The 41,041-nt window shown below is 73.1% G+C and carries 32 protein-coding genes; 20 read left to right on the top strand and 12 right to left on the bottom strand.

From position 1 onward, the window contains the following. Nucleotides 1-184: 184 nt before the first annotated feature. The 6 genes from Air01nite_RS33315 (at nt 185) to Air01nite_RS33290 (ending at nt 4,229) form a co-directional block, all read left to right on the top strand. The gene (locus tag Air01nite_RS33315) at nt 185-1,045 is read left to right on the top strand and encodes a universal stress protein (protein ID WP_203707343.1); all 861 of its coding nucleotides are present in this window, start codon (nt 185-187) and stop codon (nt 1,043-1,045) included. Between the two features lie 179 nt (nt 1,046-1,224). Next, nucleotides 1,225-2,085, top strand: coding sequence for a universal stress protein (locus tag Air01nite_RS33310; protein ID WP_203707342.1), 861 nt, complete (start codon nt 1,225-1,227; stop codon nt 2,083-2,085). Nucleotides 2,086-2,104: 19 nt separating this feature from the next. Further along, nucleotides 2,105-3,004 carry a universal stress protein gene (locus tag Air01nite_RS33305; RefSeq protein WP_203707341.1) on the top strand — a complete coding sequence of 300 codons (900 nt, stop codon included), beginning with the start codon at nt 2,105-2,107 and terminating at the stop codon, nt 3,002-3,004. Nucleotides 3,005-3,073: 69 nt separating this feature from the next. Further along, nucleotides 3,074-3,268 (top strand): DUF1918 domain-containing protein, encoded by a 195-nt coding sequence (locus Air01nite_RS33300; protein WP_203707340.1) that lies wholly within the window; start codon nt 3,074-3,076, stop codon nt 3,266-3,268. A gap of 44 nt (nt 3,269-3,312) precedes the next feature. Beyond that, on the top strand, nt 3,313-3,999 hold the full coding sequence (locus Air01nite_RS33295; RefSeq protein WP_203707339.1) for a CBS domain-containing protein: 687 nt from the start codon (nt 3,313-3,315) through the stop codon (nt 3,997-3,999). Nucleotides 4,000-4,004: 5 nt separating this feature from the next. Next, on the top strand, nt 4,005-4,229 hold the full coding sequence (locus tag Air01nite_RS33290) for an SHOCT domain-containing protein (RefSeq protein ID WP_203707338.1): 225 nt from the start codon (nt 4,005-4,007) through the stop codon (nt 4,227-4,229). A gap of 21 nt (nt 4,230-4,250) precedes the next feature. Here the strand turns inward: Air01nite_RS33290 and Air01nite_RS33285 are convergent, their stop codons facing one another. The 5 genes from Air01nite_RS33285 to Air01nite_RS33265 form a co-directional block, all read right to left on the bottom strand. Continuing rightward, nucleotides 4,251-5,393 carry a cation:proton antiporter gene (locus tag Air01nite_RS33285; protein ID WP_203707337.1) on the bottom strand — a complete coding sequence of 381 codons (1,143 nt, stop codon included), beginning with the start codon at nt 5,391-5,393 and terminating at the stop codon, nt 4,251-4,253. Between the two features lie 12 nt (nt 5,394-5,405). Next, a complete protein-coding gene (locus Air01nite_RS33280) occupies nt 5,406-6,185 on the bottom strand; it encodes an FAD:protein FMN transferase (protein ID WP_203707336.1) in 780 nt (259 codons plus the stop codon). After that, nucleotides 6,182-6,631, bottom strand: a complete 450-nt coding sequence (locus Air01nite_RS33275) for an FMN-binding protein (RefSeq protein WP_203707335.1) — start codon at nt 6,629-6,631, stop codon at nt 6,182-6,184. The genes Air01nite_RS33280 and Air01nite_RS33275 overlap by 4 nt, the downstream gene beginning before the upstream one ends. A gap of 40 nt (nt 6,632-6,671) precedes the next feature. Continuing rightward, nucleotides 6,672-8,048 carry a ferredoxin reductase family protein gene (locus Air01nite_RS33270; protein WP_203707334.1) on the bottom strand — a complete coding sequence of 459 codons (1,377 nt, stop codon included), beginning with the start codon at nt 8,046-8,048 and terminating at the stop codon, nt 6,672-6,674. A gap of 101 nt (nt 8,049-8,149) precedes the next feature. Continuing rightward, a complete protein-coding gene (locus tag Air01nite_RS33265) occupies nt 8,150-8,851 on the bottom strand; it encodes a hypothetical protein (protein WP_203707333.1) in 702 nt (233 codons plus the stop codon). Nucleotides 8,852-8,986: 135 nt separating this feature from the next. On the opposite strand from Air01nite_RS33265, the gene Air01nite_RS33260 reads away from it, so the two are divergent. After that, a complete protein-coding gene (locus Air01nite_RS33260) occupies nt 8,987-10,909 on the top strand; it encodes a potassium transporter Kup (RefSeq protein WP_239091145.1) in 1,923 nt (640 codons plus the stop codon). Here the strand turns inward: Air01nite_RS33260 and Air01nite_RS33255 are convergent. Beyond that, nucleotides 10,906-11,085: a hypothetical protein gene (locus tag Air01nite_RS33255; RefSeq protein WP_203707331.1), complete on the bottom strand. Its 180-nt coding sequence runs from the start codon at nt 11,083-11,085 to the stop codon at nt 10,906-10,908. The genes Air01nite_RS33260 and Air01nite_RS33255 overlap by 4 nt on opposite strands. Before the next feature lie 130 nt (nt 11,086-11,215). Between Air01nite_RS33255 and Air01nite_RS33250 the strand changes: the two genes are divergently transcribed. The 3 genes from Air01nite_RS33250 to Air01nite_RS33240 all read left to right on the top strand — a co-directional run bounded on the left by Air01nite_RS33250 (nt 11,216) and on the right by Air01nite_RS33240 (nt 13,559). Further along, entirely contained in the window at nt 11,216-11,746 is a 531-nt protein-coding gene (locus tag Air01nite_RS33250; protein ID WP_203707330.1) for a SigE family RNA polymerase sigma factor, read from the top strand. Beyond that, the gene (locus tag Air01nite_RS33245) at nt 11,743-12,825 is read left to right on the top strand and encodes a TolB-like translocation protein (protein ID WP_203707329.1); all 1,083 of its coding nucleotides are present in this window, start codon (nt 11,743-11,745) and stop codon (nt 12,823-12,825) included. The genes Air01nite_RS33250 and Air01nite_RS33245 overlap by 4 nt, the downstream gene beginning before the upstream one ends. Nucleotides 12,826-12,992: 167 nt before the next feature. Beyond that, nucleotides 12,993-13,559, top strand: coding sequence for a GNAT family N-acetyltransferase (locus tag Air01nite_RS33240; RefSeq protein ID WP_239091144.1), 567 nt, complete (start codon nt 12,993-12,995; stop codon nt 13,557-13,559). Between the two features lie 71 nt (nt 13,560-13,630). On the opposite strand, the gene Air01nite_RS33235 is transcribed toward Air01nite_RS33240, so the two are convergent. Then, nucleotides 13,631-16,318 carry a cellulose binding domain-containing protein gene (locus tag Air01nite_RS33235; RefSeq protein WP_203707328.1) on the bottom strand — a complete coding sequence of 896 codons (2,688 nt, stop codon included), beginning with the start codon at nt 16,316-16,318 and terminating at the stop codon, nt 13,631-13,633. 239 nt (nt 16,319-16,557) lie between these two features. Here Air01nite_RS33235 and Air01nite_RS33230 point away from each other — a divergent pair, with 239 nt between their 5' ends. Together Air01nite_RS33230 and Air01nite_RS33225 are read left to right on the top strand one after the other, a co-directional pair. After that, nucleotides 16,558-17,382: a cyclase family protein gene (locus Air01nite_RS33230; RefSeq protein WP_203707327.1), complete on the top strand. Its 825-nt coding sequence runs from the start codon at nt 16,558-16,560 to the stop codon at nt 17,380-17,382. A gap of 104 nt (nt 17,383-17,486) precedes the next feature. Beyond that, complete coding sequence (locus tag Air01nite_RS33225; RefSeq protein WP_203707326.1) at nt 17,487-18,452, top strand: hypothetical protein; 966 nt, start codon at nt 17,487-17,489, stop codon at nt 18,450-18,452. Nucleotides 18,453-18,458: 6 nt separating this feature from the next. Here the strand turns inward: Air01nite_RS33225 and Air01nite_RS33220 are convergent, their stop codons facing one another. After that, complete coding sequence (locus tag Air01nite_RS33220) at nt 18,459-18,629, bottom strand: hypothetical protein (protein ID WP_203707325.1); 171 nt, start codon at nt 18,627-18,629, stop codon at nt 18,459-18,461. A gap of 155 nt (nt 18,630-18,784) precedes the next feature. Between Air01nite_RS33220 and Air01nite_RS33215 the strand changes: the two genes are divergently transcribed. Beyond that, the gene (locus Air01nite_RS33215; RefSeq protein ID WP_203707324.1) at nt 18,785-21,364 is read left to right on the top strand and encodes a hypothetical protein; all 2,580 of its coding nucleotides are present in this window, start codon (nt 18,785-18,787) and stop codon (nt 21,362-21,364) included. Here Air01nite_RS33215 and Air01nite_RS33210 read toward each other — a convergent pair. Then, entirely contained in the window at nt 21,333-21,596 is a 264-nt protein-coding gene (locus Air01nite_RS33210; protein WP_203707323.1) for a hypothetical protein, read from the bottom strand. The two genes, Air01nite_RS33215 and Air01nite_RS33210, sit on opposite strands and share 32 nt — an antisense overlap. A gap of 34 nt (nt 21,597-21,630) precedes the next feature. Next, the gene (locus tag Air01nite_RS33205; RefSeq protein WP_203707322.1) at nt 21,631-22,527 is read right to left on the bottom strand and encodes a DMT family transporter; all 897 of its coding nucleotides are present in this window, start codon (nt 22,525-22,527) and stop codon (nt 21,631-21,633) included. A 70-nt stretch (nt 22,528-22,597) separates the two neighbouring features. Here Air01nite_RS33205 and Air01nite_RS33200 point away from each other — a divergent pair, with 70 nt between their 5' ends. Both Air01nite_RS33200 and Air01nite_RS33195 read left to right on the top strand, forming a co-directional pair. After that, nucleotides 22,598-23,515, top strand: coding sequence for a LysR family transcriptional regulator (locus Air01nite_RS33200; RefSeq protein ID WP_203707321.1), 918 nt, complete (start codon nt 22,598-22,600; stop codon nt 23,513-23,515). Nucleotides 23,516-23,534: 19 nt separating this feature from the next. Then, nucleotides 23,535-24,326, top strand: a complete 792-nt coding sequence (locus Air01nite_RS33195) for a class I SAM-dependent methyltransferase (protein WP_203707320.1) — start codon at nt 23,535-23,537, stop codon at nt 24,324-24,326. Here Air01nite_RS33195 and Air01nite_RS33190 read toward each other — a convergent pair. After that, entirely contained in the window at nt 24,323-24,931 is a 609-nt protein-coding gene (locus Air01nite_RS33190) for a TMEM175 family protein (protein ID WP_203707319.1), read from the bottom strand. The two genes, Air01nite_RS33195 and Air01nite_RS33190, sit on opposite strands and share 4 nt — an antisense overlap. A gap of 187 nt (nt 24,932-25,118) precedes the next feature. On the opposite strand from Air01nite_RS33190, the gene Air01nite_RS33185 reads away from it, so the two are divergent. The 3 genes from Air01nite_RS33185 (at nt 25,119) to Air01nite_RS33175 (ending at nt 33,235) form a co-directional block, all read left to right on the top strand. Further along, complete coding sequence (locus Air01nite_RS33185; RefSeq protein WP_203707318.1) at nt 25,119-30,569, top strand: ATP-binding protein; 5,451 nt, start codon at nt 25,119-25,121, stop codon at nt 30,567-30,569. Between the two features lie 63 nt (nt 30,570-30,632). Further along, the gene (locus Air01nite_RS33180) at nt 30,633-32,600 is read left to right on the top strand and encodes a sensor histidine kinase (protein WP_203707317.1); all 1,968 of its coding nucleotides are present in this window, start codon (nt 30,633-30,635) and stop codon (nt 32,598-32,600) included. Then, nucleotides 32,600-33,235: a response regulator transcription factor gene (locus Air01nite_RS33175; protein WP_203707316.1), complete on the top strand. Its 636-nt coding sequence runs from the start codon at nt 32,600-32,602 to the stop codon at nt 33,233-33,235. The genes Air01nite_RS33180 and Air01nite_RS33175 overlap by 1 nt, the downstream gene beginning before the upstream one ends. 18 nt (nt 33,236-33,253) lie before the next feature. Here the strand turns inward: Air01nite_RS33175 and Air01nite_RS33170 are convergent, their stop codons facing one another. Beyond that, complete coding sequence (locus Air01nite_RS33170; RefSeq protein ID WP_203707315.1) at nt 33,254-33,925, bottom strand: hypothetical protein; 672 nt, start codon at nt 33,923-33,925, stop codon at nt 33,254-33,256. A 232-nt stretch (nt 33,926-34,157) separates the two neighbouring features. Here Air01nite_RS33170 and Air01nite_RS33165 point away from each other — a divergent pair, with 232 nt between their 5' ends. Beyond that, a complete protein-coding gene (locus Air01nite_RS33165) occupies nt 34,158-35,669 on the top strand; it encodes a PfaD family polyunsaturated fatty acid/polyketide biosynthesis protein (RefSeq protein WP_239091143.1) in 1,512 nt (503 codons plus the stop codon). A 9-nt stretch (nt 35,670-35,678) separates the two neighbouring features. Then, the coding region (locus tag Air01nite_RS33160) for a type I polyketide synthase (protein WP_203707313.1) at nt 35,679-41,041 on the top strand (5,363 nt) is incomplete at its 3' end.

Raw genomic sequence — 41,041 nt, 5'->3', positions numbered from 1 at the left:
CCTGGAGCGGCGCACGCAGGCCGCGGTCCTGGCCACCCGGTTGCTCGGCAAGAAGCACTGAGTCAGAGCAGCAGTCCGGCGTCGGTCGGGACCTCCGCCATGTCCACAGTGGGCCCTTCGGCCCTGCCACCCGATGGCGGCGCGCCGCACGCTGATCCGTGTGGAGACCGGGAGAGGAGAAGCGATGAACAAGACCCGGATCGTCGTCGGCGTGGACGGATCCGACCCGAGCGTCGCCGCGACACGGTGGGCGGCGCACGAGGCCCGACGCACCAGCGCCACGATCGTTCTGGTGCACGCCGTCGACTGGGACTACTACGGTGCCCGTTTCGACGGCGGCACGATCCTGCGGGAATGGGCCGAGGACAGGGCGAACGCGACCCTCGCCGACGCGGCCGCCGTGGTGGGCGCGGCCGCACCCGGCGTCGCGGTGGACCGCCGCGCGGTGCTCGGGTCGCCGGTGCCCGCGCTGTTGGCGGCCGCCGCCGACACCGCGACGATCGTGGTCGGCAACCGTGGCCGCGGCGGGTTCGGCAGCCTGTTGCTCGGCTCCGTCGGCCAGCGCCTGGCCACGCACGCGCCGGTGCCCGTGGTCGTCGTCCGTGGTCGCCCCGACGTCGGCGCCGGCGCGGTGGCGGTCGGCGTCGACGGGTCGCCGTCGTCGCTGGACGCCCTCGCCGAAGGCTTCCGAGCGGCCGCCTCCCGTGCGGCGCGGCTGATCGCGGTGCGGGCCTACATACCGCCCACGCCGCCCTGGGGTGTGGACGTGGAGCCCGTGGTCTACGACGTCGCCGACCGCGACGCGGAGCTGCACGCCGAGCTCGACGAGGTGCTGGCGCCCTGGCGCGAGAAGTTCCCGGACGTCGCCACGGAGACGCTCGTCGCACACGGCAGCGCGGCCGGCGTCCTGGTCGGCGTGTCGCACACCGCGCAGCTCGTCGTCGTCGGCACCCGTGGCCACGGCAGCGTCGCGGGCACGCTGACGGGTTCGGTCGGGCTCCAGCTCGTCCACCACGCCGACTGCCCGGTCCTGATCGTCCGCTGAGCAGCTCGGCCCTGGAGCCGGCGCCGCGGAGGCGCCGGCTCCAGGGTGTCGTGTCCCGCCCGTTCAGGGACCTATGGCCCGGTCGCCAACCGCCGAACGGCCCGGTTCGCGGCCTCCCGGGATGTCAACCTGGAGGCAGGGCTTTGCACCGAGCAGCGCTGGACACCGAGGAGGCGGCCATGGCGACCCGGGTACTGATGGGCTTCGACGGTTCTCCGCCGTCGACCGCGGCCATCGACGCCGGCGCGCGGCTGTTCCCGGGGGCCCGCGCCTGGATCGCCCACCTCTGGGCACCCCCGTTCGCCGACGCGCGTCTCCGGGACCGCCTGAGGACCGGCACCCGCCACGTCGACGACTTCGCACAGGCCCTTGAGCGCGAGGGCGAACGTGAGGCGAACCGGACAGCCGGGGTGGGTGTCATTCTCGCCAGGGCGGTCGGCTGGGACGCGGAACCGCTCGTGGTCCGCAGCTACGGCGGAGAAGGGCTAGCGCTCAGCGACCTCGCGGAGAAACTCGACCCGGACCTGGTGCTGGTCGGCTCGCGTGGCCTCGGCGGCGCCGAGGCGGTGCTGGGCAGTGTCTCCGACACGGTCGCGCACCATTCGCCGCGCCCGGTCCTCGTCATGCCGCACCCGCTCCTGACCGCCGAGTACGCGGCCCTGACCGACGGGCCCGTGCTCGTGGCTTTCGACGGTTCGGACGGCGCGCGCACGGCGCTCGCGACCGCCGAACGGCTGTTCGACGCGCGTCGGCTCGAGCTCGTCACGGTCGATGACGACCAGCCGCCCGAGGACGACGCTGCCGGCCCGGGCAGCGCGCCCGTGACCAGGCTGCACGTGGCCGCCCGACCGGGCCCACCGGGTCGCGCGGTCGCCGCGGCGCTGGCCGGATGTGCCCGGGACCGATCGGCGGCCGCGCTGGTCGTCGGCTCGCGGGGACGCTCCGCGATGCGCGAGATCCTGCTCGGCAGCGTGGCGATGGCCACCCTGCACCACGCCGGCCGGCCCGTGCTGGTCGTGCCCGCACCGACCGATGACTGACCACGGAGGCCGACAGCCCATGGGCTTCACCGTCGTGGCCGGTGTGGACGGCTCGCCGGCCAGCCTCGCCGCGGCCCGCTACGCCGCCGGCGTCGCGGCGCGGCGCGCCGGCTCGTTGACGTTGGTCCACGGCTTCATCGATCCGCTGGGGTACGGGGTGCTCGGCCCCATGGCCTTGCCGGTCGCCTCGCCGGATCCGGGCGCGGACGGCGAGGTGCTGCTGGCGGACGCGGTCGAGTTGGTCGCGGCGGACTTCCCGCGCCTGACGATCCGCACGATCCTCGCGCCGGACAGCGGCACGACAGCCCTGATCGACCAGTCGCGGAAGGCCGACCTGGTGGTCGTGGGTCATCGCGGCATGGGTGGCTTCCCCGAGTTGCTGCTCGGATCGGTCGGCGCGCAGGTCGTCGCCTACGCGCACTGCCCGGTCGTGGTGCACCGGCCGACCGTGGACCTCCCGGCCGACGCGCCCGTGGTCGTCGGGGTCGACGGCGCGGAGGGCGCCGACGCCGTTGTCGGGTTCGCTTTCGACGAGGCGGCCGCGCGCGGACTCCCGCTGAACGCGGTACACGTCTACCTGTCCGTCGACGAGGGCTCGGCGGCGCGGGCCGAGGGGGTCCTGAACGCGGCGGTGGCGCCCTGGGAGGCCCGGCGTCCGGGGGTGCGGGTCCGGCGGGACGCCCGCGGGGTGCGCCTCGACGAGCCCGCGTGGGGTTGGCACACCGGCCCGACGGCGAGCGCGGAGGCGATCTTCGTGGCGGCGTCGCGCCGCAGCGCGCTGGTCGTCGTGGGGGCGCGCGGCCGGGGTGGGTTCAGCGGGCTCCTCCTGGGCTCGGTGAGCCAGGCGTTGGTGCACCACGCGCACTGCCCGGTCGCGGTCGTCCGCGACGAGGAGCCCACTGGTCCCGAAAAGACGTGACCAATGCCCGTGGCGACCCGGCACGTCGGCGACGAACCTCGAGGTGGGACGAGCGGAAGGGGCGCGACGATGAAAGCGAAGGTCGGCGACCGCCTGGTCCTCGAAGGCACGCATGTCGGCGATCCCCGCCGCTACGGCGTCGTGATCGGGCTCAAGCACGGGGACGGCAGCCCTCCCTACGTCGTGCGGTGGCTGGACACCGGACACGAGGCGCTCGTGTTCCCGGGCCCTGACTCGCGGGTCGAGGCACACACCACGACCTGAGGCGGACGTGACGGAACGGACGCGTGAGAGAAGGGGAACCGGTGATGAGACAGTGGACCGTAGCGGACGTCATGACGCGCGAGGTCGTCTCCGTCGCTCCGGACGCGTCGTACCGGGAGGTCGTCGACGCACTGCTCGACAGCGGTGTCAGCGCCGCGCCGGTCGTCGACGCCCGCGGGCGGGTCGTCGGCGTCGTGTCGGAGGCCGACCTGCTGCACAGGGTGGAGACCACGGGCGACGAGCGGCACCGCAGGGTCTTCGGCGGCAGCCGCCACGGTGACGCGCCGGGCGCCGCGGCGGCCGACCTGATGACCGCGCCGGCGATCGTCGTCGCGCCGGAGGCGTCGGTCGCGGCGGCCGCCCGGCGGCTGGAGTCCGAAAGGATCAAGCGGATGCCGGTGGTCGACGCGGACGGGCGCCTGGTGGGCGTCGTCTCGCGGCGGGACCTGTTGCGTATCCACACGCGCGGTGACGCGGACATCCGCGCTGAGATCGTCGACGGAGTGCTGCTCCGTACCCTCTGGATCGATCCGGTGGTGGTGGAGGTGGACGTCGCCGACGGAGTCGTCACGCTCACCGGCCGGGTCCAGAGCCGCAGCCTCGCTCGGCTCCTGGTCGACCTCTCCGGCACGGTCGCCGGCGTCGTCGAAGTGGTCGACCGGCTGGCGTGGGACCACGACGACACCAGCGTGGTCCGGGACCGCCGGCACGTCGCGGGCGGGAGAAGGTGAGATTCATGCTGGGACACGGGTTCGGGATGGCGTACGTGTCGTTCTTCGGCGTACTCGTCATCGTCCTGCTAGGGGTGGTCGTCGCGCTGTTCTGGCGCGCGGCCGGGAGGTCGCGAAGCGACGACGACGCGCAACGCATCCTCGAGGAGCGATTCGCCCGCGGCGAGATCGGCGAGGACGAGTACCGCCGGAGCGTGGAGCTCCTGCGGTCCGGTCGCCTGAGGCGATGATCATGCGGCGGGCCGCGGCCGCTAACGCTCGATCATCGCGGTCCGGCGCCGCGCGGCGAGTGCCCCGCATGCGGTGGCGACGGCCGTGCTCACCAGCGCGGCGATGACGATCGCGGCCGACTCCTCCGCGCGCAGCACGCCGGTCTGTTCGCCCACGGCCACGGCCGCGACCGGAAGGCCCAACTGCGCGGCGGCCAGGCCGCCCAAGGCCAGCGGCTGGCCGGTCGCCCGCATCGCCAGGTGCGCGGCGATCGCGAACCCGCCGAGGACGAGCCCCAGCAGCACGCTCGACGGGTGGCTCCCGACCGCCGCGAGCGGCAGGGACGCGCCGAGCCAGACGAAGAACAGCGGGCCGAGGAATCCCTCCGTCAGGGCGAACAGCTGTTTGGCGAGCCGGCGTGGCTCGCCGACGGCCGCTACGGCGAGGCCGAAGCAGAAACCCGCCAGCAGGATCGACACGTGCGTCGTCACCGCCAACGCCGAGAGTGCGAAGAGGAGCACCAGGTTGATCCGCATCTCCAGCGCGAACCCACGCTTCTCCGAGACGCGGTGGGCGCGTTTGCGAAGGCCCGACCGTTCCAGCGCCCGCAGTGCCACGAACAGCAGCACCGAGCACGCGACCACCGCGACCGCGCCCGCTGCGGACCGACCGGCGGTGGACGGGTCGATCACCAGCGGCAGGGCGACCACGCACGCGGCGTCCGCGATCGCTACTTGCGCGACCGTCTGCAGCACCCGTTCGCCGGCGAGCCGCTCCTCGTCGACGATCGGGAGCACCAGCGCCGCGGAGGAGGACGCGATCAACACCGCGTAGAGGGCCGCGTGGCCGGTCCCGAAGATCGTCGCGGCCGCCCAGCCGAGGGGTGCCGCCAACGCGCCCACCGCCGCGGCCCGACCGAGCCCGACGCGCAGCGAGGGCGCCAACCGGCGGTCGCGGACAGGGACGTGCGAGCCGGCCACGAACATCACCAACGCGAAACCGACGTTGGCCAGGAACGCGAACGTCGCCTCACCGGGGTTGAGATAACCGGCGACCGACGGTCCGAGCAGCACACCGGCCACCAGTTCGCCCAGCAGCACCGGCACGTGCCAGCGGCGGGGCAGCGCGAGCAGCGGCCCGAGGAGCGCCACCGCCGACACCACCGTCAACGTCGCGAAACTCACCCCGTCACTCTGCTACCTCCGGCGCACCAGGGTGTGCAGGCCGGGCGTGGCGGCGATGGAGCCCGACCCGTCGACGGCAAGGGCCTGGTGGTCGGGATGCGCCGCGAGCCAGTCGAGGTCGTCCGGCCCGCGCACGACCGCCGCGGTGGCGTACACGTCGGCCCAGGTCAGCGACGGGCCGAGCACGGTCACCGAAACCGTCCCGCCGATCCGGCGGCCGGTGCGCGGGTCCACGATGTGTGCGCCCCGCCGGGCGGTCCCCGAGGTGGCGACCGCGGTGTCGCCGAGCTCGAGCACCGCGCACAACCGCTCCGGTGCGGCCGGATCCTCCACACCGACGCGCCAGCGGGGCAGGCCGGCGCCGACGCGCAGCACGATGTCGCCGCCGGCGTTGAGGCTGAAGTCGGCGACACCGCGGTCGGTGAGCAGGTCGCCGGCCCGCTCGACCGCCCACCCCTTGACCAGGCCCGACGGGTCGAAGGCGACGCGCCCGTCCGGGCCGGGGAGCAGGGCGTCGAAGCAGCCGCCCGTGCGTTCCCGGGCCAGCTCACAGAGGTCCAGCACCTCCCGCATCAGCGGATCGCAGTCGGCGAGCGCCCGCACGCCCCGGTTCAGCTCGCTGACCTGGCTGTCCGGACGGTGGAGGCTGAACATCCGGTCGACGCGGCGCAGCCACGCGAACGCCGCGGCGATCGCTGAGGTGTCCGCGCCCTGGCGCACGTGCAGCGAGATCGGCATGCCCATGATCTGCTCGACCCAGCTCCGCCGGCCGGCCGATCCGTCGCTCGTCACGAGCCGCTGCCGAGATGCGCGGCGTCCAGGGCGGCCTGCACCGACTGGAGGTACGCGTCGCTCGTCGCGGTCGCCCCGGTGACCGTGTCGACCCGCGCGCTCTGCGCGTCGAGCACCTCCTGCCGCAGCAGCGGCACCGCGTACGAGTTGATTCGTTGCGAATGACCGTCCTGGGGGAGCGACACCGTGCTCACGTCGACGATCCGCCCGGCCGAGACCGCTATCCGCACCTGGACCGGCCCGAAGCCGTTGTCCTCGACGCTGCCGTTGACGCTCACCGTCGCGGCGGAGGTGGCAGCCGGGTCCGCGCCCGTTCCGGTCGGTCCGACGATGCCCGGCGGTGCGGTGCCGGCCGACCCGCCGGAACCTCCCGTGCTGGTGCGGTAGCTGAACAGCAGCACCAGCGCCGCGACCGTGCCGACCACGGCCAGAGTGATCCGCCTCAACCCTCAGCCCTCCCTCGCGTCGAGGCCTCGCCCGCGGTGCTCACCAGGCGAAGGACTCGTAGTGGATCTGACCGTTCGGCACCCGTGCGTGCCGCAGCGCCGTGCGGACGGCGGCCATCCACAGCTCGGGGCCACACACGAAGACGTCCTGGTCGCGTACGCCCGGCGCGATCCGCAGCAGCGCCTCCTCGTCGCTGAGGTGACCGAGCCAGGCCGGCAGCCAGGAGCCCCGCGCCGCGGCCGGACCCGGCAGGTAGTGCACGGCCACGCCGCGGCGGCGCGCGAGCTCGTCCAGCTCCGCCCGCAGCGCGAAGTCGTCGGCCGTGCTGGCGCGGTAGACGAGCACCGCCTCACCTGGCCGGAACGGAAGCTCCTCCAGCAACGCCCGCAGCGGCGTGATCCCGATGCCCGCGCCGAGCAGCAGGACCTGCCGTCGCGTGCGGGCCCGGGCGGTCAGCCGCCCGTACGGGCCCTCGATCAACACGCGGGTGCCGGGGCGGGCGCACGCGATGCGCCGGGCGTCGTCGCCGCCGGACCGCACGGTGATCCGCAGCCGCTCCGCGCCCGGCGCCGCCGACAGCGAGAACGGGTGGGCCCGCGTCCAACCGGTGCCGGTGAGGAACCGGAACGTGAAGAACTGACCCGCGCGCACCGGCATCCGGTGCAGGTGGCGGCCGGCGAGGTGGACCGAGAAGACGTCCGCGGTCTCCCGGACGACCCGCTCCACGCGCAGCCCGTGCCGGTGGCTGCGCCACAGGGGCAGCGCCACCCGGAACACCAGGACGCTGCCGGCGCAGCAGGCGTAGGCGCTCCACCAGTAGGCGCGGGCGGCCGGCGAGCTGACGAAGTCGGTGCCGGTCCAGAGCTGATGGGGCAGGGCCAGCCCGACGCCGAGGTACGCGTACAGGTGCAGCAGGTGCCAGGACTCGTAGCGCAGCCGCCGGCGCGCGCGGCGGATGGACAGGGCGACGACCGCCACCAGCGCGGCGGTGCCGGCGACCGCGAGCAGCATTCCCGGGTAGTCCACAGCGAGTTCCCAGGCCTCGGTGAAGACGTCGGTATGGCCGGCGCCGGCGTAGCCGATGGTGATCAACACCACGTGCGCGCACATCAGCCAGAACGAGGTGAGGCCGGCGCACCGGTGCCATCGGGCGAGTCGGTCCTGGCCGAAGGCACGCTCGAGCCAGGGCACCCGGGCCATCAGGAACACCTGCGCGAGCAGGAGGTCGCCGGCGACCAGCCCGGTCAGCCGCCCCAGGGAGGAGAACGCCGCGGTGCCGCCGTCGGTGACCGCCCGCAGCCCGGCGCCGTGCAGCCAGAGCGCGACCACGACGACCACGCTCGCGGCCGCGACCGCGCCCAGCAGGTCCGGCGACCAGGACCTGGCCGGCCGCACCGCTTCTCGTCGAACCGCCACGGGACGAGCCTGACGACGGAACCTGAAACCACGATGAGGAACTGCCCGGCGCAGGCTGGGTATCGCCTGGCTCGGTGGGTGAGCTATCCGCCGGCGCTGCCTTACAGCCCGGCCGGGAAGCTGTAGCTCGCCGGTGGGTTCGCCTGCTGCGCCGCGGTGCCGTACACGAGGGCGATCTCGTCGTGTGCGTGCAGCACGATGGCCGCGGGGTCGCCCTGGACGGCCTTGCCGTTCACGTACGCCTGCAGCACCTTGCCGTCACCGGCCCGCAGCCCGCCGACGTGGTCGGCCGAGAGCGACACGTTCCACTCGGTGAACAGCTGACCGAGGCTGAACTCGGCCTTGACCGGCGACTCGACGTGCACCACGCCACTGGTGTCGTGGGTGTGCAGCGGGCTCAGCTGGCCGGTGGTCGCGTCGATGCCGATGTCGGCCGGCACCGACACCGCCTGGCCGTTGGCGATGACGTCGAGGTGCGCGTGGATGTGCTCGACGTTGCCTTCCTCACCCAGCATCGGCAGCCCGGCGGCCGCCACCCGCGCGGTCGCGTCGGTCGGCGCCGACCACGGCGGCTGGGTCGCGGCGCCCTCAGCGGTGACGGCCGGAGACTTCGGGATCCCGGACGCGGTCGCCTTGGAGCCGGTCAGGCTGAGCGCGAGCACCACTCCGGCCACGATCAACACCACCAGCCCCACCATGCTGTACGTGAACAGGTGCCTCCGGCGGCGTTCGCGCTTCCGCTGTGCCTCCACAGCCTTGCGAGCCTCGGCGGCGCGGCGGGCCTTGCCGCTTCCACTGGTCATGCGCGGGCGATCCCCTCGATGCGCGTGGCGCCGGGTCGTCCGGCGCACGTCCACGGTGCGTCGGGAACCTGGGAAAGTGCGGCGAGCTTCCTGAGTACGACGTGTGTGAGCCGGGTCGCACGGCAGGATGACCGGGTGGGCGCAGAATCCTCGCCGGCCGGTGGCCACGATGCGTTGCGGGCCGCTGTCGTGGTCGCCGCGCTCGGGGTCGTCTTCGGCGACATCGGCACGAGCCCGATCTACACCATCCAGACGGTCTTCAACCCCGCCGACCCGCACCCGGTCCCGGTCGAGACCGCCAACGTGTACGGCGTCGTGTCGCTCGTGTTCTGGTCCGTCACGCTCATCGTCACGCTCACCTACGTGACGCTGGTGATGCGGGTCGGCAACCGGGGGCAGGGCGGCATCATGGCGCTGATCACGCTGCTCCGGCGCAACGGCGGCGGCCCCGGTCGTCGGCGCGCGGTGGTGCTCGCCGCGCTCGGTGTGTTCGGTGCCGCGCTGTTCTTCGGCGACAGCATGATCACGCCGGCGATCTCGGTGCTGTCGGCCATCGAGGGCGTCAAGGTCGTCCAGCCCGGATTCGCGCACCTGGTCGTGCCGATCACCGCGGTGATCATCGTGCTGCTCTTCCTCTTCCAACGGCAGGGCACGGCCACGGTGGGCCGGTTCTTCGGGCCGGTGATGATCGTCTGGTTCGTCGCCATCGGGGCCTGCGGTGTGAGCGGGATCTACCAGAACCCCGAGATCCTGCGGGCGGTGTCGCCGACGTACGCCTTCTCATTCCTGGCCGGAAACTTCGAGGTCGCGTTCTACTCGCTGGCAGCGATCGTGCTCGCGGTCACCGGAGCCGAGGCGCTCTACGCCGACATGGGGCACTTCGGTCGGCGGGCGATCGCCCGCGGCTGGCTGGCGCTGGTGTTCCCGGCGTGTCTGCTCAGCTACTTCGGCCAGGGCGCGCTCATCCTCGGCGACCAGAGCAAGATCAGCAGTCCGTTCTTCCTGCTGACCCCGGACTGGGCCCGGCTGCCCATGGTGGTGCTGGCGACCGCGGCGACCGTCATCGCCTCGCAGGCGGTGATCACCGGCGCCTACTCGGTGGCGTCCCAGGCCGCGCAACTCGGCTATCTGCCACGGCTGCGGATCGCGCACACGTCGGTGTCGACGATCGGCCAGATCTACGTACCGTGGATCAACTGGCTGTTGATGGTCTCGGTGCTGACGCTGGTCTTCGCGTTCCGCTCGTCGGCCGCGCTCGCGTACGCGTACGGCATGGCCGTGGTCGTGACCATCACGATCACGACGCTGATCTTCTTCTATCTGGCCCGGGTCCGGTTCCACACTCCGCTGTGGCTGGTCCTGACGGGCGGCGGCCTCCTGCTCGCCGTCGACCTGCTGTTCCTCGCCGCCAACCTCACCAAGCTGCTGCACGGGGCATGGCTGCCGCTGCTGATCGGCCTGACCGCGTTCGCCGTGATGACGACGTGGCAGCGGGGCCGTGCGGTGGTCACCCGCGAGCGCCAGCAGGCCGAAGGGCCGCTCCGCGAGTTCGTGGCCGGACTGCACGACCAGTCGCCGCCCCTCACCCGGGTGCCGGGCACCGCCGTGTTCCTCAACCGGGGCAAGGAGACGGCACCGCTGGCGCTGCGCGCCAACGTCGAGCACAACCACGTGCTGCACGAGCACGTGCTGATCCTGTCGATCGAGACCGAGAACGTCCCGTACGTGCCCGACCGCGAGCGCATCGAGGTCGACGACCTCGGGTTCCGCCGGGACGGGATCCTCTACGTCTCCGCCCGCTACGGCTACATCGAGACGCCGAACGTGCCCGCCGCGCTCGCGCTGATCCACCCCGAGCAGACCGAGGGCGTGCTGACGTTCGACGACGCCTCGTACTTCCTGTCGAAGATCGAACTCGTCCGCGGCGACCTGCCCACCATGGCGGGCTGGCGCAAGCGGCTGTTCATCGCCACGTCCTATGTGACGGCCGACGCCGCCGAGTACTTCAGCCTCCCGCGCGAGCGCACGGTGATCATGGGCTCGCGGATCGCGGTCTAGTCGTCGTCCTCGTCGTCCTCGTCGTCGTCCTGCTCGCCACCCGGGCACGCCGTGAGACCGAGCACCGCGACGGTGCCGCCGGCGATGGCGAACGTCCGGCCGAAGAATGCCCGCCGGCTCAGCCCGCTGTTGCCGGCTCTGGTCTCGCCGTCCGCGTCATGTCGAAGGTCATCCATCCCGGCATGATGGCATCCTCCGGGGTCCGCCGTGAACCCTGCCGTCGCGTCGTGCGGCGTCTGAAACGCTTTCGACCGGCGTGCAAGGTTCTTCGGCCCGGTGATGTCTTAGTCCGTGGAAGGAGGATCCATGGACGAGGCAGCCGAGCTCGAGTTCACCGCGTTCGTCGCCGAGCGGGGTCATCGCCTGCTCCGGGCCGCGTACGCGCTGACCGGGAACCGGCAGGCGGCGGAGGACCTGCTGCAGACCGCGCTGGCCAAGACGGCGCTCCATTGGGCCAGGGTCGAGCACGGTGCCGAGCTGTACGTGCGGAAGATCCTCTACCACGACCACATCTCACGCTGGAAGAAGCTGCGCCGCCTGCGTGAGGTCCCGGTCGAGTCGGTGCCCGACCACAGCGCCCGCGGTGACCTCTCCCGCGAGGTGGCGGACCGGCTCGCCGTGCACGGTGCGCTGCTCCAGCTTCCGCCACGACAGCGGGCCGTGCTGGTGCTGCGGTACCTCGAGGACCTCAGCGAGAAGCAGGTCGCCGAGGTGCTCGGCTGCTCCCCGGGCACGGTGGCCAGCCAGGCATCACGGGCGCTGGCCCGGCTTCGCGAGCTCGTACACAGCCAGGGCCTCCTGGCATCCGACGACGCCGACCTGGAGGTCATGAAATGAGCGAGGAACGGGTGGAGCACGCCCTGCGCGGCCTCGGTGAGGATCTGCGCTACACGAACCCGACCCGGGCGGTGCTGCGGAAGACCCGGCGCATGCGGGTGCGGCGAAACATCGTCGGCGGGTCCGGCGCCGCGTTGGCCGTCGCGGCGTTGATCACACCTTTCGCGTACGGCTTCCGCGAGGCACCGTCGACGGTGGCGCTGCCGGGGATCTCGGCCAGCCCGCCGCCGACCGCTCCCTCGCCGACCTTGCCCGTGTCCAAGCCGGCGCCACCCGGTGCGGTGGCGCTTCCGGGTGGCGTCTACGTCGCCAGCGCGAGCAACGACTCGGGCAGCCGGGTCTACGACCCCAAGTCGCACAGGTACCGCGCGTCCGGCCATCCGCGGGCCTGGGTGTCACCGGACGGAAAGCTCGCCGTCGTCGCCGACGAGAACGGCCGGTTGGGCATCCTCGACCTGCGCGGTGCGGCCGTGCGCTGGATCAAGGGATCGAAACTGGCGGTCGGCCGTCCGGAGTGGTCGAGCGACGCGCGGCAGGTGGTCTTCGCCGGACCGGGCTCCGCACCGGACACGCTCGGCATCGTCCTGGCCGACGTGGCCTCGGCGCGGGCGCGCACCCTGCGACCGGCGGTGCCCTGCTGGGAGTTCTGCCAGCCGAGCTGGCTGCCCGGCGACAAGGAGGTCGCGCTCCCGGACGCGAACCAGCCACGGTCGGGGCTGCTGGCGTACGCGGTCGCGGACGGTCGCTCCCGCCCGGTGACGCTGGCGGGCACGGTGCAGACCAGCAGCGCCTGGTCGCCCGACGGCCGGCACGTCGTCGCGGCGATCCTGCGCGACGACCGCGCCTCCGGAGTCGGGATCATCGACGCGGCCACCGGCGACGTCGCGGCGGAGCTCGACGTCACGCCGGGGGACGAGGTCGAGGCCAGAGCCGTCGTCTGGGCCACCACGGACCAGATCGTGGCGGTCGTGGCCAGGGACCTGGTCGTCTTCTCGACCGAGGGCAGGGAACTGCGGCGGATCCCGCTGCCGTCCGCACTGCGCGGTGTCCAGAACCAGCTCGCCTTCGCCCGCCCCTGACCAGCCGGTTCAGCGGTTGACCACGGTGCCGCCGAGAAGTCGGTCGCACTCCTCCGGCGTTCCGATCGCGGCGCGGTGCTCAGGGTGTGCGGCATAGTGCCGGATCGCGTCCGTCAGGAGCCCCGCGGTTGGCAGTTCTTGTCGGACCCTTGGGCCAGACTGCGTGCATGACGTTGACGACTCGGATGCTCACGCCGGAGACGTGGGACGACTTCGCGGCGCTCGTCGAGGCCAACAACGGCGTTTGGGGTGGCTGCTGGTGCATGGGCTTCCACCCGGAGGGCGTCGGCGCCGGCCACACCGCGGAGGGCAACCGCGAGGCCAAGCAGCGGCACGTGACCCGCGGCACGGTCCACCAGGTGCTCGTCTTCGACGGTGACCAGTGCGTCGGCTGGTGCCAGTTCGGCTCGCCGGCGGAGCTACCCAACATCAAGAACCAGCGCGCCTACGAGCGGGAGGCCGGCGACCCGCCCGACTGGCGCATCGGCTGCGTCTTCACCAACTCGAAGGACCGCGGCAAGGGCGTCGCCGCCGCTGCGGTGGCCAAGGCCCTTGCCGAGATCAAACGCGCCGGCGGCGGCGTGGTCGAGGCTTACCCGGAGCAGACCGAAGACCGCCCACCACAACGGGGCGCCTACCTACACACGGGCCCGGAGGAGCTGTACGCCCGCTACGGCTTCACCCGCGTCCGCAAGATCGCAAAATGGCGGTGGGTCATGCAAGCCAAGATCTGACGGCCGAGAAGGTCACCGTGACGGCGGGGCGCGCCGCCCGCGGTCGGCGACGCGCCCCCTTGCTGGGTGGGTCAGGTTCGTTGGCAGGTCACTGTGGACGGGGCCGTCGTGGAGCCGCTGCCGAGGAAGCCGAACGTCGTCGTGGCGTTCGGGGCCAGGCTGCCGTTCCACGAGGTGTTACGGACCGTGACCGTCGCCGCCGGCTGGGTATAGTCGCCGCCCCAGAGTTGGCTGATGCGTTGGCCGTCAGCGTAGGTCCACGTCACCGTCCAGGTCGTGGTCGACGTGCTGCCCGTGTTGCGGACCGTGACCTCGCCCTGGAAGCCGCCCGGCCACGAGCCGGTCACCCGGTACGTGGCGGAACAACCGCCTGGGCCGGTCGTCGGCGTCGCGGTCGGTGTCGGGCCCGCGGTCGGTGAGGCTGTTGGCGACGCCGTGGGGGAGGAGGTCGGGCTCGCGGTCGGTTCCGGGCCCGTGCGGTCCGCGACCAGGATGCCGCGGCCGTTCGTGCCCAGGTAGACCCGGCCGAAGACCCGCGGGTCGCCGGTCAGGGCCTCGCCGGCGTTGCCGTACTGGTGCTGGTCGTCGTTGATCCGCACCCACGACGCGCCTGTGTCGTCCGAGCGGAACACGCCGCGGACGCCGTCGACGGTGCCGACCAGGAAGACCGCCGGGTACGAGCGGCCCGGTGCCGCCTTGCCGAAGCCCACGTTGACCGCGCTCGACACCGACGCGAGCCGCCCGAACGTCGTGCCGTTGTCGGTCGACCGGTAGAGGCCCGCCGTTCCGGCCACCCAGACGTCACCACCGACGGTCTTCAGCTTCGCGCCGTCCCCCAGGCCCGAGGCGCCACCGGTGAACGTGCGCCCGCCGTCCGTGCTGGCGTAGACGCGACCGGCCGCGTACCCGAAGAAGCGCGACGCGTTGGACCGCGACGCCTCGACCAGAGCGCCCGCCGGTATGCCCGACGACGGTGACCAGGACGACCCGCGACTGGTCGAATAGTGCACGCCCACGCCCTGCGGGCTCCACACCATCGCGCTCGCGTCGGTGGACACCGCCACCGTGCCGCCGCCGGTCACGCCGCCCGGTTCCTGGCCCTGGTACCAGGTGCGGCCGCCGTCCGTCGAGACGCCGATCCGGTTCAGGTTCGGGTTCGCCGCCCTGTCGCCGTTGCCGACCCGGACCATCACCGACGGGTTCGCCTCGGCGAAGTCCAGGCTCGTGTTGCTGCCCAGGTTGGGCGTGTCGTGGAAGGACGACGGCACCGCGGTCAGGTCGTCGTGCCGGAACCCGCCGATGTCACCCAGCGCGCTCACCAACGGCGCACCGGACGGCGGGCTGGCCAGGTCGAGCACGGCCGTCTCCTCCAGCCCACGGGCCATCGGCCGGACCGTGAACGTGCCGCTCGCCGTGTCCCACGCGGTCAGGTTGGTGGTCGCGTAGACCGTGGCCCCCGTGCCGTACAACATGCGGTTGGAGTCGAACGGGTCGATCTCCAGCGACTCGGTCATCCAGCCGAGCTTCGGCGTCTGCTCGGGCGCGGAAGGCGCGGTGTTGAAGTCCAGCCACGGGTTCGCCGAGATGTCCATCGTGTAGCGGTTGACCCGGTTGGGATAGCCGTTGAAGTCCCACACCCGGGACCACGTCGCGCCACCGTCGCGGGTGCGGAAGAAGATCACGTCGGGCCACCAGGAGATCTGCGTGGCGACCACCAGCGTCCCAGGGTTGGCCCGGTCGATCGTCAGTCCACTGTAGCCGTAGTACGCGTCCGCGCTCGTCGACGGCACCGGACTGACCCGCGTCCACGCGCCCGTCGACCGCGACAGCTTCCACACGTCGCCCTTGCCACCGTCGTACGGCCCGCCGGTGTCGCTGGTCGCGATGTAGAGGAAGCCACCCGCGGGGTCGATCACCGCCTTGTGCGCGAGGTAACCCGTCGGCTGGTCCGGGATCCGCTGCCAGGTCGCACCGGCGTCGGTCGAGCGGTAGACCGGGTTCTGCTTGTCCGCGACCCCGACGTAGATGGTCCGCGTCGCCGAGCCCGCGGACCCGGTCGACGGGTCGAACTCGACCCAGGTCACGCCCTGGTTCCCGGTCAGATAGCCGTTGGGATCCGACGGGTCCTGCGCGTAGTTGCCCGCGTTCGGGAACGCGGTCACCCGCGCCCACGACGCGCCGTAGTCCGTGCTGCGCCACAGCCCGTTGCCGCCCTCGGCGCCGAAGTACAGGATGCGGCCGTCGTTGGGGTCGACCGCGAGCCGTTCGCCCTGGCCGCGCCCGGGCATGTTGCCACCCACCTTGAACGGCAGCGGGTACGCGGACCAGGTGGTGCCCCGATCGGTGGAGCGCAGGATCGCCCCGTTGTTCGGGTCCCAACTGTTGGTGTACATGCCGACGGCCGCGTACACCCGGTTGGTCTGCACCGGGTCGGCGGCGATGCTGAGCACGCCGTTCCACCCCCAGCGGTCCCAGCCCACCCAGTCGAGCAGCGGGGTCCACGAGCCGGTGCCCGCGTTCCAGCGGTAGGCACCGCCGATGTCGGTCCGGGCATAGATCAGGTCGCGCTGGCCGGGATTGAAGACGATTCCGGGTACGAAGCCGCCGCCGTCGATCCGGACGTTGCGCCAGTTGTACGCGTCGCTCGGCGCCGCGGCGGCGTGCAGCGCGGGGCTCGGCGGCGCGAGGACGGTGAGGGCGGCCGCCGCGGCCACTACGGCCGCGGCGAGGGCCGGCCCCCAGGTGCGGGTTGATCGCATGTCTGCCTCTCGGTGTGCGTGGTGTGTCGCGCACAGCGGAGGCCCACGACCGGCGCCGACGGGCGGAACGGGATCGTGCGGCGCGCCTGCCCTGGCGCCGCACCCCGGCCCAACTCCCGCGCTCGGCCTCGCCGCCGAGGTTCACACGTGCTATCGGGCCCTGTCAATGACCGGAAGGTATCGTGATGCGGCAGCATCACGATGGCTGAGGACTCCCAACACATGGTGTGATGGTCGACATGTGCACTACGCAGGAGTGTCCATCGCAGACCACCACCTCCCGGGTCGGCGCCGTCACAAGACGGGCCGCCCTGTTCGGCGGCGCCCTGGTCGCCGCCGGCGCGGCGCTGCCCGCCACCGCCGCCCAGGCCCACGGACGTCGCGGCCTAGCCGACCTGACCTATCCGCTGACGACCTCGTTCCCCGCGTTCTCGCCAGGGGAGGAGCCCGCCCGGCGGACCTTCGTGACGATCGAGAACGACGGCTACTACATGCAGGAGTGGCGGATCCTGGAGCACTACGGCACGCACGTCGACGCACCCGGGCACTTCGTCAGCGGCGGCCGCCTCGCCACCGAGATCCGCATCGACGAGCTCGTCGCCCCGGTCGTCGTGGTCGACATCGCCAAGCGCGCCGCCCGCGACCCCGACACGACGGTGTCCGTCGACGACCTGCTCGCGTACGAACGCCGCTACGACCGCATCCCCCGCGGCGCCGCGGTCTTCATGCACTCGGGTTGGGGCGCGAAGGTCGGCGACCCGGCGGCCTACCGCGGCACCGACGCGGCCGGCGGGCTGCATTTCCCGGGCTTCAGCCCGGACGCCTGCGAGTGGCTGCTCCGCCGGCGCGGCATCGGCAGCCTCGGCGTCGACACGCTGAGCATCGACCCGGGCAACTCGGCCACCTTCGACACCCACCTGGTGCTGCTCGGCGCCGACCGCTACGGCGTGGAGAACGTCGCCAACCTGCACCGCCTGCCCCGGCACGGCGCGACGGTCATGGTCGGCCTGATCCCCTACGAGGGCGGCTCCGGCGGCCAGGCCCGCGTCTTCGCCACCTGGTAGCCGCACCCGGACGGGGCGATTTCCCGGCCCGGGCAGGTCGCGCTGTCCGGGCCACGGCCGGCGGTGAGACGATGTGTCGATCGCCGACCGGCCATTGGAGCGACGTGCCTTTCGACAGCTACCCCGCCGTGCCGTTGCTCCCGTGCCCGCCCGGTGGGGTCGACCGCCGCGCGATCGAGGCCGCGAGCGCCGAGTGGGTCCACTCCACCGCGTTCGGCGCACTGCTGCGGGAGTTCGGCGGCAAGCTGGGCGGCGGGCCGCTCGGCGAGGTGCTCGACGAAGCCGAGCGTTTCTCGGCCGAGGCCTGGGACTTCCGGCGGGGCGCGGAGCGCAGCGGCGCCACCGAGGTGACCTTCCCGTCGCACGTGGAGGTCCTGGTGCGCGAGGCCGCCACGGCGCTGGGTCTCGCCGGCCGGACGCGGCCGGCGGCGACCGCCTACGACCACGTGCTGATCCTCGGCGGGGGCGTCCGCACCAGCCTGGCCCGCGCCCACCACCTGGCCGACCTGTTGCGCGGCGGCGTCGAGACGCCGGCCGTCACCGGGCTGGGCAGCTTCCGGCCTCTGCCGAGCGAGACCCGCGACGCGTCGGAGTTCGGTCTGCCCGAGTGTGAAACCGAGGCCGACGCCGTGGAGCAGGCCCTGCGGCGCGCGCTCGGGTTGTCCGACGGCCCGCTGGAGCACGTGGGTGAAAAAGCAGGGGAGCCGTGGCGGGTGCGGGCGTACCCGGCACACCGCCCGACGGTCTCCGTCCTGGCCGCGCCGCCATCGCGCCCCGGTGCGCGCGCGAACACCGGGGACACGCTCGTCGGCTGGACGGACCTGGTGGCGACGGCCCCGGCCGCCGGGGCCCGGCTGCTGCTCGTCACCACCGACCTGTTCGTGCCGTTCCAGCACACCGACGCCGTGCGGCTGTTGGGCCTGGGCTACGGCTGCGGTGTCGAAACGGTCGGACTGGCTCTCGCCGGTCCACAGTCGTGGCTGCGTGCGCCGACCACCAGCGCCATCCTGCAGGAGGTCCGCTCCGCGATCGTCTCGATGCGAAAGCTGCACCTGGCGCTGGCCGGCTAGCGGCGACTAGCGGCGGAAGCGGGCCACGAGCACGTCCGCCAGCAGCACGAGGCTCTTGATCGCGATCGCCCAACCGTACTGTCCGGTCGCGGCACAGGTCATCGCGGTCAGCTCGGCCGCACCACGGGCCGCGGTCCAGCAGGCGTCGCGGTTCGGGTCGTCGGTCTCCATCGTCATCCCTCCCTTCTCGCCTGTGGACGGTCGCGCGGAGTCCATGATCGACTTAACGGCGTTCGCCGAGGCTCGGTGCTACCGGGCAGTAACCCGGAAGTTCGCCCCGATCGGGTTCCGCCGCCTGCCCGATGGCGTTCTTGCGCCGAAGGTCCGATCGTGTGGCGAGGTCGGCGGAAGGGCGCACGATGGAGCTGGAGCTCGGCGTCGACGAGTCGCTCCTGCTGCTGCGCACGTGGCAGGCGCTGGCGTCCGGCGCCTCCGAGCGGATCGCGAACGGCCTGACCGACCACCGCCGGACCGCCTACCTGCGGCTCGACCGGGAGACCCTGCCGAAGCTGGAGCGTTTCCTGGCCCGGCGCACCGGGGCCGGCGCGGTCGCCTGGCGCGCGCTCCCGGACATCCGGCCGGCGGCGACGGCGGCCCTGGCCAATGTGGAGCCGCCAAGCGGCGCCGACCTGTTCTTCCTGCCGGACGTCCCCGCCCACCCGGACCCCCGCCCACGCCGGGCGACACGCGGCGCCGACGCCGGCGACCTGCTGAACCTGCGCTATCCGTACTGGGACATCCGCCCACCGAAGTCCGCCGGGTTCCGTGCCCGCCTGGCCCGCGCGGTGAGCGGGAAAGCACCAGCGAAGCTGCACCCGCTGGAGGCGCTCGCGCTCGAGGCGACCGATCCGCGCAACGGGCGGCGGGCCGCGATCACCGCGGCATTCCGCGCGCTGTGCGAACGCCGCGGCACGGGCATCACGCAGCGGCACGAGCACCTGCTGGAGCTGCTGGCCGTCCCCGCGATGACACGGAAGACCCCGGCCGGCGACGCCGAGCTCGCCGTGCTGCTCTACCGCGCCTACAAGCTGGCCACGTTCGCCCGCTCGACCCGCTATCTCGACGCGGCCCACGCGGGCTGGGACGACGGCCTCGGCGTCACGATCCCGTTCGCGAGGTCGGACCTGGACTACCTCCCCGTCACCATGAACCCGAAGCTCCGCGGGCTACCCGTCCCCGCGCGCTGGGTCCGGCTCTGGGACCGGTGGGTCGAGCCCTACGACGACCGTCACGCGGCCCTGTTCACCGAGCTGACCGACCCGGCGAGACCCTGGCTCGACTCCCGGACGCTCAAGGACGAGCCCGAGGTCGCCGCCCGACTCGGGGCGATCTTCGAGCTGTCGGCGTTCGACGTGGACCCGGGCGTGCCGACCCCAGAGCTGGTCGGCTGGCTCTTCCGGCTCATGCTGTACGACGGGGTCGCGGCCACGATGGCCAAGCAGGCCCGGGAGGCCCGCGACACCGACGACCCGCGCTGGCGGCCGCCGCCGCGGCCTCGGGTGCGGACGACGCCGATCCCGCCGGCCACGGTCACGGACGGGGCGGACGAGGAGCTCGTCGAGCGCCTCCGCGACCGGGTGGACCTCCTCGAACGCGGTACGGGTCGGAAGGACCGCCTGCTCCGCGACTGGTTCGACGACGAGCAGGCGCTCTACGAGTGGACCGTCATGTTCGGGCGGGCGACCGGAAGCGGAGACCTGGACGACCGCGTCCGGCTGCTCAGCGGCCTCGTCCAGGCGGTCGGGATGCGACTCAAGCTCGACGAGCCCGGTCACGACCGGATCCGCGCGTTCATGCCGTCGCTGCAGGCGCTGTCGGTCAACCTCCTCAACCTGCGACCCGAGGCCCTGCCGACCGCGTTCCGGCACACGCTCGACGTCGCCACGCCCGCGACGGCCGGCGCGTACGCCGCCAACATCCACCGCTCGCTGGCCATCGCACACAGCAAACGCCACCGGTACGTCGAGGCCCTCGCCGACCTGGCCCAGGCGAACGCGTGGCTCGAGGCCGCCCAGCACCTGTCGCCACGGAGCGAGCGCGCGGTCCTGGCGGCGACCGAGACGGCCCAACAACTGGCACTGCAGGGCAACGGGCTGCACGTGCGGGTGTTCGAATGGTTCATCGGCCACCCGGCGCGCGCGATGCCGGGATCCGACAGCACCGACCTCCGGGTGCGCCGCAAGCTGCGCGCCTTCAGCAGCCAGGCACTCACCTCGGCGAGCACCGCCCTGACGACGCTGGAGCTGCTCCAGGACCGGTTCGACCTGCCCGCCCGGCGCGATCCCACGCGGGCGGCCACCGCGGGTTGGCAGGTCAACACCCGGCTGATGTACATGCGCGCCCTGCTGTGGCGGGCGATGGTGCTCGCTCTGGACGCCGCCGACCGGCGGCGGAGCGCGGCGGAGCGGCAGCAGTACGCGAGGAGCGCCGACGCGCTGTGCGACTACGTGCCGGTGCTCTACCGCGAGGTGACGGGCCTGCCGCTGAGCGTCCCGAACCTGTGCGAGCTGACGCGGATCTCCCTGGCGCACGCGTTCATGCGGCGGCTCGCGTTCATGTGGCCGGCACCGGCCCGCGCCGACCTGCTGCCCGCGCACCTGGCCAGGCCGGCGCGGCACCGGCGGTTCGACGTCGAAGCGGCGTCGCGCTACCTGCTCGCGCACCACCACAAAGCCGGCGCGCTGGCCCAGATCACGTACGCCCCGCTGCGGAAGGTGCTGGACGAACGGTCGCGGCCGGCGGACTGGGACGGCGACAGCCCGTACGCCCGCTGGTCGAGGCTTCCGGAGACGGTCACCGGCCTGCGCCGCACCTTCGTCCCGGCGCAACTGCTCCGACTGCCGAACGTCCCGTCGCCCGTCCCGACGGCCCGACTGTGGGTTACGCGACCGGACGGCGCAGCGAGTACGTGACGCCGTAGAGGCGGTGTGGCTCGTTCGGGAAGTACGTGGCGCTGCGGTCGTAGCACTGCCAGCCCGCCTCACCCGCCCGGTTGAGGTGGCGCATGTCGCTGAAGCGCTCGTCCGTGCCCCAGCGCTGCGCCCCGCCGACGGAATGGAAGGTGGCGGTCCAGTCCATGAACTGATCGCCGCCGTAGGTGCCGGCTGCCCGGTACTCGAGGCGGGCGTACTCCCAAGTGGTCACATCGAGGATTGTGCCGGTCGGCGCCCGGCACGGGCTAGCGGGCGGCCATCGTGCACTCGACCACCGGCTCCGGCGCGACGACCGTGGGCCGGCGGGTGGACAACCAGCAGCCGGCCACGATCAGTGCGAAGCCGAGCACCGTGCTGACCCGCAGCGGCTCGTCGAGGATCGCCACGCCGAGCAGCACCGCGACCACCGGGTTCGCGTAGGTGACCAGGCCCGCTTTGCTGGGACCCGCCTCGCCGATGAGCCGGTAGAACGCGAGCAGGGCGACCGCCGTGCAGAGCAGGCCGAGCGCCACCAGTGCGGCCCACGAGCCGCCGCTGACCGGCCCGGTCGGCAGCGCGAACGCCGCGAACGGCGCCAGCACGATCGTGGCCACCGTGGTGGTGCCGGCGACCAGCGCGGTCGGCGGCACGTCGGACGCCCGCCGCTGCACGTAGACGGTGGCCAGCGCGTAGAGCAGGGTGGCCAGCAGGATCATCCCCGCGCCGAGCAGCCCCAGCCGGTCGCCGGACACGTCGAGCCCGACCAGCACGGCCACGCCGACCAGGCCCAGCGCGAGCCCGACCCAGCCGGAGCGCGTGAGCGGCTCCCGGCGCAGCATCAGCAGCGCGATCAGCACCGGCTCGATCGCGATCAACAGGCCGGTCAGCGACGAGCTGATGTGCACCTCGCCGTAGGTGATCAGCAGGAACGGCCCGACGATGTGGATGAGCCCGAGGGTCACGACGGGCACGAGGTGGTGGCGCAACGACGTCAGCGTGCCCTGCGCGGCGGCGATCGGCACCAGCACGAGCGCGGCGATCGCCACCCGGCCGAAGACGACCGTCATCGGCGACAGCTCGTCGATGGCGATCTTGATCAGCAGGTACGGGATGCCCCAGAGCACGGCCACCAGAGCGAAAAGGATCCAGGCTCGACGATTCACACCACGAGCTTCGCGCCGTACCGTATGCAGCGGTAGTGATGATTTGGGTTGCTCGTATTAAGGAAATCTGATGATCGACGTGCAGCGTCTCCGGGTCTTCCGCGAGGTCGCCCGGCAGGGCAGCTTCAACCGCGCCGCGGTCGCGCTGCGGCTGACCCCGTCCGCCGTCTCGCAGCAGATCAGCGCGCTGGAGCGGTCGCTGGGCACGAGCGTGGTGTGCCGCAGCACCCGCGGCGTCGAGATCACCGACGCCGGCCGGGTGCTGGTCGACACCGCCGACACGATCGCCGCCGAGCTCGACTGCGCGGAGCGGGAGATCGCCCGGCTGGGCGCGGCCGTCCCGCGGCTGACCGTCGCCACGTTCGCGAGCGGCGGCCAGCGCCTGCTGCCCGGCGCGCTGATCCGGTTCCGCGCGGCCCATCCGGAGGTGTCGCTGACGGTGGTGGAGAGCGACCCGGCCGACAGCCTGCAACAGGTGCGCTCGGGCGCGGCCGACCTCGCGCTCGCCTTCCACTTCGAGGAGGTGCCGCCCGTCCGCCCGGACGACCGTTCCGGGCTGACCTGGATCCCGCTGCTGGAGGATCCGATGTGGATCGTGCTGCCGGCCGGGCACCGGCTCGCCGGGCGCGACGAGGTCGCGATGGGTGAGCTGGGCGGCGAGCGCTGGGTGCAGGGCTGCCTGTCGCCCACCGACCTGCTCGACCACTACGCCGCGCTGGCCGGGATCGAGGTCGACGTCGCCTGCCAGGGCACCGACTACGTGTTCGCACAGGCGCTGGTCCGGGTCGGCGTCGGGATCAGCCTCGTACCGCACACCGCGCTGACCGCCGACGCCGACGGCCTCGCGATGGTGCCGCTGGCGCCGCCGCGCCCCGCCCGGCACATCGGCGTCGCGATCGCCCGGCGCCGCGCCCAGGACGCGCCGACCCGGGCGCTGGTCGAGGCGCTGTCCCAGGAAGTAGGAGTGCCCTCCCGGATGGCAGGATGATCGGCGTACGGTCATCCGCATGGCCGCCGTCTACACGCACGGGCACCACGAGTCCGTCCTGCGCTCCCACCGCTGGCGCACCGCCGAGAACTCCGCCGCCTACCTGCTGCCCGCGCTGACCCCGCAGACCCGGCTGCTCGACGTGGGCTGCGGCCCCGGCACGATCACCGCGGACCTGGCCGCCCGGGTCGGCGCGGTGACCGCCGTCGAGACCGCGCCCGCGGTGCTGGAGGGGGCCCGCGCGGTCGCCGCCGAGCGCGGCCTGGCCATCGAGTTCGCGGTCGACGACGTCAACGCGCTGAGCTTCGCCGACGACAGCTTCGACGTGGTGCACGCCCACCAGGTGCTCCAGCACCTCGCCGACCCGGTGGCGGCGCTGCGCGAGATGGCCCGGGTCGCCCGGCCGGGCGGCCTGGTCGCGGCCCGCGACGGCGACTACGCGGCCTTCGCCTGGTGGCCCGAGGTGCCCGCATTGTCGGAGTGGCAGGACCTCTACCGCCGCGTCGCCCGCGCCAACGGCGGCGAGCCCGACGCCGGCCGCAAGCTGCTCTCCTGGGCGCGGGCGGCCGGCCTGGACGCCACGGCCTCCGCGTCCACCTGGTGCTTCGCCACCCCGGCGGACCGGGCCTGGTGGGGTGGGATGTGGGCCGATCGGGTCGCCGGGTCGGCGCTGGGTGCGCGGGCGGTCGCGCTCGGCTACGCCGACCACGGCGACCTGGCCCGGATCGCCGACGGCTGGCGCGAGTGGGCGGCCGCCGACGACGGCTGGTTCCTCGTGCCCCACGGCGAGATCCTCTGCCGGGTGGGCTAGCCCGTGGCTCTGGTCTGGCGGAAGCAGTAGTACAGCGCGATGACGAGGTGCGCGATCAGGGTCGCCGGCGCGCTGAACACCGCGATCACCACCGTGAGCAAGTACAGCGCCAGCCCGACCACGCTGAACCGCACGACCGACCCCCGCACCGCGTCCGCGTCGACGCCCGGCGCGAGCAGGGCCGGGTGCCGCCCGATGTAGCTGTAGAGGGACGCGAACGCCACCGACATGCCCAGCATCACCCCGGAGTAGACCAGCGCCGCGGTCCGGGCCCGTGCCCCGCCGGCGGTCAGGTACTCCGCGAACAGCGAGGTGGTGAACGGGATCGCCGCGACCAGCATGAGCAGCAGCAGGTTGAGGAAGAGCGCGATCCGGTCGACCATGGCCAGCAACTCGAACACCGCGTGGTGGTTGACCCAGATGATGCCCACGACCAGGAAACTCGTCACGTACGCGGCGTACGCGGGCCACTCGTGTCCGAGCGCGTCGGCAAGTGATCCTTCGAGGGTCGCGCGCACCGGCACCCGCAGGTCCAGCACCAGCAGCGTGATGGCGATGGCCAGCACGCCGTCGCTGAACGCCTCCGTTCGGCGGGTCTCGCTCACCTGATCAGTATCGGTCCGCTACCGAGGGTGATCTGTGTTTTGTGGAGTCTCCACAACGAGAGGGCGACGCCATGCGCGAGGTGGTGCGTTGGTGTACCGGAGGGTAATCGGGCAGGGTAAGGGCGGGTGCAGGCGGGTCGGGAACCGGACGTCGCCTTATGCGCATGCGTAGTAGGAGGCTTTGTCGGTGTTCAGTCGTGTCGCCATCGTCAACCGTGGTGAAGCCGCGATGCGGCTCATCCACGCCGTCCGGGAGCTGTCGGCGGAAACCGGTGAGCGGATCGAGACGATCGCGCTCTACACCGACGCCGACCGCAACGCGACCTTCGTCCGCGCCGCCGACATCGCGTACCCGCTCGGCCCGGCGTCGGCCCGCCCGTACCTCGACCACCTCGCGCTCGAACGCGCGCTCGTCGAGACCCGGGCCGACGCGGCCTGGGTGGGCTGGGGCTTCGTCGCCGAGGACCCGGCGTTCGCGGAGCTGTGCGAGAAGCTCGGCGTCACCTTCGTCGGCCCGAGCGCCGAGGCGATGCGCAAGCTCGGCGACAAGATCGGCGCCAAGCTGATCGCCGAGGAGGTCGGCGTCCCGGTCGCGCCGTGGAGCCGCGGCGAGGTGGCCACCCTGGCCGACGCGCTGAAGGCGGGCGAGCTGATCGGCTACCCGCTGATGCTCAAGGCCACCGCGGGCGGCGGCGGCCGCGGCATCCGTAAGGTCGCGTCGGGTGACGAGCTGACCGAGGCGTACGAGCGGACGAGCGCGGAGGCGCAGCGCGCGTTCGGCTCCGGCGTGGTCTTCCTGGAGCGCCTGGTCACCGGCGCCCGCCACGTCGAGGTGCAGGTCATCGCCGACGGGCAGGGCAACGCGTGGGCGCTGGGCGTCCGCGACTGCTCGGTGCAGCGGCGCAACCAGAAGATCATCGAGGAGTCGGCCTCGCCGGTCCTCGCGCCCGACCAGGTCGCCTCGCTCAAGTCGTCGGCCGAGCGGCTCGCGGTGGCGGTCGGCTACCGCGGCGCCTGCACCGTGGAGTTCCTCTACCACCCCGGCGACAAGATGTTCGCGTTCCTCGAGGTCAACACCCGGCTGCAGGTCGAGCACCCGATCACCGAGATCACCACCGGCACCGACCTGGTGCGCCTGCAGCTGCACGTGGCCGCGGGCGGCCGCCTCGAAGGCGAGCAGCCGGCCGAGCTCGGGCACGCCATCGAGGCGCGGCTCAACGCCGAGGACCCCGACCGCGACTTCGCGCCCGCGCCCGGGCGGATCGCCCGCCTGGTGCTGCCCGCCGGCCCTGGCATCCGGGTCGACACCGGCGTGAGCGAGGGCGACACGATCCCGGCCGACTTCGACTCGATGATCGCCAAGATCATCGCGTACGGGCGGGACCGTGACCAGGCGCTGGGCCGGCTGCGGCGGGCGATGGCCGAGACCACGGTGATCATCGAGGGCGGCGCGACCAACAAGAGCTTCGTGCTCGACCTGCTCGACCAGCCCGAGGTCATCGACGCGAGCGCCGACACCGGCTGGATCGACCGGGTACGCGCCGAGGGCCGGCTGGTCAGCCACCGGCACTCCGCGGTCGCGCTGGCCGCCGCCGCGATCGAGGCGTACGAGGACGAGGAGGAGGTCAGCCGCTCCCGGCTGCTGGCCACCGCGCACGGCGGGCGCCCGCAGGTGCACCACGACCCGGGCCGACCGCTCGACCTCAAGCTGCGCGGCGCCGGCTACCGGGTCGCCGTCGCGCGGGCCGGCGCCAAGCGCTTCCGGGTCGGCATCGGCGACGTGGCCGCCGACGTCGAGCTCGACCGGTTCGACGCGTACAACGGGCAGATCGTCGTCAACGGCAACCGCTTCCGGCTGGTCTCGGCCACCCACGGGCCGGTGCACCTGGTCGAGGTCGACGGGGTCACCCACCGGATCAGCCGCGACGAGGGCGGCGTCGTCCGGTCGCCGGCACCGGCGCTGGTGGTCGCCACGCCGCTGACGGTCGGCGACGAGGTCGAGGCCGGTGCGCCGATCCTCGTACTCGAAAGCATGAAGATGGAGACGGTGCTGCGCGCGCCGTTCCGGGCCCGGGTCCGCGAATGCCCCGTGTCGGTCGGCAGCCAGGTCGAGACCGGCGCGCCGCTGATGCGGCTGGAGCCCCTCGGCGGCGAGGAGGCGGCGGCGCCCGAGACTGCGGCGGTCGAGATCGAGCTGCCGGGGCCGGCGCCCGAAGGCACGCCTGCCGAGCGCGCCGCACACGGCCTGCATGACCTGCGCGGCCTGCTGCTCGGCTTCGACGGCGACGTCCGCGACCACCGGCGGGTGCTGGCCGGCTACCTGACCGCCCGGGCCGACCTGGGCGGGCAACCGAATGCGGGCGAGCTCGACCTGTTCACCGTGTTCGCCGACCTGTCGGAGCTGAGCCGCAACACACCCAGCGGCGAGCTGGACGCCGTGCCGGACAGCCCGGTGCACAGCCCCCGCGAATATTTCCACGCCTACCTGCAGAGCCTCGACGTCGAGCGGGCCGGTGTCACGTCGAGCTTCCAGGCCAAGCTCACCACGGTGCTGGCCCACTACGGCATCGACGGGCTCGAGCGCACGCCCGCGCTCGAGGCGGCGGTCTTCCGGATCTTCCTCGCTCAGCAGCAGATGAGCACCTCGGTAAAGATCGTCAACGAGCTGCTGCGCGGGTGGCTGGCCGGGGCGCCGCCGGCCGAGCCGTTGCGCGAACGCTGCGGCCTCGCCCTGGAGCACCTCGTCGAGGCCACCCAGGTGCGCTTCCCGGCGGTCTCCGACCTGGCCCGCGGCGTCGTCTTCCGCTGGTTCGCCCAGCCGCTGCTGCGCCGCAACCGCGCCACGGTGTACGCGGCCGTCCGCGCGGACCTGCGCCACCTCGACGACAACCCGTCCGCGCCCGACCGCGCCGACCGGATCCAGGCGATGGTGGCGAGCAACGAGCCGCTGGTCCGGCTGATCGGCCAGCGGGTCGGCCGGCCGGGGCGCGACCACGCGCCGCTGCTGGAGGTGCTGACCCGGCGCTACTACGGCAACCGGGCGCTGTCGGCGGTCGCCGTGCGCGAGGCGGCCGGGTGCCGGTTCGTCACCGCGGAGCACACCGATCCCCGCGGTGCGACCCGGGTGGTGACCACCACTGTGGACATTTCCGCGCTGCCGGACGCGATCGGCGCGGTCGCGGCCTTCGCCGCCGACGCTCCGGGGCGCGGGCTGGTCGCCGACCTCTACGTGACCTGGGAGGACCAGCCCGACGCCGACACGATGGCGGTGCGGCTCGGCCAGATCCTCGCGGCGCACCCGCAGCCGACGGGCGTCCGCCGGATCACCACCACCGTGGCCGGCACGAGCGGCGCCGTGGTGCACCACCACTTCACGTTCCGGCCCGACGGTGCCGGCTTCGCCGAGGACCGGCTGATCCGGGGCCTGCACCCGCAGATCGCGGGCCGTCTCCAGCTGCACCGGCTGCGCGAGTTCGACCTCACCCGGCTGCCGTCCGCGGACGAGGAGATCTACCTGTTCAAGGCGGTCGCCCGCAGCAACCCGGCCGACGAGCGGCTGATCGCGATGGGCCAGGTCCGCGACCTGACACCGCTGCGCGAGAACGACGGCCGCCTGGTCGCGCTGCCGGCGCTGGAGGACGCGATCACCGCGGGCCTCGACGCGATCCGCAACATCCAGGCGCAACGGCCGCAGAACAAGCGCTACGACACCAACCGCCTGATGATGTACGTCTGGCCGTCGACCGAGCTGACGATGGAGGAACTGCAGGCGCTGGTCCAGCGCATCCTGCCGACCACGGCCGGCGCGGGTCTGGAGGAGGTCCAGTTCATCGCCCGGCAGCGCAACGCGGCCGGCGAGCTGGCCGAGGTCGCGGTGCGGATCACCCTGGACCCGGGCAACGGCGCGAGCCTGCACGTCGACAAGCCGTCGCTGGAGCCGGTGCTGCCGCTCGACGACTACCGGCAGAAGGTGTTGCGGGCGGCCCGGCGCGGCAACGTCTATCCGTACGAGGTCACCTCGATGCTCGGCGACTTCGTCGAGTACGACATGTCCGACGCCGGTGTGCTGGAGCCGGTGTCGCGGCCGAAGGGGCGCAACAAGGCTGCCATCGTCGCGGGCGTGGTCACGACCGTGACGCCACGGCATCCCGAGGGCATCAAGCGGGTCGTCCTGCTCGGCGACCCGACCAAGGCGCTCGGCGCGCTGTCGGAGCCGGAGTGCGCGCGGGTGATCGCGGCCCTGGACCTGGCCTCGTCGCTCGGTCTGCCGCTCGAGTGGTTCGCGCTGTCGGCGGGCGCCCGGATCTCGATGAGCTCGGGCACCGAGAACATGGACTGGGTCGCGGCCGCGCTCAAGCGGATCGTCACGTTCACCCAGGACGGCGGCGAGATCAACATCGTGGTGGCGGGCATCAACGTGGGCGCACAGCCCTACTGGAACGCCGAGGCCACGATGCTCATGCACACCAAGGGCATCCTGGTGATGACGCCCGACTCGGCCATGGTGCTGACCGGCAAGCAGGCCCTGGACTTCTCGGGCGGCGTGTCGGCCGAGGACAACTTCGGCATCGGCGGCTACGACCGGGTCATGGGCCCGAATGGTCAGGCGCAGTACTGGGCACCGAACCTGGCGGCGGCCCGCGACGTGCTGATGGCGCACTACGACCACACCTACGTGGTGCCCGGCGAGCGCGGCCCGCGGCGGGCCGCCACGACGGACCCGGCCGACCGTGACGTGTCGGTGTTCCCGCACGAGGTGGCCGGCAGCGACTTCACCACGGTCGGTCAGATCTTCTCCTCCGCGCACAACCCGGACCGGAAGAAGGCCTTCGACATCCGCACGGTGATGCGCGCACTGTCCGATCAGGACCATGCGGTGCTGGAACGCTGGGCGGGCATGGCCGACGCGGAGACGTCGGTGGTGCAGGACGCGCACATCGGCGGCTGGCCCGTGTGTCTGGTGGGCATCGAGTCGCGCTCGGTGCCGCGGCGGGGCTTCCCGCCCACCGACGGCCCCGACGCGTACACGGCGGGCACGCTGTTCCCGCGCTCGTCGAAGAAGACGGCCCGCGCGATCAACGCGGCGTCCGGCAACCGCCCGCTGGTGGTGCTGGCCAACCTGAGCGGCTTCGACGGCTCCCCGGAGTCGATGCGCAAGCTGCAGCTCGAATACGGCGCGGAGATCGGCCGGGCGATCGTCAACTTCGAGGGCCCGATCATCTTCTGCGTCATCTCCCGCTACCACGGCGGCGCCTTCGTGGTCTTCTCCAAGCGCCTCAACCCCAACATGACGGTGCTGGCGCTGGAGGGCTCGGTCGCCTCGGTCCTGGGCGGCGCACCCGCGGCCGCGGTGGTCTTCTCGGGCGACGTCAACAACCGCACGGCGACGGACCCGCGCGTGACCGAGCTGCAGGCCAGCGTCTCGGCGGCGAGCGGTGCGGAGCGCGCGGCCCTCAACGCCCGCCTGGCCGAGGTCCAGTCGTCGGTGCGGGCCGAGAAGCTCGCCGAGGTGGCATCGGAGTTCGACCGGGTGCACAGCATCCAGCGCGCGGTCGAGGTCGGCTCGGTCGACGAGATCATCAGCGCGGCCGACCTGCGCCCGCGGATCATCGAGGCGATCGCGCGCGGCATGTCCTGACGCACCGGGGATCGGGACATTGTCCCGATCCCGCCGGGACGCCCGGCCGTTATGGTGGCGGGCGTGCTGGGGAGGCGGGTGGCGTGGGCGGCATGCCTGGTCACCGTGGCGGCGGTCGCCGGCGCGGTGGTGCTCGGCGTCGCCAACGGCACCGATCCGCGTACGCGCGCCTATCTCGTCCTCGTGCTGACCTGCGCGGTGGCGGGTGCGCTGGTCGCGGGCGGCCGGCGCAGCCTGCTGGGTTGGCTGCTGCTCGGCAGCGCGTTCTCGTTCGCGGTGGTCGAGCTGTGCGGCGAGGCCGCCGCGGACAGTGGCTTGGCCGCCTGGATCACCACGTGGCTGTGGGTGCCCGCGAACCTGTGTGCCGCACTCGTGCCCTTGTTCTTCCCCGATGGCCGGCTGCCGTCCCGGCCTTGGTGGTGGCTGCTCGGCCCGCTGCTGGCGACGGCGGCGACCGCGGCGGTGCTGAGCGCGTTGCGGCCCGGCACGCCGGACCAGCTCGCCGGGCATCCCGCGATCGTCAACCCGCTCGGGGTGCCCGGGCTGAGCGTGGTGGGGACGGACCGCGCGTTCACGCTGCTCGCCGGGCTCACGTTCGCCGCGGGCGCTGTCGCGGTCGTGCTGCGCGCCCGAGCGGCGGGCGAGGAGCGCCGCCGCCAGCTCATCTGGGTGGCGTGGGCGGTCACCGTGGCCGCGCTGGTGGTGGTGGCCCGGCTGGTCGCAGGACTGACCGACGGCGACGCGGGCTCGCCGTGGCCGCGCGGGAGCCTGTTCTGGGAATACGCCGGCGCGGCCGGGCTCAGCCTCGTGCCGGCCGCGGTGACGGTGGCCGTGCTGCGGCACCGCCTCTACGACGTCGACCGGCTGGTCAACCGCACGCTGCTCTACGTGGCGCTGTCGACGTTCCTGGTCGGCGGGTACGTGCTCGTCGCCGGTTACCTCGGCGCCGTCGTCGGCCGCTCGGGCAGCCTGTCGGTCTCGGTCGTCGCGGCGGCGGCGGTCGCGGTCGGTTTCGCGCCGCTGCGGGCGCGCCTCCAGAACGGCATCGATCGCCTGTCGTACGGGCGCCGCGATGACCCGTACGCCGTGCTGGCCACACTCGGCCGTCGCCTGGAGGAGGCGGTCAGCCCGGCGGCTGTCCTGCCGGTGATCGCCCGGACCGTCGCGGACACCCTGCGGCTGCGCTACGTCGCGGTGGAGGTGGTCGACGGCCCGACCGTCGCCACCGGCGCCGCCGACGGGCCGCCGACCCGGCTGCCGCTGACCTACCAGGGCGAGGAGGTCGGCGCGCTGGCCATCTGGCCCGCGCGCGACTCCCCGTTGCTGACCGACCTGGCGCGGCACGTGGGCGTCGCGGTGCACGCGTTCCGCGAGACGGAGCGCGCGGTGCGGCTGTCCGCCGATCTCCAGCGTTCGCGCGAGCGGCTGGTGGTGGCCCGCGAGGAGGAGCGCCGGCGGCTGCGCCGTGACCTGCACGACGGCCTCGGCCCGACGCTGGCGGGCCTGACGATGCGGGCCGAGGCGGCGCAGGACGTGGCCGGCGCGGCCGCGTCGGGGTTGCTCGCGCTGATCGCTGACGACGCCCGGGCCGCGATCGGCGACGTGCGGCGGCTGGTCGACGGCCTGCGCCCGCCGGCCCTGGACACGCTCGGCCTGGCCGGAGCGCTCCGGTCGCACCTGGCCACGCTGCCGGCTGGTGCGACACCGGTCACATTGGACGCTCAGGATCCGCTGCCGCCGCTGCCCGCGGCGACGGAGGTGGCCGCGTACCGGATCGCGGTCGAAGCGGTCGCCAACCTCCGGCGGCACGCTCGGGCTGGGCAGGGGCTGGTCACCTTGCGTCTGGCCGGCGACCGCCTGGTGCTGTCGGTCCGCGACGACGGCACGGGCGGGATCACCGAGCGTCCCGGCGGCGTGGGCATCGCCTCGATGCGGGAGCGGGCGGCGGAAGTGGGCGGCACGCTGCGCGTCTCCAGCGACGCCACCGGCAGCGCCGTCCATGCCGACCTGCCGGCGGGAGCGGGGGAGTGATGGAGACGATCCGTGCGCTGGTCGTCGACGACCACGCGGCGTTCCGGGCGGGGCTGCGGGCGCTGCTCGAGGCCGTGCCCGACATCGAGGTGGTCGACGAGGCGGCGACGGGCGAGCAGGCGTTGGCGCTGGCGCCGGTGGCGCAGCCCGACGTCGTGCTGCTCGACCTCGCGATGCCCGGCATGGGCGGCATCGCCGCGACCGAGCGGTTGATCGCTGCGATGCCGCACGTACGCGTGCTGATTCTGAGCATGGCCGACGACGACGACTCGGTCTTCGCGGCGATGCGCGCCGGCGCCCGCGGCTACGTGCTCAAGGGCGCCCGCCGCGCGGAGTTGGTCCGCTCGGTGCGGGCGGTGGCGGCCGGCGAGGCGATCTTCGGTGCGGGGCTGGCCGTGCGGCTCATGGGGTACTTCGCCGGCCTCGACCGGCGGTCGAACGCGTTTCCGGAGCTCAGCGACCGGGAGCGGCAGATCCTCGGCCTGGTCGCGCGGCACCTGACCAACCCGCAGATCGCGGAGCGGCTGGGCCTGCACCAGAAGACCGTGCGCAACCACGTGTCGAACATCTTCACCAAGCTGCGCGTCGCCGACCGCGCGCAGGCCATCCTGCGGGCGCGGGAGGCGGGCCTGTAGACCCGCCTCCCGGGCAATCTAGATCCGCCAGCGTTCCGGCGGCATCCGCAGGACCCGCAGGCCGAGCGGGGCCAGCGCCGCCAGGATCAGCACGGGGCCGACCGACTGCACGACCGGCGCCTGGCCGGTGGTCAGGAACGGAATGACCAGACCCGCGACGAGCAGGGTGAGCTGCCACCACCGGAGGTCGCCGGTCCGCGTCAGGGCGACCGCGAGCACGATCAGCGCCGGGTGCACGAGAAACGCGGGCAGCAGGAAGCCGTAGAGCACGCCCGGGTACCCGTTGGCCAGTTCGGTGACCGCCACGGCCTGCGCGTCGGGCAGGGAGTGGGCCAAAGCCAGGTCGTAGAAGTCGGTGAGCAGCAGCGCGGAACCGTTGACCGCCGCGAGCGCACCCACGAGCCCGGCGACGACGGCGAGCCTGGGCATCCGCGCCCGCAGCAGGTGTGCCAGCGCCAGGACGACCGGCACGATGAGGATCGCGCTGTAGTGCAGGATCACGGCACTGACCTGCACGAGAGCGGCATGTTCGCGGTAGAGGTCGGGTTCGTGGGTCTCGCCCGGCGGCGAGGTGAGAAAGCCGGCGAGGTGCAGCAGAGGCCAGGCGACGAGCGCGAGCCCGGCGACGACGCGCCACGCACCGTAGCCAACGTCACCCACCGCCTCACGACGGCTGTCGATAATGGTCATGCGGCCACGCAACCGCCACGGCGTCCCGTCCCGCGCCACCGCGGGTCCCGCCGGCCCGGGAGGAATGTCCCGGCTGGGGTCACCCCGATATACACCCCGGCGGTTACGCTCGGAGCTGACCGCGCCGGCGTCGGTGGGCGCATGCGTGGCGGAGGGGGCAGTGGTGGCCGCGCCGCGTTGGGTGCCTGGCGAGCGTCAGGCCGACTTTTCGCCCGACGGCATCGTCCATTGTGTGCGGCGCTTCCGGGAGCCCGTACACGTGGTGCGGGGTCAGGCCGGTCATGAGCCCGGCCTCGGGCTCGGTGGGCGACTGGTCACTGCCGGCGCCGAAGGATATGAGCTGCTCGGCACGCTGCCCCCGCTCTATCCGGAATGGCTCGGCGACCGCTCCTTCAACCGCACCCACGGCGTGCGGTTCCCCTACGTGGCTGGCGAGATGGCCAACGGCATCGCCACCGTCGCCTCGGTCGTCGCGATGGCCGAGGCGCGGATGCTCGGTTTCTTCGGCGCCGCCGGGCTGCCGCTGCCGGCCGTCGAACGCGCGGTGGCGGAGCTGAGCCGCAGCCTGCGGGGCCGCGACAACTGGGGCGTCAACCTGATCCACGCGCCCGCCGCACCCGAGTCCGAGGAACGCCTGGTCGACCTGCTGGTGGACGCCGCCGTGCCCAAGGTGTCGGTGTCGGCCTACATGGACCTGACACCGGCGGTCGTGCGCTGCGCGGTCGCCGGCCTGCGACCGGAAGGCCGCGCCCGGCACCTGTTCGCGAAGGTCTCCCGGCCCGAGGTCGCCGCGAAGTTCCTGTCGCCGGCGCCGCCCGAGATCCTGCGGACGCTCGTCGAACGCGGCCAGATCACGCGGTCCGAGGCGGACCTGGCGGCGCGAGTGCCGCTCGCCGACGACGTGACCGTGGAGGCCGACAGCGGCGGCCACACCGACAACCGGCCCCTCGCCGTCGTGCTGCCGGCGATCCGTGCCCTGCGCGACGACCTGGTCCGCCGCCACGGCTACGCCCGGCCGGTCCGCGTCGGCGCCGCCGGCGGGCTGGGCGATCCGGCGGGTGTGGCGGCCGCCTTCGCCGCCGGTGCGGCCTACGTAGTGACCGGCACGATCAACCAGCTGTCCGTCGAGGCGGGCCTCTCCGACGCGGCCAAAGCGCTGCTCGCCGCCGCCGATCTGGCCGACGTCGCCATGGCTCCCGCGGCCGACATGTTCGAGTACGGCATCAAGGTGCAGGTCCTGCGCCGCGGCACCCTGTTCGCGGCCCGGGCCGGCCAGCTCTACGAGACCTACCTGGCGTTCCCGTCGCTGGACGACGTGCCCGACGCGACCCGTGAACGCATCGAGAAGGACGTCCTGCGCGGCACCTTCGAGGGCTGCTGGGCGCAGACCCGGCAGTTCTGGATGGACCGCGACCCGCGGGAGGCCGAGCGTGCCGACCACGATCCGCGCCATCGGATGGCCCTGGTCTTCCGGTCCTATCTCGGCCTGTCGAGCCGCTGGGCCATCACGGGCGAGCCGACCCGGCAGACCGACTACCAGATCTGGTGCGGGCCCGCGATCGGTGCCTTCAACCGCTGGGCGGCGGGCACCCCGCTCGCCGAGCCGCGGCGGCGCACCGTCGTGCAGATCGCACTCAACCTGCTCGAAGGCGCGGCGGCGGTGACCCGCGCCCACCAACTGCGTTCCTACGGCGTCGCGGTGCCCGATGACGCGTTCGCCCCGCGCCCACGCCTGTTGTCCTGAGGAGGACCGATGGTGCCGATCGCCGTCGTGGGGCTCGCCGCCCTGATGCCCGGCGCCCGGGACACGGCCGAGTTCTGGCGCACCATCGTCACCGGCCGGGACCTGATCACCGAGGTGCCGGCCGGCCGCTGGCCCGCCGACGGGTTCTACGACCCGGACCCTGCGACGCCCGACACGACCTACAGCCGCCGCGGCGGGTTCCTGCCGGAGATCGAGTTCGACCCCCTCGCCCACGGGCTGCCGCCGTCCACACTGGAGGCGATCGACCCCGCCCAGCTGCTGGGCCTGACCGTCGCGGACGCGCTGCTGGCCGACCTCGACCGGAACCTGGCCGAACCACTCGACCGTGAACGCGTCAGCGTCATCCTCGGCAGCTCAACGCTCAGCCGCGTGGGCACGATGGACGCGCGCATCCAGCGGCCGATCTGGCGCAAAGCCCTGTTGGAGCAGGGGATCCAGGAAAAGCAGGCGGAGGAGATCTGCGGCCGGATCGCCGCACAGTACGTGCCGTGGCAGGAGGACTCGTTCCCCGGCCTGCTCTCCAATGTGGTGGCCGGGCGGATCGCGAACCGTCTCGACCTGCACGGCACGAGCTGCACCGTCGACGCCGCCTGCGCGAGCTCGCTCGCGGCGGTCTCGGCAGCGGCCAACGAGCTGGCGCTGGGCACCGCGGACCTGGTCGTCACCGGCGGGGTGGACGCGACCAACAACCCGCTGATGTACGTGTGCTTCAGCAAGACGCCGGCCCTGTCACCGACCGGCGACGCGCGCCCGTTCTCCGCGGACGCCGACGGCACGCTGCTCGGCGAGGGCCTGGCGATGCTGGCACTGAAACGACTGGACGCCGCCGAGCGCGCCGGCGACCGGATCTACGCCGTGATCCGCGGGGTCGGCACCTCCTCGGACGGCAGGGGTGGCGCCATCTACGCGCCGATGCCCAAAGGCCAGGAACGAGCCCTGCGCCGCGCGTACGACGCCGCCGGATACGGCCCCGACACCGTCGAGTTGGTGGAGGCCCACGGCACCGCGACCCGCGCCGGAGACGCCGCCGAGTTCGAGGCGTTACGGCAGGTCTTCGGCGCGACCGGACGGCCCGACAGCGGGTGGTGCGCGCTCGGGAGCGTCAAGTCCCAGATCGGGCACACGAAGGCGGCGGCGGGCGCCGCCGGGCTGATCAAGGCCGTGCTGGCCCTGCACCAGCGGGTCCTTCCGCCGACCATCAAGGTGCGCGAACCCAATCCCGGCCTCGGGATCGAGGGGAGCCCGTTCTACCTGAACACCGCCGCGCGGCCGTGGGCCCGGCGCACTCACCCGCGCCGGGCGTCCGTGTCGAGCTTCGGCTTCGGCGGCGCCAACTACCACGTCACGCTCGAAGAGCACGGCGGCGATGCACCGTGGATCCGGTCCGCGACCGGTCAGCTCGTCCTCTTCAGCGCCGACTCGCCTGGGCGGCTGTCGCGAGACTTCAACCGTGGCGACCCATATCGGCTGGCCGTGGCGGTGACCGACGAAGGCGACCTGCGCGACAAGCTCGACCGCGCCTCCGCCACGATCGCCAGGCAGCCCGACGCACCGTTCTCCCTGCCCGGCGGCGTCTTCTACGAAAGCGCGTCGGCGGACCCTGGCCGGATCGCGTTCGTGTTTCCCGGCCAGGGATCGCAGTACGTCGGGATGGGCGGCGACCTCGCAATGGCCTTCCCCGCGGCGGCGCGGGTGTGGGATCTCGGGCCGCACGACGTCGTCTTCCCGCCGCCGGCCTTCACGGACGACCAGCGTGCGGCCCAGGAGCGTCGGCTCACCGACACCCGGTGGGCACAACCGGCGCTGGCCACACACAGCCTTTCCCTGCTCGCCCTGCTGAGGTCGGTCGGCGTCGCGCCGGACTGCGTGGCGGGCCACAGCCTCGGCGAGTTGGTAGCGCTGCACGCGGCCGGCGCCATGGACGCCAAGAGCCTGCTGCGCCTCGCCCGGCACCGGGGTGACCTGCTGGCGCGGATCGACGCCGGCACGATGCTGGCGGTGAGCGCGGACGCCGAAACCGTCCTCACCGCGATCGGTGAGTCGGCCGACGTCTGGCTCGCGAACGTCAACGCCCCTCGGCAGACCGTCGTCTCGGGGACCGTAGGCGCGATCGAAGCACTGCACGAGCGCCTGACGGCGAGCGGCGTCACGGCGCGCCGCCTCAACGTGTCCGCCGCCTTCCACAGCCCGCTGGCCGGCACCGCCGAGGAGCCGCTGCGCGCGTTCCTGGAGAAGCTCGAGCTGACCGCACCGCGGATCGACGTCTACGGCAACACGGACGCGGCGGTCTACAGCCGCACACCCGACGCCGTCCGCCGCACCCTCGCGAGGCAGGTCGCCGCGCCGGTCCGGTTCCTCGATCAGATCGAGACGATGTACGCCGACGGCGTGCGCACGTTCATCGAGGTGGGTGCCGGCTCCGCGCTCACCGGCCTGATCGGCGCGATCCTCGGCGACCGCCCGCACGTGGCCGTCAGCCTGGACAGGCGCGGGCGCGACGGCGTGTCCGCCTGGCACGAAGCCCTCGGCCGGCTCGCCGTGCACGGCGTGCCCATGAACCTGGGCCGGACGACGGACGCGAGCCCACCGCCGCCGGCAGCACGCCGAGGGACCGTGCGCGTCAACGGATCCGGCTACGTTGCCCCTGCTCCGACTCGCCCGGTCCCGCCCGCACCACCCATCCTCGTGGAGGCCACCGCCCCGATGACCGAGCCCGAACCGAACACCCAATGGCTGGCGGCGGTGCAGGAGGTGCAACGCCAGACCGCCGAGGCGCACATGCACTTCCAGCGCGTCCTCGCCGAGTCGCACCAGGCATTCCTCCAGATGGCCGAGAACACGTTCGCCGCGTTGACCGGCCAGCCTCCCTCACCGCCGCCGGCGCCGCAACACGTCCCGGCACCCGCCGTGTTCATGCCACCAGCGGCGGAACCGCAGGTCGTGCCGACCGTGCTACCCGAACCACCGCCTCTTTCCGCGCCCGCGCCGGCGACCCCGGCCACCGAACCCGTCAGCCTCGCGCTGCTGCTCGCCGTCGTCGCCGAGAAGACCGGCTATCCGGCGGACATGCTCGACGGCGGCATGGACCTCGCCGCCGACCTCGGCATCGACTCGATCAAGAGAGTCGAGATCTTCGCCGCGGTACGCGAGCGCACGCACGGCCTGCCGGCGACCGACTCGCCGCGGATGGCCGAGCTGTTCCAGGCGCGCACGATCGACGAGGTCATCCGGCTCGCCGGCGACGACAGCCCAGCCGATCCGCCGACCCCGGCGGTGGTGGTCCGGCGATTACAGGTCAGGCCGATCGCCGCGCCGGCATGCGGGCTGGCGTTGGCGGGCCTGCGCGACGGGCCGATCGCCGTCGTCGACGGCGGCAGCGGACTCGCCCAAGCCGTGGTCGCCCACCTCGACGCGCGCGGAATCACCGCCACGGTCGAGGACAAGCCCGCACCGGACGCATGGGGAGTGATCCTCCTCGGTGGACTGTCGTCGGTGGAGGACTCCGGCCACGCCGCTTTCCGAGCCGCCCGGGTGGTCGCGGCCAGCATGGGGGAGCGCGGCGGCGTCTTCGTGACCGTGCAGGACACCGCCGGCAGCTTCGGCCTGCACGATCCTGATCCGCGCCGCGCCCCGTTCGGCGCGTTGGCGGCCCTGGCGAGGACCGCCGCGAAGGAGTGGCCGTCGGCCGCGGTCAAGGCCATCGACTGCCAGCGCGGCGACCGTGACGCGGACGCCATCGCCGCCGCGCTCGTCGACGAGCTGCTGACCGGCGGACCGACGCTCGACGTGGGCCTGCGCGCCGACGGGACACGATGGACCCTGTTCGACCGCGAGGCCCCAGCACCATCCCCGTCCGATCTGACCGTCACCCGCGACTCGGTCCTCGTGGTCTCCGGTGGCGCACGTGGCGTCACCGCAGCCGGGTTGCGGGCGCTGGCGGCGGCGACACAGCCACGCATGTTGCTGCTCGGGCGGACAGCGCTCGCCGACGAGCCGGCGTACCTGGCCGGTGCCCACGACGAGCCGTCGGTGACGCGCGTGCTGGCCGAACGGGAACGCGCCACCCCGGCTCAGTTGTCGGCGAGCGCCCGCACGATCCTGGCCTGCCGTGAGGTGCGTGCCACCCTGGCAGATCTGGAGCGGGCGGGGGCCACGGTGCGCTACGCCGCCCTTGACGTCACGGATCGCACCGCGGTGAGCCGGGAGCTCGACCGCGCCCGGCAGGAATGGGGGCCGATCACCGGGATCGTCCACGGTGCCGGCGTTCTCGCGGACAAGCGCATCGCGGACAAGACCGACTTCGACCGCGTGTACGCGACGAAGGTCGCCGGGCTCGAAGCCCTGCTCGACGCGACCGTGGGCGATCCGCTCGACCTGCTGATCCTGTTCTCGTCCGTGGCCGCGCGTTACGGCAACGCCGGGCAGTGCGACTACGCGATGGCCAACGAGGTCCTCAACCAGATGGCCGCCGCCGAGCAGCGCCGGCGACCGTCGTGCCGGGTCCGCGCGATCGGCTGGGGTCCGTGGGACGCGGGCATGGTCACGGCGGCACACGCGGCCCACTTCAACAGTCTCGGCGTGGGGATGATCCCGCTCGACCGCGGTGCGCAGGCGTTCGTCGCAGAACTGGGCACGGCCGACGACGCGACCACGGTCCTCATCGCCGCCGCCGGGCCCGCTGGGAACGGCCGGCTCGTCGCGGAAGCCACGGTCACCGCGGCGACGCACGGGTTCCTGGCCGACCACGCTCCGGCCGGCGTGCCCGTACTCCCGCTGGCGATGGCCATCGACTGGTTCGCCGCCCTGACGAACGAGCGCCCGCCTGCGCTGGCCGACGTCCGCGTGCTGCACCGGGTCGACCTCCCCGAGTTGGCAGGCCGGTTCACCGTCGAGGCCGCCGGGCGTGACCTCCGGTTGACGTCGGGCCGGGTGCACTACACGGCGCGCCTCGTCGAGCCGGACGGGCCACCGCAACGCTGGACCACGCCGGACGGGTTGGGCGAGCCCATCACGGAGGCCGCCGTCTACAAGGCCGCCGCCCTGTTCCACGGCCCCGATTTCCAGGTCCTGCGACAGGTGACGGTGTCCGCGCGGGGAGCCGAGGCGCGGCTGGTCGGCGTCCGTGCGATGGGCTGGCCGGGGCCGTGGCGCACGGACCCGGCCGCGATCGACGGCGCGCTCCAGGCGGCGGTGCTGTGGGCCGGCCACGCGACCGGCGCCGCCACGCTGCCGATGGGTGTGGACGCGGTCCGCGTGCACCGCCCGGGACCGGCTCCCGGGATGCTGCGCTGCGTCGTCCGGGCGGCGACCCGGACCACCGACCAGCTCCAGTGCGACGTCGCGCTGCTCGA

Origin of the sequence: Asanoa iriomotensis (genome assembly GCF_016862515.1) — a bacterium.
Classification (GTDB): Bacteria; Actinomycetota; Actinomycetes; order Mycobacteriales; family Micromonosporaceae; genus Asanoa; species Asanoa iriomotensis.
This window is presented reverse-complemented; position numbering and strand designations above follow the sequence as displayed.

Excerpts from the sequence above, each read along its gene's own strand:
- Air01nite_RS33315 (WP_203707343.1), top strand. The coding sequence starts at position 185 with ATGAACAAGACCCGGATCGTCGTCGGCGTGGACGGATCCGACCCGAGC.
- Air01nite_RS33310 (WP_203707342.1), top strand. The coding sequence starts at position 1,225 with ATGGCGACCCGGGTACTGATGGGCTTCGACGGTTCTCCGCCGTCGACC.
- Air01nite_RS33305 (WP_203707341.1), top strand. The coding sequence starts at position 2,105 with ATGGGCTTCACCGTCGTGGCCGGTGTGGACGGCTCGCCGGCCAGCCTC.
- Air01nite_RS33300 (WP_203707340.1), top strand. The coding sequence starts at position 3,074 with ATGAAAGCGAAGGTCGGCGACCGCCTGGTCCTCGAAGGCACGCATGTC.
- Air01nite_RS33295 (WP_203707339.1), top strand. The coding sequence starts at position 3,313 with ATGAGACAGTGGACCGTAGCGGACGTCATGACGCGCGAGGTCGTCTCC.
- Air01nite_RS33290 (WP_203707338.1), top strand. The coding sequence starts at position 4,005 with ATGCTGGGACACGGGTTCGGGATGGCGTACGTGTCGTTCTTCGGCGTA.
- Air01nite_RS33265 (WP_203707333.1), bottom strand. The coding sequence starts at position 8,851 with ATGACCAGTGGAAGCGGCAAGGCCCGCCGCGCCGCCGAGGCTCGCAAG.
- Air01nite_RS33255 (WP_203707331.1), bottom strand. The coding sequence starts at position 11,085 with ATGGATGACCTTCGACATGACGCGGACGGCGAGACCAGAGCCGGCAAC.
- Air01nite_RS33250 (WP_203707330.1), top strand. The coding sequence starts at position 11,216 with ATGGACGAGGCAGCCGAGCTCGAGTTCACCGCGTTCGTCGCCGAGCGG.
- Air01nite_RS33245 (WP_203707329.1), top strand. The coding sequence starts at position 11,743 with ATGAGCGAGGAACGGGTGGAGCACGCCCTGCGCGGCCTCGGTGAGGAT.
- Air01nite_RS33240 (WP_239091144.1), top strand. The coding sequence starts at position 12,993 with ATGACGTTGACGACTCGGATGCTCACGCCGGAGACGTGGGACGACTTC.
- Air01nite_RS33235 (WP_203707328.1), bottom strand. The coding sequence starts at position 16,318 with ATGCGATCAACCCGCACCTGGGGGCCGGCCCTCGCCGCGGCCGTAGTG.
- Air01nite_RS33230 (WP_203707327.1), top strand. The coding sequence starts at position 16,558 with ATGTGCACTACGCAGGAGTGTCCATCGCAGACCACCACCTCCCGGGTC.
- Air01nite_RS33220 (WP_203707325.1), bottom strand. The coding sequence starts at position 18,629 with ATGACGATGGAGACCGACGACCCGAACCGCGACGCCTGCTGGACCGCG.
- Air01nite_RS33200 (WP_203707321.1), top strand. The coding sequence starts at position 22,598 with ATGATCGACGTGCAGCGTCTCCGGGTCTTCCGCGAGGTCGCCCGGCAG.
- Air01nite_RS33195 (WP_203707320.1), top strand. The coding sequence starts at position 23,535 with ATGGCCGCCGTCTACACGCACGGGCACCACGAGTCCGTCCTGCGCTCC.
- Air01nite_RS33175 (WP_203707316.1), top strand. The coding sequence starts at position 32,600 with ATGGAGACGATCCGTGCGCTGGTCGTCGACGACCACGCGGCGTTCCGG.
- Air01nite_RS33170 (WP_203707315.1), bottom strand. The coding sequence starts at position 33,925 with ATGACCATTATCGACAGCCGTCGTGAGGCGGTGGGTGACGTTGGCTAC.